This is a genomic window from Actinoplanes sp. NPDC004185 (genome assembly GCF_053603475.1).
Window position 1 is genome coordinate 1 of the sequence record NZ_JBSGFR010000062.1, and the last position, 46,674, is coordinate 46,674.

Sequence of the window (46,674 nt, forward strand, 5' to 3'; positions counted from 1 at the left end):
GCTCGACGAATGGGCCTACGCCCGCGCCTACCGCACCGAGACCGAACGCCGCCAAGCCCTGCCCGGGTGGATCCACTTTTACAATCACCACCGCGAACACACCGCACTCAACGGCCTACCACCCGCCAGCCGCGTCCCCAACCTCACGGGTCAGTACATCTAGCTGCCCGAGGTGAGGCGGCGGCCGACGGCCGCGATGAGGCGGTCCAGCTCGGAGCCGAACGGGTTGTCGTGCACCAGGTACGTCCAGGTGGCACTCGGGCGCACGATCTCGGCCTGCTCCGGATGGTAGCCGTCGCTGAGGTCGAGCTCCTCGAACGTGGCGATGGTGCGCGCCTCGATCTCGGTGAAGACCTTCTGGAACGCCGGCACCGCCGCCCGGTGGAACTCGTCGAGCGGGTCCAGCTTGCCCAGCGCCCGCAGGTGCACACCCTCGCGCACCTCGGAGAGCTCGGCCAGGTGCTCGGCCCAGAGCCGGTCGAGGTGGTAGAGCGCGATCGACCGGGCCGCGTCGGAGAGCACGTCCTCGTCGATCTCCTTGGCCTTCTCCGGCGACCGTTCGAGCAGCATGATCGCGGCGACCTCGGAGGTGAGCAGGCGTTCCCGGCGCTCGGCCAGGGCGAGGCGCTGCTCCTCGATGACGACGCTGTAGCGCCAGGTGTTGCGGTGGATCTCGTGGTTGACGCCCTCGGCGACGCGCTGGGCGTGCTCGACCGCGTAGTCGACCTGCTCGTCGTGCACCACGCCGTCCATGTCCATCCGTGGGGACGACGGGAGGATGTCGCCGGCGTGCCGGGTGATCAGGTCGTCCTCGAGGCTGACGAAGAACACCGAGCCACCGGGGTCGCCCTGCCGGCCCGCGCGGCCTCGCAGCTGGTCGTCGACGCGGCGGCTGTCGTGCCGGCCGCTGCCGATGACGTACAGGCCGCCCAGCTCGGCGACCTTCTCCGCGTCCTTGCCGTCGCTGCCGCCCAGGCGGATGTCGACGCCGCGGCCGGCCATCTGGGTGGAGACGGTGACCGCGCCCAGCGCGCCGGCCTCGGCGATGATCGCCGCTTCCTCGTCGTCGTTCTTGGCGTTGAGCACGTTGCTCGGCACCCCGGCCGCGGCCAGCTGCTTGGCCAGCAGCTCGGAGGCCTTCACGTCGAGGGTGCCGATCAGCACCGGGCGCCCCTTGTCGTGGGCGATCTTGATCTCTTCGACCAGGGCCTCGTCGCGCATGTCGTGCGCGGAGTAGATCCGGTCGGGCTCGTCCTCGCGGATGTTCGGGGTGTTCGACGGGATGACCGCGACCTCGAGCTTGAAGTACTCGCGGAGCTGCTCGCCGACGTGCACGGCAGTGGCGGTCATGCCGCACACCGTCTCGTACAGCGCGATGTAGGCCTGGACGGTGATCGTGTCGAGGACCTCGCCCTCGGCGGTGGCGCTGAGCCCCTCCTTGGCCTCGACGGCGGCCTGCAGACCGTCGGGCCAGCGGCGGCGCTGGGCGACCCGGCCGCGCATCTCGTCGATCAGCTCGACGGTGCCGTCCCGCACGATGTAGTCGACGTCGCGGCGCAGCAGGGCCCGGGCGTGCAGGGCCACGTTGACCGCGGAGAGCTGCTCGACCTGGTCGTCCGCGTACAGGTCGATGCCCATCTTCTTCTCCAGCGCCTCCAGGCCGGCGTTGGAGAAGGCGACGCTGCGGCCGTCCTCGGCCACCTCGTAGTCCTTGCCCGGGCGCAGGTCGCGGACCAGCGCGGCGGCGTCGTGCACCGGGTCGCTCTCGGTGGAGATGCTGCCGGCCAGCACCATCGGCACCCGGGCCTCGTCGATCAGGATCGAGTCGGCCTCGTCCACGATGGCCGTGGCCAGCTTGCGCTGCACCCGGTCGGCGATGTCGGTGACGAGCTGGTCGCGCAGGTAGTCGAAGCCGGCCTCGCTGACCGAGACGTAGGTGACGTCGGCGGCGTAGGCCTCGCGGCGCTCCTCACGGGTGGAGGTCTCGGTGACCCAGCCGACGGACAGGCCCAGCAGCTTGTAGACCGGCTCCATCCAGGTGGCGTCGCGGCGGGCCAGGTAGTCGTTGACCGTGAGCACGTGCACCGGGCCGTTGCCCAGCCGCACGTGGCCGTACGCGGCGATGGTCGCGGTCAGCGTCTTGCCCTCACCGGTGGCCATCTCGGCGACCTTGCCGGACAGCAGCGCCATCGCGCCGACCAGCTGCACGTCGTACGGCCGCTGCTCGAGGGCGCGCCAGGCCGCCTCGCGGCCGACCGCGCAGATCTCGGTGTAGTCGTCCGCCGCGGCGGCGGCCTCGGTCAGCGCGGCGTCGTCGAGCTCACGCAGCGCCTCCTCACGGGCTTCGATGGCCGGCAGCCGCCGCTCGAGCGGCGCCAGATCGACCGTGGTGCCCGGACGCTGCAGGAACTTACGGAACCGGTTCTTGAACCGCTGCGACACACCCATGGGCGGTTACGGTACTTCACTTACCTTGAAACGTGGTGCCGACTCCCGCCTGTTTCGCCCAGGGCTCAGCTGACCAGCAACTGGTGCGCGGCGAGCTCGCGATAGAGCGGGCTGGTCTCCAGCAGCTGCTCGTGCGGGCCGACGGCGACGACCCGGCCCGCTTCCAGCACCACGATCTGGTCGCTGTCGACCACCGTGCTCAGCCGGTGCGCCACGATGATCAGGGTGCGCTGGAAGGACGCCGCCGCGATCGCCTCGCGCAGCGCCGCCTCGTTGCGGGCGTCGAGATTGCTCGTCGGCTCGTCCAGCAGCAGGATCGGCGCGCCGGCCAGCAGCGTCCGGGCGATGGCCAGGCGCTGGCGCTCACCGCCGGAGAGCAGCACCCCGCCCTCGCCCACCTGCACGTCCAGGCCCTCGGGGGTGCGGGTCGCCAGCGCGCCGAGATTGACCTGCTCCAGCGCGTCCAGCAGGCGCTGCTCGTCGGCGCCGGGCGCGGTGAGCAGCAGGTTGTCGCGCAGGGTGCCGGCCAGCACCGGGGCTTCCTGCTCGACGTAGCCGAGCCGGCGGCGCAGCGCCTCGCGCGGCAGCTGCCGGATGTCGGTGCCGCCGACCCGGATGGCGCCGGACGTGGTCTCGTAGAAGCGCTCGATGAGGGCGAGCACGGTGGACTTGCCCGCGCCGGACGGCCCGACCAGGGCGATCCGGCTGCCGGCGGGCACGGTGAAGGAGACCTCGCGCAGCACCTCGGTCCCGCCGGGATAACCGAAGCTGACGTTCTCCAGCACCACGGCCGGCTCCCCCGCGCCGTCCGGCCCGGCCGGCGCCGGGCTGTCGCCGGCCGTCTCCGACGGCAGATCCAGGACCTCCTCGATGCGCTGCAGGGCGCCGAGGCCGGTCTGGAGCTGGGTGTACGCGTTCAGCGCCTGACCCAGCGGCAGCACCAGGAAGAACAGGAAGAGCACGAACGCCACCAGGTCACCGACACTGATCGCCCCCGACGCGACACGGGCCCCGCCGACCCCGAGCACCAGCAGGAACGCGCCCTGGGTGGCCGCCGCGGAGGCCGGCCCGATGAGCGCGCGCAGCCGGGCCACCCGCATGCCCGCCTCGTACGCCTCCGTGGCGCTGCGGGTGACGGTCTCGGCCTCACGCTGCTCGGCGCCGCTGGCCCGGATGGTGCGCGCCGCCGAGATGGCCCGCTCGACGGCGGAGGTCATCTCGCCGAGCCGTTCCTGGGTCAGCTCGGACAGCCCCCGCACCCGGCGCGAGACCGAGATGGCGACGGCCATCCCGACGGCGAGCCCGCACAGGGCCACGCCGAGCAGCAGCGGATCGAGCACCGCCATGGCGACGGTCGCGCCGGCCACCATCACGGTGCCGGTGACGATCTCGAACAGCCCGGATGTGACCACCGCGCGCAGCAGCGTGGTGTCGGCGCCGACGCGGGAGAGCAGGTCACCGGTGCGGCGCGCGTCGTATTCGGCGATGGGCAGACGCAGCAGGTGCCGGGCCAGCCGGCGGCGGGTGGTCAGCACCAGCCCCTCGGCGGTGCGCTGGAGCAGATAGTCGCGCAGGCCGCCGAGCGCGGCCCCGGTGAGCAGCAGCGCGACCAGCAGAGCCACCGCACCGCCGATCGGCTGCTTCGCCCCGATGCCGTCGAGCACCGAGCGGACAAGCACCGGCTGCACGAGCGCGGTGACCGCGGTGACCAGGGAGAGCCCGCCCACCACGGCAAGCGTGCCGCGATGCTCGCGAAGGTATGGCAGGAGTGCGGGTAGTCCCACCCTCCGCACGGCCATGCGCCGAGCCTAGCCTCGCCCGGCCACCGCGCGAGGGTGTCGCTCAGCACTCTCTCAGCAGGCCAGTACCGCCTGGAGTTCCTGGCGGCGGCGGGCGGCCAGGTCGTCGAGGAACCGGGGCGCCTCGTCGAACGGCACGACAGCCGAGACGAGGTGCTTGCGGATCAGGTCGCCGTCGGCGCGCAGCAGGTCGATCGTGGCGGCGGAGAGGCGTTCGCGGTCCCAGGTCGGCGCCAGGCCGCGGGGCACCCGGCCGATCTGGGCGCAGCGCAGCCCGAGCCCGTTGTGGTGGAACTCCTCGCCGAGCCGGACCTCGTCGGCGCCGCCCTGGTAGAAGGCCAGGTCGATCACCGTGCCCTGGGGGCGCAGCAGCCGCAGGGCGAGCTGCAGCGCCGAGGCCTGACCGCGGCACTGGAAGACGATGTCGGCGCCGCGGTCGTCCGCGGTGTGCCGCCAGGCGGTCTTGAGGGTGACCGCGGGGTCGCCGTCGTCGGGGTCCAGGGTCTCGAGGCCCAGGGCGGCGGCGACAGCCCGCCGCTGCGGTGTCGGGTCGAGCACGACCACGGAGGCCGCGCCGTGGGCCCGCGCGAACAGGGCCGTGAGCAGGCCGACCACCCCGGCGCCGGTGACCGCGACGCGGCGGCCGGCCACGCCGTCGCCCAGGCCGCGCACCGCGGTGCCGTGCAGGTCGGCGGCGGCGTGCAGCAGGCCGTTGGCGCAGATCGGGCCCATGTGGGCGACGTAGATGCCCAGCATCGGGTCGAGGTCGGCCGGCAGCGGCACGACCCGGTCGCGCAGCGGATCGCCGGTGTAGCCGGTGCGGTGCCCGTAGGTCATCGCCACGACCGCGCCCTCGGCGACCGCCGGGGTGCGGCTCTGCTCGACCCGGCCGACCTCCATGTAGCCGAGCCGGGTGACCGGGAAGGGCTGCTCGACCGGGCCGCCGAACAGGCCCAGCACCGGGTCGAAGCCGTGGTGCAGGGCCGGGTTGGTGCCCTTGACGTAGCTGAGCTCGGTGCCGGCCGACACCCCGCTGAACAGCGTCGCGACCCGGAACTGGCCGTCGGCGAGCGGGGCCGGCTCCTCCTCGGCGACCGCCAGGCGGCCGGGCGCGGTCACGATGATGTTGCGCTCAGACATGCGAGACCTCCGCGGTGCGCGGAGTGACAGCCCGGCCGGTGGCCGCGGCCTCGGCGACGGCCAGGGCGACGGCATGGGTACGCAGCGCCTCGGCGTACGGCACCCGGACGTCGTCGCGGTCGCCCCGGACCGCGTCGATGAACGCCTGGTCCACGGCGATGCGCGCGCTCTCCGGGTCACTGTCCACTGTGCGTGGCCCGTCGGCGTCGCGGACCACCAGCCCGGTCTCGGTCACGGCCAGGGCCAGCCCGTCGGCGTAGATCTCCAGGCCCGCCCGTTCCTTCCAGCCCAGCACGCAGGTCGCGGCGAGCGTCCCCACGGCACCGCTCGCGAAGCGCAGCGTGGCGGCGGTCGCGCCGTCCACATCGGCCCCGTCGACCGGCGGCGGCGTGCCGTTGCCGATCGCCGTCACCTCGGTGATCTCGCCGGCCAGGTGGCGGGCCAGGTCGAGCACGTGGGCGGCCTGCTCGACGACCGGGCCGCCCGAGCGGTCCCGGTGCGGCCACCACGACACCGGCGGCACCTTGTCCAGCCACGCCCCGGTCACCAGCCGTACGGGCCGGTCCTGGAGCAGGGCGCGCGCTTGTTCAACAATTGAGAGGTAGCGCCAATGGTGACCAACCGCTGTCACGATCTCACTCTTCGAAATGAGACCTGCGATTTCGGTGGCCGTATCCCAATCGAGAGAAATAGGCTTTTCGACAAAAATTGGCAGTCCAGCGGCCACCACGGCGCGCTCCGCGTCGCCATGGGCGAAGGGCGGTACACACACGTAGGCCGCGTCCAGACCGGCTCCCAGGAGCGCCTCCACGTCCGGGAAAACCTGCGCGCCGTGCGCGTCCGCGAGGCTCTGCGCCGCCGCCGGAACGACGTCCGTCACGCCCACCACCTGTACACCCGGCAGCCCGGACAACACCCTGGCATGCCGTTGCGCGACACCGCCGGCGCCGATCATTCCCACTCTTGTCCCGGCCATGAGCCCTCCCCGATCGTCGACACCGTCCTGCGGCCTCTCGACTTCTCCCGCACGGCAAATGTGAAACGTCAGGTCTTTCCGCAGCGGGCGGACATCCAGCTGTTACCCCGCGGCAAGATTGGAGGCGGCCTGACATGGGAAAGTTGCGCGCTTCGCTGTTGATCGTCAACTGGGGGGTGTGCCCATGCGGCATTCGCGCACGAACGTTGCTCCGACCGCGTCACCCATCGTCGAGGCCTGGGCGGCCTACCGGACCGGAAACGCCACACAATGGACATCCCGGCAACTGGCCCGCGCGAAGAAGGGCACCCGCGTCAGCGTGGTGATCCCGGCGCGCAACGAGGAGGCGACAGTCGGCGCCATCGTGTCGACCATCCACGAGCACCTGAGCGTGAAGGTTCCACTGGTGGACGAGATCCTCGTGGTGGACTCCCGGTCCACCGACGCGACCGCCCTGGTGGCGCGCGCGGCCGGGGCCCGGGTGGTGCACCAGGACGACGTGACCCGCGGCCTGCCCCGGATGGAGGGCAAGGGCGACGCGCTCTGGGCCGGCCTCGCGGCCAGCACCGGTGACGTGGTCGCGTTCGTCGACGGCGATCTGCGCGACTTCTCCCCGCACTTCGTGACCGGCCTGCTCGGGCCGCTGCTGACCGATCCGTCGGTCGAGTTCGTCAAGGGCTTCTACCACCGCCCGCTGGTCAGCAACACCGGCGTCGAGACCGACGGCGGCGGCCGGGTCACCGAGCTCGCCGCGCGCCCCCTGATCAACCTGTTCTGGCCGGACCTGGCCGGCGTGGTCCAGCCCCTGGCCGGCGAGTACGCGGGCCGCCGCACGACCCTGGAACGGATCCCCTTCGTCTCCGGGTACGGCGTCGAGATCGCGATGCTGATCGACCTGCTGGACCTGGTCGGCCTGGACGCCCTGGCCCAGGTCGATCTGGGCGAGCGGTTCCACCGCCACCAGGGCACCGAGGCGCTGGGCCGGATGTCGGCCCAGATCATGGTGACCGCGTGGTCCCGGCTGCACCGCCGTGGCCTGGTCACCGACGCGCTGCCGCCCTCGACGCTGCTCACCCAGTTCCGTCGCGGCGGCGCCGACGCCCTGCCGCACCTGGACCGCGAGATCGTACTCAGCGAGGTGGGTGTCACGGAACGGCCGCCGCTGAAGACCGTGGCGCGCAGGTCGGTGCCGGCCGCATGAGAGTCCTGATGAACGCGGGGCCGTGGCTCCCGGTCCCCCCGAACGGTTACGGCGGCATCGAGAACGTCATCGCCACCCTGGTCCCCGAGCTGCGCCGGCTCGGGGTCGAGGTGGTGCTCGCCACCGTGGCGGAGAGCACACTGGCGGTGGACGAGCGGGTCTCCGTCTTCGACACCGGTCAGTTCGCCCAGCTGCAGCGGCCGTACAACCAGGTGTGCGGGATCGTGCCCGCGCACCTGCACGCGGTGCGGCGCCGGCTCGCCGAGGGCGACATCGACCTGGTGCACGACCACGTCGAAGCGGCCGGGCTGGCCACCCTGGCCGCGCTCGGCCCGGACTCGCCGCCGGGCCTGCACACCCTGCACTGGGACCTGGCCAAGCACCCCGAGCTCTACGGGACCTTCGACGGCGGCGACCGGGTCCGGGTCAACGGCGTCTCGGCCAACCAGCTGACCCACGCCCCGGCCGCGCTGAGGGCGCACGCCGTCGGCCACGTGCACCTCGCGACACCGCTGGCCGACGGGGCCGATCTGCGCGCCCCCGTGGCCAAGGAGGACTACGCGGTCGTGCTGGGCCGGATCAATCCCGGTAAGGGGCAGGACCTGGCGGCCCGGCTCGCGCACAGTGCCGGCTTCGACCTCGTGCTGGCCGGGCCCGTCGGGCCGTACCACCGTCCCGAGGATCTCGCCGCGGCCGGCCCGGCGGCGGCGCAGAATCCCGATGTGCGGTTCTGGCAGGAGCACGTGGCCCCGCACGTCGACGGGGACCGGGTCCGCTGGATCGGCACGGTGACCGGGCAGGACCGTGACGACCTGGTCGCGCGCGCCCGGGCCGCGCTCTTCCCGCTGCGCTGGGAGGAGCCCGGCGGTACGGCGGTGGTCGAGTCCCTGGCGCTGGGCACCCCGGTGATCGGCATCGCCCGCGGCTGCCTGCCCGAGCTCATCGAGCACGGCCGGACCGGCCTGCTCACCACCGACGAGGAGGAGCTGGGCGAGCTCGTGGCCGCCGCCGGCACGATCGCCGAGGCCGCATGCCGGGAGGAGGCGGCCCGCCGGTTCACCCCCGCGGTGATGGCATCCTCCTATCTCGGCCTCTACGAACGGGTACGGGACGGGGCCGCCGTCGGGGTGTGATGCCCCTCCTGGCGTTTGCCCGGTGGGTTCGCGGGCACTGACGGCGGACGACGCGACGGACACGGCGCGTCGGTATGGAGGGGGGCGGATGACGAGCCAGCTGGTCTGCCGGCCGGAGCAGCACCTCCCGGCGGCGATTCTGCGGGTCAGCGGCGTGCTGGACGCCATGACGAAGGACGCGCTCGAGCGTGCGGTCTCCCATGCGCTGTCGGCGCAGCCCGAGGCCCTGCTCATCGACGTGTCCGCCCTCGAGATCCCCGATCCCGCCGCGCTGGACGTGCTGAGCACGGTGGTGTGCCGGACGGTCGACTGGCCGAACGTACCCATCGTGCTCTGCGGCGCCGGGCCAGAGACGGCCCGGACCATCGCCGCCTGGCCGGACTGCGCCGCGGTGAGCACCGCGAGCAGCTGCGCCGACGCCCTGAAGGGCACCAAGGAAGAACCCGAGCCCCGGCGGATCCGGGTCCGGCTGCGGCCGGTCCCGGACGCCTGCCGGCAGGTTCGTCAGCTGGTCACCCAGGCCTGCACCTCGTGGCACCGCCGGGAGCTGGCCGGCACGGCCGCGCTGGTCGCCACCGAGCTGGTCGCCAATGTGGTCCGGCACGCGCACACCACCATGGAGTTCACGGTCGGGCTGCGTGACGGGCGGGTCTGCCTGACCGTCCGTGACGGCAGCCGGCTGCTGCCGCGGCCCAAGGCGCCCGAGGCCGGCGAGGCCGGCGGCCGTGGCCTGCAGCTGGTCCGCGAGCTGACCGACGCCTGGGGAGTGCTGCCCGTCTCTGACGGCAAGGTGGTGTGGACCCATCTGACGGCGAGAGCTGCAGTGTGACAGCCAGGCACCGGGACGTGATCGCGGTCGGCGTGTCCGCCGGCGGAGTGGAGCCGCTGCGGGCCCTGGTCGCCGGTCTGCCGCCGGACCTGCCGGCCTCGGTCTCCTTGCCCTGCACCTGCCCCCCCGACGCTCCCAGCGCCCTGCCCTCGATTTTGAACCGAAGCGGCCCGCTGCCCATCGCCGAGGGTGAGCTCCTGCGACCCGGTCGCAGCTACGTCGCGCCGATCGACCACCATCTGCGCTGGAGGAGAAATGTGAACTGAGCCGGCGGATGACGGCACCCACCGGCGGGCCGGGACCGGAGTCCGGTTTCGACAACATCGCGGCCGGCGCGGCCGGGGCGACGATCCGCCGGCTGATCGCCCGGCTGAGGGCGATGCCGGACCGCGAGCCCGGCACGGCGGCCCCCCGGGGATCATCCGGATGAGGCCGTCCGACATGCGGTAGCGTCGCCACGCCTCCAAGTGACGGAAGGTAGCCATGATCCCCACCGACCCGGACTTCGAGGCGCTGCTGATCCACCTCAAGGAGTCCCGGGGCTTCGACTGTTCGACACCATCCTGATCAACGTCACCGCGTTCTTCCGCGATCCGGAGGCGTGGGAACTCCTGCGTGCGGAGATCATGGAGCCGCTGGGAAGGCCGGCCGGACGCGCCGGTGCCGACCTGGTCGGCCGGCTGCGCCTCCGGCGAGGGGGCCTGCACGCTGGCGATGGTGCCGGCCGAGTCGCTGGGTGTCGAGGCGTTCCGCGACCGGGTGAAGATCTACGCCACGGACGTCGACGAGGAACAGCTCAGCGAGTCCCGTCAGGCCACCTACGGTGAGCAGGCGATGCAGGGCGTCCCGGCCGAACTGCGCGGCACGTACTTCGAACGCACCGGCGACCGGTTCACCTTCCGCAAGGACCTGCGGCGCTCGGTCATCTTCGGCCGCAACGACCTGGTCCAGGACGCCCCGATCTGCCGCATCGACCTGCTGGCCTGCCGCAACACCCTGATGTACTTCAACGCCGAGACCCAGACCAAGATCCTCTCGCGCTTCCACTTCGCCCTCGCCGACGGCGGCATCCTCATGCTGGGCAAGGCCGAGATGCTGCTCAGCCACGGCAGCATCTTCACGCCGGTGGACCTCAAGCGCCGGATCTTCCGCCGGGTGCCCCGCCCGATGCGCCAGGCGGGTGCCGGTGGCGCTGACCAAGACCCGGCTCGACGCCCTGTTCGGGGTGTCGTCGCGACATCGGCCGGCCGTTCCGCGACCTCGACCTGTCGTACCGGCCGGTGGAGCTGCGCCCCTACGTCGAGCAGGCGCAGGTCGAACGCCGCACCCTGCGGGTCGACGACGTCGAACACCTGCGGGCCGGTGAGGTCATCCACCTCGAGGTCCAGGTCAGTCCCCTGACCGCCGCCGACGGCAGCCTGCTCGGGGTCAACATCGTCTTCGACGACGTCACCGTGGCCCGGCGCCTGCAGGACGACCTGGAGCAGGCCCGCCAACAGCTGGAGGGCGCCTACGAGGAGCTGCAGAACATCAACGACCCGCTGCGGATCAGCACCGCCCAGCTGGACGACGCGAACGCGTTCCTAGAGACCGTGCTGGCCGGCCTCCGGGCCGGGGCCGTGGTCGTCGACCACGACCTGCGGATCCGGGTGTGGAACCAGCGCGCCGAGGATCTTTGGGGGCTGGGTTCCACGAGGTCGTCGGCGAGCACTTCCTCAACCTGGACATCGGACTACCGTTCGAGCAGCTCCGGCCGCTGCTGCGCGGCGTGCTGGGCGCCCAGGGCGGCGCGGCGGAGCTCGCGGTGGAAGCGGTCGACCGGCGGGGCCGGCCGATCACGGTACGGGTGACCGCGACGCCCTCGCAGCCCTGGATTCCGGCAAGGGCAACGACGGAGCCATCATCGTCATGGAGGCGGACGCGGTGCTCGACACCGTTTGAGCCTCGATGCATCGGGTATCCAGCCGGATTCGGGGGCCAGGTGCGGAAGGTCGGTAGCGGTGGCTGTCGCCTGTGAGGTGAGAGACGACGGGCGCCGCCTGATCGCGGCGCTGACCGGCCATCTCGGCCTCGACGCCGTCGCCGACCTGCGGGTGCGGCTGCTCAAGTGCCTGGCCGAGCAGCCCGAGGCGCTGCTGATCGACCTGTCCCGGATGACGCTGACCGATCCGCTGGCCCTGCACGTCTTCGTCGCCGTGCGCCGGCAGGCGTCCCGCTGGCCCGGCATTCCGCTGCTGCTCTGCGCCGCCGAGCCGTACACCGGCAATCAGCTGCGCAGCGCGGCCTACCGGTCCGTGCCCCGGTTCACCACCCTGGAAGCGGCCCGGGAGCACGCCGGGCTGGAACGGCACACGCTCTCCGTGCTCATCGACGAGCTGCTGCCGATCTCGGGAGCCGCCCGGCAGGCGCGCAACGTGGCGACCGACGCGTGCATGCGCTGGGACCTGCCGGACCTGCTCGCCCCGGCCAGCCTGGTGGCCAATGAGCTGGTCAGCAACGTGGTCAACCATGCGCACACGCTGATGACCCTGCGGCTCACGCTGCGGCCCCGCTTCCTGCACATCGCCGTCCGTGACGGTGACCCCGCCGAGCCGGTGCCGCAGCCCAGCGCCGGCTCCGCCACGATGCGCGGCCGGGGGCTGCTGCTCGTGGCGGCCAGTGCGCATTCCTGGGGCTGGTTGCCGACCGACAACGGCAAGGTCGTCTGGGCGTCCCTCCAGGTCGGCGGGCCTCGCCGCACCACCCGGGAGTCGACGGGCTAGCGGGTCTCCGCGTCGAGCAGGTGGTGCAGGCCGGAGACGGCGAGGATACGCGACACGTACGGCTGGGCGCCCGTCATGGACAGGGAGATCTCCGCCACCGCGGCCGCGGACGCGGCTTCGACCAGGGTGGCCACCCCGGCGGCGTCCACGAGGGGCACCGCCGACAGGTCGACGACCAGCCGGTCCGCGCCGACCGTGGCGATGGCGTGGCGCAGACTCGTCCGCAGCCGCCCGGCCGTGTCCCGGTCGACCTCGCCCCAGATCCGCACCGTGAGCACATCTTCCTCGTGCGTGGCGGTGACCTGCATGCCGTGACCGTCGGACGCGTCGTTCGCACCTTCCCAGCGCGGCAGCGTGTCGCTGAGCATGGCCTCGCGCAGCCAGCCCAGCGCCCGGCTGAGCAGCCGCGACACGTGCATCTGGGAGATGCCCAGCTCGGCCGCGATCTCCGCCTGGGTGCGGTTGCCGTAGAACCGCATCGCCAGCATCTGCCGCTCCCGGGACGGCAACCGCAGCAGCAACGCGGCCACGGTGATCCGGTCGTCGACGGCCTCCAGCTCGGCGTCGGTGCCGCCGATCAGGTCACCGAACTCGGCCGCGCCGTCCACACCGGCCGGTGCGTTGAGCGAGGCGGGCGAATAGCCGGCCGAGGACTCCAGGGCCTCCAGCACCGCGGACTCGGGCAACTGCAGATGGGCGGCGAGCTCCGCCGGGGTGGGCCGGCGGGACAGCTCGTTGGTCAGCACCACCGCGGCGTGCCCGAGCTCCAGGCTCAGATCCTGCAGCCGCCGGGGCACGTGCACACCCCAGGTCCGGTCACGGAAGTGCCGCTTGATCTCCCCGGAGATCGTGATGACCGCGTACGCGGTGAAGGAGCCCCGCTCCGGGTCGTACCGGTCGACGGCTTTCACCAGGCCGAGCCGGGCCACCTGCTCGAGGTCGTCCAGGGCCTCGCCACGGCCGCGGTAGCGGCGGGCCATCCGGCCGGCGAACGGCAGGCAGAGCGCGACGAACTGCTCCCGCAGCTGCACCCGGGCCGGGGCGTCGGCCGACCCGCAATGCTCGGCGTACGTGGTGGCGGCCAGATCAAGGTCCTCGAGCACGTGCTCACCGGACGGCTGCACGTAGTCATGTGCTGACATGCATCCCCCTGAAGCACGCGTCCGGGCCGGCGCCCTCGACTCGCGACCGGGGACTCCACAGCGACCGGGCACCGACGTCGAGCCGACCGTGAAACGACTCCCGGCGACCGTACTGCCCGAGCACTCCAGTACCGAAACTCAAATCACCGATAGGTGTCGCTGAGTGTCTCGCGGTCAGCCGTTGTGATGTCCCCTGGCCTGCTCCCCGGCCGGACCGGCGCCGGCGGGCGGCTGCGGGCGGGCCGGGAGGCCACTGGGCGCGTCGGGCGCATCGGGCGCGTCGTCGGGCCCGGCACCGGCTGCGGGGTCCGGGACGGCTCCCCGGGACGGCAGGCCCGACGGCGTGTCGGACGGTGAGAGGGGGCGGTTGAGCTGGCCCATCTGCGGCGGTTCCAGGGGTGGGCGGGTGGTACGGGCGGGTGGCTGGGGACGGGCCAGGCCGGACAGCGAGGCCGGCTCGGACAGCTGCGGGTGCGCCGGGCTTTGCGGCTGAGACTCGTTGCCGTTCGCCGGGTTCGTGGCCGGCGCAGGGTGGGCCGTGGGCTCGAAGGGACGGTTGAGCTGGCCCATCTGCGGGGGTTCGAGCAGGGGGCGGTTGGACTGACGGGGCTGGGTTCCGGGATGGGGCTGGGCGCTCGGGCGGGTCGGGGCTCCCTGCGGGGCGTCCCACTGGGCGGAGCCTGGGGCCGGGTTGATCTGCTGGCCGGCGGCGGGCGGCTGGTCCGGGCCGGGGCCGGTGGGCAGCTGGTCCGCGCCGAGGCCGGGGGGTGGCTGGTCCGGGCTGGGGCCGGCGGCGCTTTGCCAGACGGGGGCGCTGTCGCCACCCGGGCGGGTGAACGGCGCCGGGGTGCCGGGGTCGGCGGCGGGCTGGTTCTGGTGCGGCGTGGGGCGGTGGGGTGTGCCGGGCTGGGTCGCCGGGCGGGCGAAATACTCGTCGACGCCGGGCTGGGTGGTGGCGGCGGTGTGCGGGGCCGGGGCGGGGTGGCCCGTCGCGGCCTGGTGGTCGGGGGCGCCGGGCTGTCCGGTGCGGCCGGCGGGTGAGCCGTCTTGCTGCGCCGTCCGATCGGGCTGTTGGGTGCTGGGCTGTGCGGGCCGGGCGGCGGGCTGCTGAGCGTCAGGCTGGTGGGTGCCGGGCTGGTGGGTGCCGGGCTGGTGCTGGCCGGGCTGGTGCTGGCCGGGCTGGTGCTGGCCGGGCTGGTGCTGGCCGGGCTGGTGCTGGCCGAGCTGCCACTGGGCGCCGAGTTGCTGGGCCGACTGTGGCGCGCCGAGCTGCTGGCCCGGCTGCGGCTGGCCGAGCTGCGGCTGGCCGAGCTGCGGCTGGCCGAGCTGCGGCTGGCCGAGCTGCGGCTGGCCGAGCTGCGGCTGGCCGCTGAGCTGCTGGGCGGCGGGCGGGGCGGACGACGGGCCCGGGTGCTGGCCCGTGGAGTGCGGTTTCGGGTCCGGCTGGTCCGTGAGCGGCGGCCCGGTGATGTCCGCGCCGGGCTGCTGCGGGGACACGCCGGCGGGGGCGGCCGGTGGGTGGGCGTTCCGGGTGGCGCTCGGCGGCTCCGGGGTGCGTGCCGACGGGGTGAAGCGGGGCGCGTCCAGTGGGCGGTTCTGCTGCACGAACAGCGGTGGTCCCAGCAGCAGCGGGTCCACGTCCGCGGCCGGGCGGGCACGCTCGGGCGCCGGGGCGGCTGCGGCGGATCGTGCCGCGTTCGTTCGCTCGGCGTTCTGCTCGGAGGACGCGGTCCGGCCACCTTCCTGGCGACTCGTCTCCGGGCGACCGGCATCCGGGTTACCCGCGTGCGGCAGGCCGGCATCCGGCCGACCGGCGTCCGAACCACCGGTCGGGAAACGGCTCAGAGCCGGATCGCCCACCTCGGCGCGATCAACGTCAGCGCGATCGACCTGGGGATGGCCAACGTCCGCACGGCCGACGTCCGCAGGGCCGACGTCCGCACGGCCGGCCTCCGCGCGATCGGTCGCACCTCCGGCCTCTGCGCGACCGGCGTCGGGACCGCCGGCGGGAGGACGGCTCAGGCCCTGACCGCCAGCTTCCGCGCGACCAGCGTCCCCGCGCCCGAGCGCCGCGCCACCGACGTCCCCGCGCCCGAGCGCCGCGCGCTCGGCGTCCGGACCCGTCGGGAGGCCGCTCGGGTCAGAGCCACCCACCGCTGCACGACCGGTATCCCCCCGAGCGGGCGCGGCGTGCTCGGTGTCGCGACCCGCTTGGAGACCACTTGTCTCAGAGCCACCCACCGCCGCGCGACCGACGTCCCCGCCCCCGCCGGCTGGGCGATCGAGGGCTGGGCGATCAAGGGCTGGGCGCTCGACGGCTGGGCGATCGGCGGTCAGGCCACTGGGCTCGCCGTCGCGGTCATGCTGCGGGCGGCCCGCAACCGGGTCGCCGAACGAAGCAGGCCCGGATGAAGCCTGCCCGAACGACGGCCGGCCATCAGGCGGCCCGGCGGGGGACGGCTGCGTCGAGGGCGGCTCCGAGTGGGAAAGGCCGGCAGCCGAGTCCGAGCCGAACGCTTCGGGCCCGGGCGGCGTGAGCCCGGACGGCGCGTTTCCGGAAGGAACCAGCCCGGATGCCGAGGTCGAAGCCTGAGGGTGAGCGCCGTCAGAGGCCGAGCTCGGGCGGTAGGCCGGCGCCGGCATCGGCTCCTCCGGCGGGCTGAACGCCATCGGCGGATGGGCGACCCCCACCGCAGGAGCTGGCCGCTCGGCCTCGGCGCTCAGACCCAGTGGCGACACCGGGCCACGCCCCTGCTGCCGGGCCGCCTCGACCAGGCCGGACGACTCGGCCAGCCCGGCCGCCGCCACGACCTCCGCCGCGGCGCGGCCCGCTGTGCACGGCAGGGGCTCTCCGCAGACCGGGCAGACAGTCATGCCGTCGTGGGGGCCCAGGCCGCCCGCGTGGGTCTGGACCATCTCCCACGCCGTACGCGCGAGCACACTGTCAGGATTCACGTACTTCATGCCGATCGGCGCCATGCCGTCCCACCCCCGTAGATCGCCCGCGACAGGCGTTCAGCTCCAAGTTCACCGTGTCCTGGACCGCGCCGTGACCGTTTTGGCCAATCGGTAGACGGACGGCGGACACCCCCGTGGTGTGCGGTGTTTCGGGCGGGCGGCCCGGGGCATCTCCCCCGCCATGACTGGATCGGTGGATGATCGCGGCGCGACCGTGATCCCGTACGAGGACGGGCCCCTGCTGCTGCGCGGCAACTTCACGCTCCGGACCCCCGACGGTGAGGTCATCGATCCGGGCCGTGGCACCGTGGCGCTGTGCCGCTGCGGCAAGTCCGCGATCAAGCCGTTCTGCGACGGCACGCACAAGGCCATCGGCTTCCGGGCGGGCGTGGGCCGCGACAGCGCCGCCCCCCGCGGGACCGCCGCCGACGCCTGACCGCTCACGGCACTGGGAGCGGCCGGCCCCGGCTCAGGCCCGTAGCGAGGTCTCCCCCGCCGCCCAGCGCTCGAGGATGTACTCGGCCCACTTGTCTTCCAGCTTGAGCACGCACCGGGCCCCGAACAGCACGTCGCCCGCCGACTCCGGCTCGGCCTTGCAGAACGACCCGCACATGTCGTACGCGGCGATCTGCTCGTGCACCGCGTCCGCCTCCACGTGCTCGTCGTAGAAGCGGGTGCCGTCCGCGTCGCCGCCCAGCCGGCGCAGGCCGTTGCCGTACGCGCGGTTCGGGCCGGTCGAGGTCATCTCGTACGCGGCCAGGTGGCCCAGCAGCGCCCCGCGCCACCGGCGGTGCAGCCCGAACAGCGACATGAGGTTGTTGTTGGCCAGGGTCGTCGCCGGCACCACGTCCACGTACGCGCCGTACTCGGTGTCGAGGCCGAGCGCGGTCATCGTGCTGCGGAACATCTCCTGGTGCATGCGGTCGGCGATGCCTCCGCCGTACTCGTCGATCTGGATCTCGATGAGCGCGGCCTTGGCCTTGCCGCCCAGCCGGGGGATCGCGAAGGTGTGCGGGTCGGCCTCGCGCAGGTGGTAGATCGAGCGGTGGGTGGCGAACTCGCGGAACTGCTCGAGGGTCGCCCGGCCGCGCAGGTAGCCGGAGAGCGACGGGCCGCTGTTGTCGGAGGTCAGGGCGACCAGCGCGTGGGGCACATCGTCGGCCGGCGCCGGGTCGCCGACGAGCTCGCGCAGGTCGGCCTCGAAGCGGGCCTCCAGGCGGGCCCGCAGCGCCAGCAGCCCCGGGTGCCATTCCCACTGGTCGTCGACGCCGTCCCAGCCGCGGTAGTGCAGCTCGTAGAGCACGAAGAGCGCCAGGTGCAGGTCCTCGTAGTCGACGGCGGCCGGCTCGAGACTGAAGTCGTACGGCGAGCGCGCGAGGGCGTCGATGACGGCGGCCGAAACCGGTCCGCGGGCAGAGGGCATCTTCATGCGGCACGTCCTAATGGGCAAGCGGAATTGAGAGATGCCCGAAGGGATCGGTGCCAAACGGAGAGATCACCCACCGGTGAGTCGTGATCCAGAATTCACTCACTGTGTTGTATAGGTAGCTCTCCGTACGATCGAGGGAAATGCATCTCCCATCCTTGGAGATATCCCCATGGACGACACCGAGCTCTACCGCGAGCGGATCCTCCGGCACGCCGGTCCCGTCATCACCGGCCGGTTCCTCGGGTTCCGGCCCTCCTACACCCGCGAGGTCAAAGTCGCCCAGCCGCTGCTGGTCGCCGTGTTCGTCGCGGCCACCATCACCCAGGCGCTCGGCGCGCTGCTGCTGGCCCTGCTGCGCAGCGGCGGCGGAGGCGCGCGGCGCAAGTTCAAGGACCTCAAGAAGGGCCCGGAATACCTGGTCACCCCGGTACGGCTGCGCGACGACCTGGGCCAGACGTACGAGGTGGAGATGCACGGTCAGCTGCCGCAGTCGGCGTTGCACCGCGGCGACCTCGTGCAGTTGCGCACCCGGGCCCAGAAGGACCCGGATCTGCCGGTGAAGCTGGAGCAGGTCCTCAACCTGACCACGATGCAGCCACTGACCCCGCGCATCCCGACGCTGTGGTCGCACTTCGGTCCCGGGCTGCTGATCCAGGCCGGGCTGGGCCTGGCGCTGGCCGCCGTGCTCGTGGCGGCCTGGCTCAGCTGATCAGCTCAGAGCCGGGCGAGCGGCACGACGGCGGCCATCGCCTTGTCCCCGGCGTCGTTGGGGTGCAGATGGTCGCCGCTGTCGAACGCGGGCAGCAGCTGCTCCGGGTCGGCCGGGTCCCGGGTGGCCGCGTCGAAGTCGGCGAGCCCGTCCAGGGTGCCGTCGCCGCCGGCGCGGATCCACTCGTTCACCGCGACCCGGGTCTTCTCCAGCTCGGGCGTCCACGATCTCCAGCCCTTCCAGGCCATGATCGTGGCGCCGACGACCCGCAGCCCCCGGTCGTGCGCCCGGGCCGCGATCTGGGCCAGCCCGGCGATGATCTGCTCCGGGTCGTCCTGGTGCGGGGTCTGCTGGATGTCGTTGATGCCCTCGAAGACGATGACCGAGCGGGCGCCGGCGCGTTCCAGCACGTCGTAGTCGAGCCGGGTCAGCGCGCTGGGGCCGAAGCTGCTGTAGATGGTGTAGTCGGGCGCGTTGCTGTCCAGCAGGATGCGGTTGCCGCTGATACCGGAGTTGGCCACGCCGTAGTCCGGCACCGGGCTGCCGGCCAGCCGGGCGGCCAGGTAGTCGGTCCAGCGCCGGTTCGCACCCCAGGTGGAGGTGACGCCGTCGGTGATGGAGTCGCCGAGCGCGACCACCGTGCCCGGGCCGCCCCGCACGTCGACCCCGCTCACGTAGTGCCAGACCCGGGTGGTCTCGGTGAACGCGGCGGCGGCCTCGTCCCCGGCGTGGTCGGCCGGGCCCCGGGTGAAGAACGAGTCCTGCATCGCGGCCGGATGGTAGGTGACCGTGCCCGAGGGCTGCGGCGTCCACGTGGTCACGAGCAGATCGCGGTCGGCGGCGACCCGCAGCGGCACCGGGTCGCTGACCACCTCGGCGCGCGCCGGGATGGTGATCGCGGCGCGGCCGTGGAACAGCACGTCGCGCACGGTGCCGGGCTGAGCCGTACCGTCGCTGTTGTCGATGGTCCCGTCGCGGCGTCCGCCGGTGTGCGCGGACAGGGCGACGGTGACGTGCCCCATCAGCACGGGCTGGGTGCCGAAGCGGTTGGACAGGTGGACCCGTACGGTGGCGCCGCCGATCGTGGTGTGCACGACGTTGCGGATCGTGAAGCCCGCGTACCCCTGCTCGACGCCGGCGACCGCGGCCGCCGGCGCGGTGGCCCAGGCCGTGCTCCATCCGGTCGCGGGCCGCTGCGCCGCGGCCGGGGCCGCGAGGCCCGCCACGAGCAGGACCGATGCCGCGACGACCGTGCCGAATCTGCGCATCGTTGCCTCCCTGAGGGCCTCAAGACAACGATCAGTCTCGATGTGATGCTTCGTTCTGTAAAGGCCGGGTAACAACGATGGTCATGTTCGACGGCTTCACGCTGGACCACATCGACGTCGGGGCGGCGACCCTGAGGGTGCGTCACGGCGGCAGCGGCCCGCCGGTCGTCCTGCTGCACAGGGCCCGGCTCGGACACGACCGTTTCGCCATGGCGGGGCACGACCGGGGCAGTAACGTGGCCCAGCGGCTCGCCCTGGACCATCCGGACGTGGTGACCCATCTGGCGGTGCTCGACGGCGTACCCATCGGCGAAGCCCTCGCCCGGGCCGACGCCCGATTCGCCGCGCTGTGGTGGCACTGGTTCTTCCTGGGCCAGACGGCGAAGCCGGCGGAACGGGTCATCAACGCCGACCCGCACGCCTGGTACGGCCTCGGCGACGCCGCGCCGCCGGAGGAACGCGAAGCGATCTACGACCCGGCGACCGTGCACGCGATGTGCTGCGACTACCGCGCGGGCCTGCGCGGGGACCGCGCGGCCGACGACGCGGACCGGGCCGCCGGCCGGCGGATCACCTGCCCGGTGCTGTTCGCCTGGTCGACCCGCGACGACATGGAGGAGCTCTACGGCGACCCGCTGGCGATCTGGCGGGACTGGGCCGACGACGTGCAAGGGGTGCCGATCGAGAGCGGCCACCACATGGCCGAGGAGAACCCTCAGGCGCTCACGACTGCGCTGCGGGCTCTGCTGCGGCGGTGAGCAGACCCCGCGAACGGGCCCAGCGCTCGAAGACCACGGTCGCGAACGGCGGGATCGAGCAGAGAAGGGCGGCCAGTGTGACCCACCACTTCCAGCCGGCCACCCGGGCCTGCACCACGGTGACGGCCAGGTACGCCATGAAGAAGGCGCCGTGGATCGGCCCGGCGATCTGCACGCCGATCTCGTTGCGCACAACCACGTACTTGAAGAACATCCCGATCAGCAACGCTGCCCAGCTGCACGCCTCCGCGATTGCCACGGCGACGAAAAGGGCAGGTATGCGGCGCACGCGGAAACCTCCGGAGTGGTACGACGCGTTCTTCTGATGCGCCGACGGGTTGTGCACGAGATCATAGATGCAGGCAGAGGGGCGGTGCGCGGTGGGCGAAGAGGTCGACCAGAGGACATTCACCCGCGAGGACAGATCGCAGTACCGGCAGAAGATCAGGCGCAGTCTCGACGTCTTCGCGGCCATGCTGCGCGACTCGCGCTTCGATTTCGAACGGCCGCTGACCGGCATGGAGGTCGAGCTCAACCTGGTCGACGGCAACGCCGACCCGGCGATGCGCAACGCCGAGGTGCTGCGGGCCATCGCCGACCCGGACTTCCAGACCGAGCTGGGCCAGTTCAACGTCGAGATAAACGTGGCCCCGCGCCGGCTGGCCGGTGACGAGAACGCCGACCTGGAACGCGAACTGCGGGCCAGCCTGAACAACGCCGAGGAGCACGCCCGCAGCGTCGGCGCGCACATGGTGATGATCGGCATCCTGCCGACGCTGCGCAAGGAACACATGACCGCCGACTCGCTGTCGGCGAACCCGCGTTACAAGCTGCTGAACGAGCAGATCTTCGCGGCCCGCGGCGAGGACCTGGACATCCGCATCGACGGCATCGACCGGCTGGCCGTCACCACGGACACCATCGCGCCCGAGGCGGCCTGCACCAGCACCCAGTTCCACCTGCAGGTGAGCCCGGACCAGTTCGCGGCGTACTGGAACGCGGCCCAGGTCATCTCCGGCATCCAGGTGGCGCTGGGCGCGAACTCGCCGCTGCTGTTCGGCCGCGAGCTGTGGCGCGAGACCCGGATCCCGCTGTTCGAGCAGGCCACCGACACCCGCTCGGAGGAGATCCGGGCCCAGGGCGTACGCCCGCGGGTGTGGTTCGGCGAACGCTGGATCACCTCGGTCTTCGACCTGTTCGAGGAGAACGTGCGCTACTTCCCGGCGCTGCTGCCGATCTGCGACGAGGACGACCCGGAGCAGATCCTGGAGAGTGGCGACACCCCGGAGCTCAGCGAGCTGCGCCTGCACAACGGCACGGTGTACAGGTGGAACAGGCCGATCTACGCGGTGGTCAAGGGCCGCCCGCACCTGCGCGTGGAGAACAGGGTGCTGCCGGCCGGCCCGACGGTCGTCGACACGGTGGCCAACGGGGCCTTCTACTACGGCCTGGTTCGGATGCTGGCCGAGGCCGAGCGTCCGATCTGGACCCAGATGTCGTTCAGCGCCGCGGAGGAGAACTTCCACTCCTGCGCCCGGCACGGCCTCGCGGCGTCGGTGTTCTGGCCGGGGCTGGGCTACGTGCCGGTGTCCGAGCTGGTGCTGCGCCGGCTACTGCCGCTGGCCAAGGAGGGCCTGGACAAGTGGGGGGTGTCGGCGGGCGAGCGGGACAGGCTGCTGGGCATCATCGAGCAGCGCTGCCTGACCGGACGCAACGGGGCGACATGGCAGGTGGAGACGCTGCATGCGCTGGAGGGTGAGGGGCTGGACCGGCAGGCCGCTCTGCACGAGATGCTGCGGCGGTACCTGCCGCCGATGCACGAGAACATCCCGGTCCACGAGTGGCCGGTCTCCTGACCGTCCTGCCGGGCGCCTTGACGTATCCAAGTGGATCGATTAGACCGAGGGGATGATGAAGCGACGTCTGGCGTTCGTCCTGGTCTCCGTATTCGCGGCCGGTGTGGTCGGTGCCGCGCCCGCTGCCGCGCACGGCACCGATCCCACCGCGCCCACCAAGGGGCCGTGTGCGTACACGCCCACGCCGGACGATCCCGCTGTGCGGCCGGTGCCGCTGCCTCGCGATCCGCGGCACACCCCCGATCGTGGCACCGTGGACGTGCTGCTGCGGACCAACCTCGGGCCGATCCCGCTGGAGCTCGACCGGGCCCAGGCGCCGTGCACAGTGCAGAGTTTCGTGCACCTGGTCCGGCACCGGTTCTACGACCGGACCGTCTGTCACCGGCTGACCGCGTACCCGACGCTCCTGGTCCTGCAGTGCGGCGACCCGAGCGGGACCGGCTCCGGCGGCCCCGGCTACCGCTACGGCGACGAGCTGCCCACGAACCTGCCGCCCGCGCCCACCGACCCGACCGGCGAGCGCAAGGTGTACGCCCGGGGCGTGCTGGCCATGGCCAACGCCGGCCCGGACACCAACGGCAGCCAGTTCTTCCTGGTCTACGGCAACTCGGCGCTGCGGCCGAACTACACGATCTTCGGCAGCGTGGAGCGGGGCGGACTGCGGACCCTGGACCGGGTCGCGGCCGGTGGCGTGACGCCGACGGCTGAGGATCCGGCTCCGTTGGACGGGCCGCCCGCGCTGCGGACCGAGATCCGCCGGGCCACGGTGCATCGCTGAGTCAGGCGGCCAGCGCGGTCGGCGGCGCCTCGCCCGATCGTGCGGCCACCGCGGCCGAGACCGCCTCGCTCCATCACGCCGCCACCGCGGCGGCTTCACTGATGACCTCGTCGATCAGGCCGTAGGCCACGGCCTGCTCGGCGGTGAACCAGCGGTCGCGGTCCGAGTCGGCCTCGACCTCGGCCATCGTGCGGCCGCTGTGGCGGGCGATCAGCTCCTGAACCTTGCGCTTGACGTACAGCATGTTCTCGGCCTGGATGGTGATGTCCGCGACCGTGCCGCCGAAGCCGCCCGACGGCTGATGCATCATGATCCGCGCGTGGGGCAAGGCGAACCGCTTGCCGGCGGTGCCCGCGGTCAGCAGGAACTGGCCCATCGAACCGGCCATGCCCATGGCGATGGTGGCCACGTCGTTCTTGATGAACCGCATGGTGTCGTAGATCGCGAGCCCGGCACTGACCGAGCCGCCCGGCGAGTTGATGTAGAGCTGGATGTCCCGGCGCGGGTCAGCCGCGGCGAGCAGGAGCAACTGCCCGCACACCATGTTGGCGCTCGCGTCGGTGACCTCGGTGCCGAGGAAGACGATGCGTTCGGCTAGAAGTGCGTCGTAGAGCTGGGCGCCGAAGGGAGCCTGGTCGGTCTGCATACGACCCATCCTGCGGCGCGTCCCGGCGGGCGGCGACGATCTCTGCCGTGGGCAGATCTGCCCTGGGCATAGCCGCAGGTCACGCGCATTCTGGGGGCGCGCACGGGGGTGGTCACCGGGGTGGTGCGGAGCAGCTCGGCGCGTACCTGCTCGAGCAGGTCGGTCAGCGGCAGGCCGAGGGCGGCGCAGATGCTGGCCAGGATCTCGGAGGAGGCCTCCTTGCGGCCACGCTCGATCTCCGACAGGTACGGCAGCGACACCCCGGCGGCGTCCGCGACGTCCTGCAAGGTGCGACCCTGCTGGTGGCGCAGGCGCCGCAGCACCGTGCCGATGGCTGACCGCAGGAGCGACATCGCACCCCTCCCCTCTGGCGAGTCCCCATTCTAGGGGCCTCGCCGCCGCGGCAGCCCTGATCATCGTCGCGGCCGCGGTGGCGACGTGTGCGATCCGGGCGGTTCGCTGGGATCCACGGCCGTGACCGACCGAGCTACCGTCACCGCCATGGCGCAGTTGCAGGCCGTCGTCGACGATCTCGATCGGTTGTTCGCGCTCGCCTCAGCCGCGCCCGACATCGCCATGAGCCGGCACCTCCCCCGCGTCTACGCCGAGGCCGGCGTCGACTGGCGGCGCTGGGCCACGCCGGAATTCGCCGAGAAGTTCAACGGCCTGATGATCCGCGGCCGGGCGCAGGTCGGGCAGGTCTTCGCCGCCTGCTTCCCGTCCGCGGAGGTCCTGGAGCAGTGGCTGGCGCTCGCCCGTCCCGGCGACCTGCTGATCACCCACCATCCGATCGACGTCCGCAACGGTCACCCGGACGGACGCTGGGCCGAGGGCTTCGTGCCGATCGGCAGCCGCCACCTCGCCGCGATCACCGGACGCGGACTGAGCATGTACGCCGTCCACGCCCCGATGGACACGTCACGCGAGGTCGGCACGGCAGCCGCGATCGTGGAGGCGCTCGGCGGCACCGTGGAGAGTGGCTTCTGGCCTTACGGTGACGGATTCGCGGGCTTGCTGTGCCGGGTGCCGCCGCTGTCCAGCTCTGAGCTCATCGCCGCGGCTCGGCGGATCTTCAAGGTCGATCTCGTGGAGGTCGCCGGCCGGCAGCGACCGGTCATCGAGCGGATCGCGGTGGTCGGCGGCATCGGCGACCGGGTGGCCGAGATGGCAGCGGCGGAGGAGCGGGGTGCCCAGGCCTGGCTGACCGGCGAGATCCACGTACGGATCGAGGGCGGTCCCGGCCGTCGCAAGTACGCCGACGTCCGCGCCTTCGCGGCCGGCACGACGATGACGCTGATCGGCGTGTCCCACGCGGCGAGCGAGCAGCTCGTCCTGCGCACCCAGCTCAGCCGTTGGCTGGCGGCACAGCACGGTCTGACACCGCACCTGCTCGACGAACCGCAATGGTGGCGTTAGGCGTGCGGGTCGATGGCGCCGCGGGCGATCGCCACAGTCGATCGGGGGAACGCGGTCTTGGTCAGGACGAGAACGGCGTCAGGGCCGCCGGCCAGCAGAGCGGCGGCTTCGGCGACGCTCGGGGTGCCGGTCGCCTCGGCCACGATTCCGGAGCCGTGCGGCACGTCGACGCCGGCCAGCGCGGCCGCGGCGAATCCGGTGATCGGCCAGCCGTACCGCTGGGCGACGGCTCGGACGCCGGCCTCGGCGGCCCGCCGATCCAGCGTCGCCAGGGCGCTGATCCGGGCGGGGTCCAGACCGGCTTGCCGCAGCGCGGCGTCGATCGCCGCGGCCAGCTCTTCCTCGGGTACGCCGGCACGTGCCCCGAGCCCGAGAACCAAGCTGCCCGTCACCGTCACCTCCGGACCGTACGCCCGCGGGTGCGGTGTTCCGAAGGCAGGCCCGGCATCCGTGTCAGCCGCCGAGCTTCGCTGACACGAGCCAGATACCGGCCGGGAGACGGTAGCCGACGCCGGGAGTACGGAAGCGCTCCAGCAGCCGCGCCGCACCCGATCTGGCCGATGCCTGCGCCGCCGGGGCAGCCTCCCGGTAGGCGGCACCGGCCGGTCCGATCTCGATCAACCACTCCACAACCGGGTCCGGCTCGTCCGGTGGAGCCAGCGTGACGTCGTGCGGTTCGATCACCACCGCGCCGAAGCCTGCGGCCGTGAGCAGACGCTCGATCCGTACGGGATCCGCGAAGGCGAACGGCCCGGGCTCGTCCCCGAGCGGCAGCGGTGGCAGATCCCCCAGATGCGGAGCAGCGCCCAGCACGACAGCCGGCAGCCACGGAACGGTCCCGGCGTCACGGAAGACCGTTGCGGCGAACCGGCCGCCGGGTCGCAGCGACTGCGCGATCGTGGTGAGGCCGGCCACCGGGTCGGCCAGGACCATCACGGTCATCCGGGAGTACGCCGCGTCGAACGGCGCTCCCGGCACCGCACCCATCGTCTCGATGTCGTCCGCCACGAAGCGCAGCTGGGGGAACCGGTGACGCGCGGCTGCCACCATCGCCTCGGCCAGATCGACGCCCACGGCGACACCGGTGGGCCCGACTGCCGCCGCGAGCTCAGCTGTCGTACCGCCGCAGCCGCAACCGACGTCCAGCACCCGCTCGCCAGGGGCCGCGCGCAGGTGCTCGACCGCCGCCGCGCCCAGCGGGCGGCCGAACTCGTCCTGCCGCTCGGCATGCCGGATCCAGCCGGGCGCGGCCTGTGCCCAGAAGCTCGCGTTGCGGGCACGCAGTTGCGCCGCGCGTGTCATCAGAACGGCATCTCGGCGCCGTCGACGCTCAGCGAGCTGAACGAGGCGGCCTTCGTGGGGTCGAAACCGTCCTCCTGGGCGGCGAGACCCGCCGCGCGGACCAGGCGCTGCGACTGGAACGCGCGGAACGCCGCCTCGTCCGCCCAGATGTTGATGATGCGCCAGCCGACCTCGCTCGGCCCGGCGACGTGAGCCAGCAGACCCGGCGGCCGATCCGGCCCCAGGTGCTTCTCGACCTGGCGGTACTCCGCCTCGCTGACTCCCGGCATCTCCTGCACCACACCGAACGGCATCGCGCACACCCTCTCGTCCGTTGATTAGAGTGAAGCTCTATCGAATGTATCACTACACTGATCCGGTGACCGGCGGCAGGGCTTACACGTCAGCTCGACGACAGGAACAGGCGCGGCAGACCCGGCGGGCCATCCTCGACGCGGCGGCCAAGTTGTTCGTCGATCCGGGCTATGCCGCGACGCGGCTCACCACCGTGGCGGCCGAGGCCGGGGTGGCCGTCCAGACGCTCTATGCCGTGTTCGGCAGCAAGCGGCAGCTGCTCTCGGAACTGGTCGACGTCACGATCGCCGGTGACGACGCGCCGGTGGCCCTGCCGGACCGGGCGTTCGTGGCGGAGATCCGCTCGCTCAGCGGGGCCCGGGCCCGGCTGGCCCGCTTCGCCCGCCACCTCGCCGAGACCCACGAGCGTCAGGCCCAGGTGATGCTGGCGCTGGCCGGAGCCGCCACCGCGGACCCGGACGCGGCGGCGGTGTGGCGCAAGAACCTCGAGGACCGGCAGCGCGGCATGACGATGTTCGCCGCGGACCTGGCCGTGACCGGCGAGCTGCGGGACGACCTGCACCCGGACAAGATCGCCGACGTGCTGTGGCTGGCGCAGGACGTCCGCAACTACGACCGGCTGGTCCGCGAACGCGGCTGGACCAGCGAGGAATTCCAGCGCTGGTACGTCGACACGGTCGCCGGCGCGATCCTGGCGAAACCGTCGCCCTCTCCGGTTTGACACCGCACGGTGGCGCCGGTGACCGCCCGCTCGGCGGCTCTAGCTGCGCGAAGCGCAGGACTCTGCGATCCCGACCCTTCAGCGCGGTGCGGCGATCCCGTCACCCCGCGTAGGCCTTCCTAGGATCCTGGCCCATTCGTCATCGACGAAGCGCTGTGCCATGCGAAGCCGTCACAGCACCGCGATCGGCCTCACCGCAGCCGCCTGCGCCACCACCCGACGCGCCACCCCCGGCGCCGCGGCCCAGTGCAGATGCAGATACGAGGCATGCAGATTCCCCGTCGCGAACCCTTCCGGATCAGCGCCCCGCCAGGCCCAGGCCGCTCCCCCGGCCGGCTCCAGCAGCAACCCCGACCGCGGATGCACCATCGTCCGGTGGAACTCATGACCGGTGATCCGCGACCCGGCCGGGAACAACGGACTGTCCGTCAGCGCCACCGCGTCGCGATATCCCAGCGTCAACGACGGCGTCATCGAGGCGTCCGCGTCCAGCACCCCGCACATCGGCGCGCCGTCCAGGGTTCGGCACAGCCACAGCAGACCGGCGCATTCCGCCGCGATCGGCATGCCCACCGCCGCCAGTGATGCCACGGCCAGGCGCAGGGGCTCGTTCGCGGACAGTTCCGCCGCGTACACCTCCGGGAAGCCGCCGCCGACGACCAGCGCGCGGGTGCCTTCCGGCAGGGTCTCGTCGCGGAGCGGGTCGACCGTCACGACCTCCGCGCCGGCGCCGGCCAGGAGTTCGGCTGTTTCCGCGTACGCGAAAGTGAAGGCCGGTCCGCCCGCGATGGCGACCACCGGGCGGCCCGGCACCGGGTCCGCGGCCTGCGGGGTCCACGGTGTCGCCGTCAGCGGCGGTGCGGTGCGGGCGACGGCCAGCACCGCGTCGAGGTCGACCGACGCTGTGACCAGCGACGCGAGGGCGGCGACCGACGTGGTCGCCTCGGTGCGGCGCTCGGCCGCGGGCACCAGGCCGAGGTGGCGGGACGGGGCCGCGACGGCGTCGGCCCGGCGCATCGCGCCCAGCACCGGCGTGCCCACCTCCTCGCACGCCTCGCGCAGGATCGACTCGTGCCGGTCGGAGCCGACCCGGTTGAGGATCACCCCGGCCATGCGGACGTTGCCGAAGCTGCGGAAGCCGTGCACCAGCGCGGCCACCGAACGGCCCTGCGCGGCGGCGTCGACGACCAGGATGACCGGCGCGTCGAGCAGGCCGGCGACGTGCGCCGTCGATCCGGTGTCGCCCGCACCGGTACGCCCGTCGTAGAGCCCCATCACGCCCTCGACGACGGCCAGGTCGGTGCCCGCCGAACCGTGCGCGAACAGGGGTCCGATCAGTTCCTCGCCGACCATCACCGGGTCGAGGTTGCGTCCGGGGCGGCCCGCCGCGAGCGCGTGGTAGCCGGGGTCGATGTAGTCCGGGCCGACCTTGAACGGGGCCACGCTCAGGCCCCGGGCGGCGAACGCGGCGAGCAGCCCGGTGGCCACAGTGGTCTTGCCGTGCCCGGAGGCGGGGGCGGCGATGACCACCCGCGGGATGCTCACCATTCGATGCCCTGCTGTCCCTTGCGGCCCGCGTCCATCGGATGCTTGACCTTCGTCATCTCGGTGACCAGGTCGGCCGCGGCGAGCAGGTCCGGGTGCGCGTCCCGGCCGGTGATCACGACGTGCTGGGTGCCCGGCCGCTCCGCGAGGGTCGCGACGACGTCGGCGACATCGACCCAGCCCCACTTCATCGGGTAGGTGAACTCGTCGAGCACGTAGAACTTGTGGGTCTCGGCCGCCAGGTCCCGTTTGATCTGCGCCCAGCCCTCGGCCGCCTCGGCCGCGTGGTCGCGTTCGGTGCCGGCCCGCTGGATCCAGGACCAGCCCTCACCCATCTTGTGCCAGGCCACGCCCGGCCCGCCGGCCTGCCCGAGGGCCTTGAGCGCGGCCTCCTCGCCGACCCGCCACTTCTCGGACTTCACGAACTGGAAGACGCCGATGGACCAGCCGGCGCTCCAGGCCCGCAGCGCCATCCCGAACGCGGCGGTCGACTTGCCCTTGCCGTGTCCGGTGTGGACAGCGAGCACCGCCTGCCGGCGCCGCTGCCGCGTGGTGAGCCCATCCTGCGGCACGGTGGTGACCTGTCCCTGCGGCATCAGGCAGCCTTCCTCAACGAGATGAACGGTCTGCGACAACGTCCCGGCCGCGGGACCGGCGCGGAAAGCGACAGCGAACCAGAGACCGGCTCGGAAACCCGCGAGACGACAGCGGAAGGCAGCATCACGCGGCCCTCCCCAGCGGCGTGGAGGCCGGGTTGGCGGCGAGCGCGTCGAGCGGCATGACGTCGGCGCCGAGAGCGGTGGCCAGCCGCCGGGCCAGCCCCAGCCGGATCGGCCCGGCCTCGCAGTCGACGACCACAGCGGCCACCCCGGCCAGCGCCGGCGCGACCAGCACAGGATCAGGCCCGCTGGTCGCACGCCCGTCGGTGACGACGACGAGCAGCGGCCGCCGGCGCGGATCACGGCGCCGCTCGGTGGCGATGGTCGCGGCCGCGGCGCGCAGGCCGGCGGCCAGCGGGGTCCGCCCACCGGTACGCAACCCGGCGAGCCGCAGCACCCCGACCTCGTGGCTGGACGTGGGCGGCAGCACCTGATCCGCGGTGGACCCCCGGAAGGTGATCATGCCGATCCGGTCCCGCCGCTGGTACGCGTCCCGCAGCAGCGACAGCACAGCGTTCTTGACGACGGTCATCCGCTTCCGCGCGGCCATCGACCCGGACGCGTCCACGACGAACAGCACGAGGTTGGCCTCACGCCCGACATGCACGGCCTCCCGCAGGTCACGCGGCTGCACCTCTCCCGTCCGCACGCCGCTGAGGGCGCCGCGGTGGATGGCGGCCCGCAGAGTGGCCGGCAGATGCGGCGCACCGGCGAGCTTGCCGCGCGGCACCCGCGAGCCGACGACCCGCCCGCGCCGCGCGAAGGCCGGCGACCGGCGCCCGGCGTGCCCACCCTCACCGCGAGCAGAGATCCGCAACGTCCGCGGCCGGTAGGCCACACCGGCCTGAGCCGCCGCACCCCCGTTCACCTTGCGCTGCTCGTCAGCCGGCGCCTCCGCTGCGGCATCCCGCGGGGTCTGCTCCACCGGGCCGGAAGCGTCAGGGCCGCCGGAACGGTCCGGGCCACCGGAGCCGGGCCCGCCGGAACCAGACCCACCCGGATCGGGACCGGCATCGGGGCCGCCGGACTCCGACCCGCGCGATTCAGGGCCGCCGGATTCAGGGCCGCCGGAGTCAGGGCCGCCGGGGTCGGGTCCGTCCGGGCCGTCCTCCGGCGGCGGATCGTCATTCGGGTCATCCTGAGCGGCCTGGTCCAACGCCTCTTCCAACCGCTCCTCATCGGTGCCCGGCGGGTCGAGCGGATCCTTGCGACGCCGGTGCGGCAATGCGAGCCGCGCCGCATCCCGGATGTCCTCGGCCGTCACCCGATCGCGGCCGTGCCACGCCGCCAGGGCCACCGCGCACCGCGCCACGACGATGTCCGCGCGCATCCCGTCGACACCGTAGGCCAGGCACACCCGCGCGATCCGGTCCAGCTCGGCGTCCGGCAGCCGCACGGACGGCACCGCCTCCCGGGCGGCCAGGATCCGCTCGGCCAGGGCCTTCTCGTCGGCCGCGAACCGGGTCGCGAACGCCTCGGGCCCGGCCTCGTACGCCAGGCGGCGCCGGACCACCTCGGCCCGCAGCTTCGCGTCACGCGGGGCGGCGACCGTCACGACCAGGCCGAACCGGTCGACCAGCTGCGGGCGGGGCTCGCCCTCCTCGGGGTTCATCGTGCCGACCAGCAGGAACCGGGCCGCGTGCTTGACCGACACCCCGTCGCGCTCGACGTGGGCGCGGCCCATCGCGGCCGCGTCGAGCAGCAGATCCACCAGGTGGTCGGGCAGCAGGTTGACCTCGTCGACGTAGAGGGCGCCGCGGTGGGCGGCGGCGAGCAGACCCGGCTCGTACGCCTTGACGCCGTCGGCCAGCGCACGCTGGATGTCCAGGGTGCCGACGACCCGGTCCTCGGTGGCACCGACGGGCAGCTCGACCAGGGTGGCGGGACGGTGGCCGTGCGGCGCGCCGGGCTCGTGCGGCCCGTCGGGACAGCCCGGGTCGGGCGCGGCCGGGTCGCAGGCGAAGCGGCAGCCGCGGACCACGTCGACCTCGGGCAGCAGGGTGGCCAGGGCCCGGACGACCGTGGATTTCGCCGTGCCCTTCTCGCCGCGGACCAGGACCCCGCCGACGGCGGGGGACACAGCGGTCAGCAGCAGCGCGAGCCGCAGGTCGTCGAGGCCGACGACGGCAGAGAACGGGTACGGCGTCACGCCCGGTCCTTTCCGCGGGTCCGCGCCCGCGTGTGGAAGGTACGAGCGGCCGGAGTCGCCTGACTTCCGGGGCGGACCCCGGTCACAGTGGCGGGACCGTCCCGGTCTCCCACCGGGTTCCTCCACTGCCGCTCGCGAGCCACTCTTTCTCACGGCCCGGTACGCCGTCAACGCGGGGCCGGGTGGGCATCCTCACCCCGGCCCGGCCCACCACCCGGCCGAGCCGCGAGCGGGTGACAAGGCCGCGCCCGGCCGAGCACGGCGAGACAGACCGGGCCGAGCCGCGAGCGAGGAAAGCCCGCGGCCGGCCGGGCACGGCGGGAAAGACCGGGGCGAGCTGCTCAGCCGACGCCCGGCAGCGCCTTCTCCGTGTCGGGCAGCGGCTCGGGAGCCAGCTTGTCCAGCTCCTTGAGCACATCGGTGACCGCCAGCGCTGACTGCTCCACCAGCGGCCGCATCCGCCGGTACAGGCCGGCGTTGCGCGGGTCCGGCCGTTCGTGCTCGGAGATCGCCACCAGCGCCGCCGCCTCGTCCAGGTCCGGCAGCTCCCCCAGCGCGTGCCGGGCCAGCAGGCAGGCGCCCAGCGCCGTCCCCTCCGGCGTGTCGGCGATCGCGACCGGCAGGTCCAGCGCCGCGGCCAGGATGCCGACCCACAGCTCCGACGCGACCGCCCCGCCGGTGGCCCGGACCTCGGTCATCTCGATGCCCTCGTCGGCGAACGTGTCGCGGACCAGCGCCAGCTGCTGGCACACCCCCTCGACCGCGGCCCGGACCAGGTGGGCCCGGCCGTGCTCGCGGCGCAGGCCGATGTACGCCCCGCGCATCCCCCCACGCCACCACGGCGCCCGTTCACCCAGCAGGTACGGCAGGCAGAGCAGCCCTTCGCTGCCCGGCTCCACCCCCGCCGCCTCGGTCAGCAGGGCGGCGTCGCGGACGTCGGCGTCCTCGCCCTCCGCGGTGGGCCGGTCGAAGCCGCCCGCGAAGGTCTGGCCGGCCCAGCGGACCACGGAGCCGGCGTTGTTGATGGCGCCGCCGACCACCCAGCGGTCCTCGGTCAGCGCGTAGCAGAACAGCCGGCCCGCCTTGTCCGCGGTCGGGCCGTGCACGACGGTGCGCAGGGCGCCGCTGGTGCCGAGGGACACGGCGGCCACCCCGACCGGCGTCGCGCCCACGCCCAGGTTGGCCAGCGGTCCGTCGGCGGCCCCGATGATCAGGGGCAGGTCCGGCGGGAGCCCGGCCGCGACCGCCACCTCCCGGTTGAGGCGCAGCTGCCGGGTGGTCGGCACGACCTCGGCCAGCCGGCTCTCCGGGATTCCGGCCAGCTCGAGAGCCTCGGGGTCCCAGCGCCGCTGGTGGATGTCGTACATGCCGGTGCCGGAGGCGACCGACAGGTCCAGCAGGAAGCCCTCGTCCGCGAGGCCCGCCAGGACGATCTCCTTGACGCCGCCCCACCGCGGTGTGTCCCGCAGGACGGCCGGGTCGGTGGCCCCCCACCAGGCGAGCTTGGTCAGCGGGGACATCGGGTGCACGGGCGTACCGGTGCGGGCCTGCAGGTCCTTCGCCCGGCCGGACGTCACGATCCGCTCGCTCTGCTCGGCGGCCCGGTTGTCCGCCCAGGTGATCAGCGGGCCGCGGGCCGTGCCGTCGGCGTTCATCGGGACCAGCCCGTGCAGGAACGCGCTGAGGCTCACGGCGATGACCCGATCGCCGCGCTCCTGGGCCTCCTTGGCCACCGTGACCAGGGCTTCGATCGCGGCGTCGCGCAGCTTCGCGGGGTCGAGCTCGGCCTGCCCCGGGCCGGGCACCGACAGCGGGTAGTGCACGCTGGCCATCGCGCGCACCTCACCCGTCGGCCCGGCCGCGATGGCCTTGGTCGCGGTGGTTCCGGTGTCGACACCGATGACGACGTCCATGCAGCCTCCCCTGATCGCCGACAGACATGCCCGGTCATCGCGCACCTCAAGCCGGGCGGGCGGGGGACCGGACACCTGTCCCCCGACCTTAGGCGAGTCGCACCCGGACTGCCTGTCCTCGCGCGGTGGTCACCTCGGCCTCGTCGGCCGCGGCGGGCAGCAGCGCCGCGTCGCCGGTGACGGGCAGCCACGTGCCGCCAGCCACGCGGTAGCGCAGCCGGCCCGGCGCGGCGACCACGACACCCTGGCCGTCGGGCAGCCGTACCCGCACCGGCAGGGGCGCCGCCGGGTCCGGGAAGCCGCGCAGCACCGGTTCGGGGGCGCCCAGCGACAGGAACAGGCGTACGCGGTCGTCGGTGCCGGTCAGGGTCTGCACGACGAACCGGCCGCCGTCGGCGGTGGTGCCCCGCAGGATCCAGGTGTCGGCGGGCGGCGGGGTGATCCGGTAGCCGTACGGGTCGTCGTAACCCTCGCGCCCGGACAGGTCCCACGGGTCCGCCTCGAACGCGGGCCCGGCCAGCAACCTTTCCCGGCGTGCGGTGCCGGCCGGTGGCGCCCCGCGACCGGCGTCCTCCACCAGCCGGGAGAGGTTGGCCAAGCCGACCGAGCGATCGCCCCGCGCATCGGGCACGTCCGCGCGCAGCGCCACCCGGATCAGGGTCTGCGACTGCGGGGTGGCCCCGAAGGCCACCCCGTCGTGCGTCCGGAAGTCGAACGGCGTGAAAGTACGGCTGATCCGGCCCTGCTCGGTGTAGGCGACGGCCGGCGAGTACCGGATGCCGCGCCCGTCGTCGAGGACCATCAGCACGGTGTGGTCCGGGCCGAGCAGGGCGGCCGCGGAGTTGGTGGCATCGGTGAGCATCTCCTCCAGCGACATGACCCGCAGCCCGTCCGGGGTCTGCTCGACGAAGCCGGTCAGGCCGTAGCTGATCTGGCCGATCGGGGACGCGACCCGTTGCGGCGTCCGCTGAGCGACCACGGCGATCCCGGCCCGCAGCGGTGCCAGGCCGGCCCATGCGACGTGCGGCTCACCGCGTACGGGCAGGTCGCCGAGATGGTCGCGCCAGGCGGTGCGGACGCCGTCGAGGAAGGCGGCGTCGTTCTTCAGGTCGCCCCGGGTCGGGTGGTCGAGCAGCGGCGAGGCGACCGGCACGTCGCCGCCGTCGCCACCGGAGACGAGGACCCCGGCAGTGCCGCCGGCCGCGATCGTGGCCAGGCCCGCGGCGAGCACGGTACGGCGCCGCACCACCCGCCGCCGGCCACCGGCCCGGACCCGGTCCAGCAGGTCGGGCGGGGTACGCAGGTCACCCGTGGCGTTCTCGAGCGCGGTACGGATGTCGGTGTCGGTCACGCCTGTCCCCGTTCGGTGGTCGTGGTGACGGGGTCGAGGGCGGCCCGCAGCCGGGTCAGGCCCCGGGACACGCTGCTCTCGACGTTGCCCTCGGAGCAGTCCAGCGTGTGGATCCGGCGCCATTTCACGTACATCTGCTCGAGCACCTCCTGCACCAGGTCCTCGGCACTGTGCCGGTCCCCGGTGAGCAGGTACGCGATCCGCAGCAGGCCGGTGCTGCGGCTGCGTACGAAGTCGTCGAACCCGTCGCGCATGGCGTGCCTCTCCCCGTCCGTCACCCTGCCTGACACCGGTGGGCGGGGAAAGGTTGCCGCTCAGACCGGCAATTTCCGGGCGTACGCCGCGCGCAGTTCCTCCCAGCCGTGGGCAGTGGCGTCGCTGCCGCGGATGACCCCGACCGGGTCACCGGCCAGCAGCCGGGCCAGGACGGCGACGCACAGGTGCCAGCCGGCGGCGAACATCGGTGCCTCGTCGCGCTTGGCGAAGGTGTGCCGCAGAGTGAGGGTCGTGCCGCCGTCGCCCGGGGTCAGCTCCCAGCGCAGCAGGTCGTCGCCCCACGTGTATTCGAGCAGGGCCGGCGCGTCGGCACGCAGCACAGTGGCGGGCAGGTCCGTCCGATCGGGACCGTCGACCATCGTCAGCGTCGTCTCGCCGGGGTGGGACAGGTCGCGGGCGGCGGCGAACGGCGCCCACTGGTCGAGGCGCTCAGGGTCGGTCAGGGCGGCCCACACCTTCTCCGGCGGGTGCGGCAGGGCCCGCACGAAGATCAGGGTCCAGCGACCGCCGTCGTCGGCCACGGTCGCGTCGGCGAGCGGGCCGGGGTCGAAATCGGGCTTCATGATTCCTCCAGGTGGCGTTCCAGGGCGTCCAGGTGCCGGGTCCACAACCGGCGGTACGGCGCCAGCCAGGCGTCGAGCTCACGGAACGGTCCGGGCTCGAGGGAGTAGATGCGTTGCTGGGCGGCGGTGCGGCTGGCGACGAACCCGGCCTCGCGCAGCACTTTCAGGTGCTTGGAGACGGCGGGCTGGCTCATCGCGAGCTTCTCGACCAGCTGGCCGACGCTGCTGTCGGCCAGCCGCAACTCGTCGAGGATCCGGCGGCGGGTCGGCTCGGCGAGTACGGAGATGGCGTCCACGGGCACGCAGGCGACTATTCCACTGCGGTTATATAACCGTCAAGGCATGGAGCTATCCTCGGAGCATGCGGGTGCTGATCGTGACGTCCGGCTCGACCGGTGATGTGGCCCCGTACACGGGACTCGGCGCCCGGCTGCGCGACGCCGGCCACGAGGTCACGCTGGCCTCCCACGAGCCGTTCCGGGAGCTCGTCGAGCTGCCGTTCGTGGCCCTGCCCGGGGATCTGCGGCGGATCCTGCCGCAGGCGCGCGGCCAGGACGGCACCGGCTCGGGCACCGGGCCGCGCGCCCTGCTGCGGCTGCTGCGCATCGCCCGCCCCCTGGTCGCCGAGCTGGGCGACGGCATCGTGCGGGCGGTCGAGCAGACCGGCGCCGAGGCGGTGCTCCTCTCCACGGTCGTCGCACCGCTGGGCTATCAGGTCGCCGAGGCGGCCGGCATCCCCTGGGCCGGGGTCTTCCTGCAGCCGGTCTTCCCGACCGGTGACTTCGGGCCGGTGCTGGTCGGCGGCCGCTCCCTGGGCCGGACGGGCAACCGGCTCACCGGGCGCATCCTGGAGTCCGCAGCGCACCCGCTCTATGCCGGGCCGGTCCGTGACCTGCGCCGGCGCCTGGGTCTGCCCCGCCGCGGCATGGCCGCTCTGCAACGGGCCCAGCAGCACCGGTGGCCGACCTTTCACGGCTTCAGCCCGAGCGTGGTGCCCCGGCCCACGGACTGGCCGGCTTCGCAAGAGGTGGTCGGCTACTGGTGGCCCGAGCGCCCGCCGGGCTGGAGCCCACCCGCCGAGGTCGAGCGGTTCCTCGCGGACGGACCGCCACCGGTCTTCGTGGGCTTCGGCAGCATGGCCCCGGGCCACGGGGAGCGGCTCGCCGGACCCGTGCTGGCCGCCGTACGCGCCGCCGGGGTGCGGGCTGTTGTGCAGGCGGGCTGGTCGGGACTGCGCGTCGAGGACGGGCCGGATGTGCTCAGTGTCGGCGCGCTGCCGCACGACTGGCTCTTCCCGCGGATGGCCGCGGTGGTGCACCACTGCGGGGCGGGGACGACCGCGGCCGGGTTACGCGCGGGAGTGCCGGCGGTGGGCGTGCCGGTGCTGGCCGATCAGCCGTTCTGGGCCCGGCGGCTGCACGAGCTGGGGGTGGCGCCGCCGCCCGTACCCTTGTCCGAGCTGACGGCGGACCGCCTGGCCGGGGCCTTGCGGTCGGTCACGAGCGAGCCGCGCCATGCGGCGCGGGCCGCGGCCGTCGCGGCCCAGCTGGCGGGCGAGGACGGCACGGCGCGGATCGCGCAATGGCTGGAGACGCAGTCGCCGGAGCGGCAGCGGCGGGAAAAGCAGCGGCCGCCCTCCTGAGCAGGAGGACGGCCGCGGCCCGGGAACGACCGATCAGCGCTCGGTGATCGGGATGAACTGGCGCTCGGTCTCGCCGATGTAGAGCTGGCGCGGGCGACCGATCTTGGTGGCCGGGTCGGCGTTCTGCTCGGCCCACTGGGCGATCCAGCCGGGCAGCCGGCCGAGGGCGAACAGCACCGTGAACATCTTGGTGGGGAAGCCCATCGCCTTGTAGATCAGGCCGGTGTAGAAGTCGACGTTCGGGTACAGCTTGCGGGAGACGAAGTAGTCGTCCGCGAGGGCGATCTCCTCGAGCTTGAGCGCGATGTCGAGCAGCGGGTCCGGCTTGTCCATGGTGGAGATGACGTCCTGGACGGCCTTCTTGACGATGGCGGCGCGCGGGTCGTAGTTCTTGTAGACCCGGTGCCCGAAGCCCATGAGCTTCACGCCCTTCTCCTTGGCCTTGACGCGGCGCACGAAGGCGTCCACGTCGCCGCCGTCGGCGCGGATGCCCTCGAGCATCTCCAGCACCGCGGAGTTGGCGCCGCCGTGCAGCGGGCCGGAGAGCGCGTTGATGCCCGAGGACACCGACGCGAACAGGTTGGCCTGCGCCGAGCCGACCAGCCGCACGGTCGACGTGGAGCAGTTCTGCTCGTGGTCGGCGTGCAGCACGAAGAGCATGTCGAGCACCTTGGCGATGGTCGGGTCCACCTCGTAGTTCACGGTGGGCAGCCCGAACGTCATGCGCAGGAAGTTCTCGACGTAGTCCAGGGAGTTGTCCGGGTACGGCAGCGGGTGGCCGATGGACTTCTTGTACGCGTACGCCGCGATCGTCGGAAGCTTCGCCATCAGCCGGATCCCGGAGATCTCGACCTGCTCCGGATCGGTCGGGTCGAGCGCGTCCTGGTAGAACGTCGACAGGGCGGTGACGGCCGAGGAGAGCACGGCCATCGGGTGCGCGTCACGCGGGAAGCCGGAGAAGAAGGCGCGCATCTCCTCCTGCAGCAGCGTGTGCACGCGGATCTTGTCGCCGAACTCGGCCAGCTGGGCCGGCGTCGGCAGCGCGTCGTGGATCAGCAGGTACGACACCTCGAGGAACGAGGCCTTGCCGGCGAGCTGCTCGATCGGGAAGCCCCGATAGCGCAGGATGCCGGCGTCACCGTCGATGTAGGTGATCGCCGACGCGCAGGAAGCCGTGTTGACGAAGCCCTGGTCCAGGGTGACGTATCCGGTCTCCTTCAGCAGCGCGCTGACGTCGATGCCGCCTGGACCCTCGACCGCCGGGCGGACCGGCATGGACAACTGGCCACCGGGGTGGTCGAGCTTGACATCCGTCATGTAATTCCCTCACTTCACCGGCAGATGTCGCCAATAACCTGCCGTTCACCGTAAACCCTCAACCTGAACGGGTCATCAGACGGTCGACCGCTGAGGGATTGATCACGACCGCCTTCCCAGGAACACCATAGATAATGGTCTGTGGACCGCGTCGTCGCGGTGCGGAGGTGGTGAACCGATGCGGATACCCGGCCCTGCCCCTGTCGTGGTGGGCGTCAACGGCACATCGTCGGGGCTGGCCGCCGCGCGGCTGGGTGCGCGGGAGGCCGTCGCCCGGGGCCGGCCCCTGCGGATCGTGCACGTGTTCTCCTGGCCCGGCCCGCGATGCTTCGACGACGCACCCGACTGGGCCACGGCACGTCATGAGGCCGGGCAGCTCGTGGCCGAGGCGGTCGCCACCGCCACCCGTACGGTGCCCGGCGTGCACGTCGAGGGCCTGCTCGCCGACGGCCTGCCGGTCCGTGAGCTGCTGCGGCAGAGCCGCACCGCGGATCTGATCGTGCTCGGCGACGACGATCTCGCCCTCAGCCCACGGCTGCCGGCCGACTCCGTGCTGGTGCAGACCGTCGCCCGGGCCCGCTGCCCGGTGGTGGTGGCCCGGGGCAACCGCCCGCCGGCCGGCCCGCTGCTGACCGCCTTCGACGGCTCGCCGAGCTCACTGCTGGCCCTGCGGCTGGCCGCGGCGGAGGCCCGCCTGCGGCACGCCCCGGTGGACGTCGCGCACGTGGTCAGCCACGAGGACGGGCGGGAGGCCGGCCGGCGCCTGCTGGAGGCCGCGGTGGCCGGCGTCGAGGGCCTGGCGGGCGCCCGGCGCCGGATCCTGGTCGGCGAAGCTGCGCCGAATCTCATCCGCGCGTCCCGCCGAGCCCGGATGATGATCGTGGGTCCGCGGGGCATCAGCGGCGGCTCGCTGCTGGGCACGGTGGCCCAGCAGTTGCTGCGCAGGTGTGCCTGTCCGACAGTGTTTGTCCACGGAACCCCTGCCGGGGACAGGTCGCCGGCGGGTACGGTGCCATCGGCGGGAGCGCTGATGAGCTGACTGGCCAGGGGGCGATGACGGGTGCTGACCGCAGCTCCGTCGACACGGGGTCGGCGACGGTGGAGGCTGTTCGGCGTCGCCGGCGTGCTCGCCACCGCTCTGTACACGCTGAATCTCGCCGAACCGGTCAGCGTGGCCTGTTTCGCCGCGATCGGCGCCGGCACCGTCTGGGCGTGCTTCTCCGCGCCGCGCCGCCTCGGCGCCGAGCCCCGCGCCGCCTGGTTGTTCATGGGCGCCGCGGCCCTGCTGTTCCTCATCGGCGTGGTGGTCCGGCCGCTGGTGGTCGGCCAGCCGCTGATCGCGGACGCGTTCACCGTCCCGGGCTACGTCCTGATCGGCACGTCCTTCACCATGTTCCTGCTGTCGCGGGGCGGCATCGCCCGGCACTCGGTCCTCGACGGCCTCATGGTCTGCCTGGCCGGCGGGCTGGCCGGCGCGCTGCTGCTGGCGGCGCCGGCCGCGGCGATCTCCGGCCGGCCGCCGATCGAGTCGGTGCTGGCCGGGCTCTACCCGCTGTTCGACGTGGTGCTGCTGGCCCTGGGCATCAACCTGACCTTCACGGCGCGCACCTGGCCGGTGAGCCTGACGGCGCTGCTGGGCGGGATGGCGCTGATGGTCGTGGGCGACGTGGCGTACGGGATCATCGGGGTGGAGGGCAAGACCTACACGTCGCCGCTGCTGGACGTGCCCTTCCTGCTGGCGTACGTGCTGCTCGGGGTGAGCGCGCTGCACCCGTCGGTGGTGGGGCTGGGCCGCGCCACCCGGCATCCGGTGCAGGCCTGGTCGTGGCGGCGGATGACCCTGCTGGTGCCCGCGGTGTCCACCCCGTTCGTGCTGCTGGTGCTGGTCGGCGGCGACTCGCCGGAATACCGCGCGCTGATCGGCGCCTGCGGCCTGGCCATCGTCGCGTTGCTGCTGCTGCGGGCCGTCTCCGCGGTGCAGGCGCAGGTCGCGGCGCAGCTGCACTCGGAGCACCAGGCCATGCACGACCCGCTGACCGGCCTGCCCAACCGCCGGATGATCTCGCACGAGATCGAGCGGCTGCTGGGCACGGTGCCCTCGCCGGACGCCCGGCGGATCTGGGTGTACCTGCTCGACCTGGACGGCTTCAAGTGGGTCAACGACTCCTGGGGCCACGACACGGGTGATCAGCTGGTCATCGAGGTCGCGGCCCGGCTGCGCGCGGCGATCCCGGCCGGCACGATGCTCGCCCGGGTCGGCGGGGACGAGTTCCTGGTCGCCTACCTCGGCGACGAGCAGGGTGCGCTGCGCCTGGTCGACGTCATCCAGGGCTGCTTCGCCCGGTCGCTGACGGTCCGCGACACCGAGGTGGTGATCAGCGCGTCGATCGGCATCGCCCACGCCCCCGGTGACGACTCCCCCGAGGTGACCGCCCAGGCCCTGCTGCGCGACGCCGACACCGCGATGTACCGCTCGAAGGCCGAGGGCCCCGGCCGGGCGACCATCTTCGACACCTCCATGCACGACCGGGTCCGCGAGCGCATCGAGCTGGAGGGCGCGCTGCGCACGGCCCTGGTGGAGGGCCAGCTCAGCGTCGTCTACCAGCCGATCGTGCGGCTGGAGACGGGCCGGCCGATCGGCGCCGAGGCCCTGGTGCGGTGGAACCACCCGCAGCGCGGGCCGATCCCGCCGATGACCTTCATCCCGGTCGCCGAGGACGCCGGACTGATCGGCACGCTCGGCACCTGGGTCCGCAACGAGGCGCTCAGCCAGCTGGCCACCTGGCGCGCGGACGGCACCGTCGGACCCGACTTCTACCTGTCCATCAACGTCTCACCGCGCCAGCTCAGCAACGCCGAGCTTCCCCTGATCGTGGCCGGTGAGCTGCTGCAGCACGGCGTGCCGGCCGCGGCCGTGGCGCTGGAGATGACCGAGTCGGTGATGGCCGACGGCGGCAGCGTCACCGCCCGGGTGCTGTACGAGCTGCGCGAGCTCGGCCTCAAGCTGCTCGTCGACGACTTCGGCACGGGCTTCTCGGCGCTGGGTTACCTGCGCCGCTTCCCGGTCACCGGGGTCAAGATCGACCGGTCGTTCGTGTCCGGGCTCGGCGAGAGCGGCGAGGACGAGGAGATCGTCCGGGCCGTGGTGGCGATGAGCCGGGCGCTGGGCCTGAGCATCGTGGCCGAGGGGGTGGAGACCCGGATCCAGCGCGACGCGCTCGCCGCGGTCGGCGTGACCCAGGGCCAGGGCTGGCTGTGGGGCCCGGGGGTGGGGGCCGGGGACTTCGCGACCCACTGGGGCGCCCGCCGGTACGCCCCCGCTCCGCCCGGTTGAACGCGCGGCTCAGCGGGTACCGTCTTCCCCATGAGGTGACAAACGTCTCCTCAGCCCCTGGCGTCCCGGCGACAGGTCCGGCATTATTCGCTCGCCCGGATCCTTGCCTTCGGCGGCGCCGGGCCGATCACCTGGGGACCGGAGGAGGCGACATGATGACGAGTCTGATCGGATCCGACGGGTCCGTGCTCTGGCTGGTGGCCGTGCTGCTCATGCTGGCCTCCGGCCTGACCGCCGCCCTGCTCCTGGCCGTGCGGAGCAGCTCCGCGCCGATGCGGGCCGACCGCCGCACCCCGGAGCACTGACCCGGCGACATCGACGCCGTCACACGCTGGCAGGCTGGGTGGATGCGCTTCGCCACGTGGAACGTGAACTCGGTCAAGGCCCGGCTGCCCCGGCTGCTGGACTGGCTCGAGCAGACCCGGCCCGACGTGCTCTGCCTGCAGGAGACCAAGGTCGCCGCCGACGGTTTCCCCGAGCAGGAGGTCGCCGCGCTCGGCTACGAGACCGCCGCGTACGGCCAGGGCCGCTGGAACGGCGTCGCCCTGCTGTCCCGGGTCGGCCTGGCTGACGTGCGGCACGGCTTCGACGGCGAGCCCGGCTTCCCCGAGCCGGAGGCCCGCGCGATCAGCGCCACCTGCGCCGGCATCCGGTTCACCTCGGTGTACGTGCCCAACGGGCGCACCCCGGACGACCCGCACTACGCGTACAAGCTGGCCTGGTTCGCCGCCCTGCGGGACGCGCTCGCCGCGACGCCCGGGCCGGCCGTGGTGGCCGGCGACTTCAACGTCGCCCCGGGCGACGAGGACGTCTGGGACATCAAGGTCTTCGCCGGCTCCACCCATGTCACCCCGCCTGAGCGCGAGGCCCTGGCCGCGCTGCGGGCGCTCGGCCTCACCGACGTCGTGCCCCGGCCCATGAAGGGCGACCGCCCGTTCACCTACTGGGACTACCGGGCCGGCATGTTCCACCAGAACAAGGGCATGCGGATCGATCTGGTCTATGCGACCGCCGACGTGGCGGCCCGGGTCACCGACGCGGTGATCGACCGGGAGGCCCGCAAGGGCAAGGGCCCCTCCGACCACGCTCCCGTGCTCGTCGAGCTGGACGGGGACGCCGCCGGCGAGGCACAGTCCCCCGTCTGAGCGGAGCCGTATCCGGCCGCACCGCGTAGGCTGGGCGGGATCGCGACCATCCGGCGGGGAGAGGAAGGGGAACGGACATGGACACCCGGGTACCGGCCGTTCCGGTCCTCGCCCCCGCGCCCGCCCTGCTGCGCGCGGCGCTGGACGCCGCCGGCGAGGCGGTGCTGCTGTGCACCGCCGAGGACCACACGATCGTCCTGGTCAACGCCGCGGCACAGGCCATGCTGCCCGACGTGCGGCCCGGGATCCCGGCCACGCACAGCCCCCTGGCCGGGCTGGCCCGCGCGATCGCCGAGGGCACCAGCACCTTCACCGACGACCATCAGGGCCGGCAGCTGCTCGGCCACCGCCGCCCGCTCGGCGACGAGCACTACGGGTGGTATCTGCAGGACATCACCGAGGAGATCGCCCGCGCCCAGGAGTTCCAGGCCGAACGCGACCGCACGCTGTTCCTGGCCGAGGCGAGCCGACGGTTGTCCGCCTCGCTCAACCAGCGGCGCTGCCTGCGTACCACGGTCGAGCTGGCCGCGGCCCACCTGGCCGACGCCGCGGTCGTGGTGTTGCCGGCCCGCCGCCGGCAGAACGAGTGGATGCGGCTGATCGCCGGCGAGTCCGTGCAGGAGGGCATGCTCCGCGAGAGCGTGCTCGGCGAGGTCCCCGGCCTGGAGGAGGCGCTGGGCGGCTTCCCGCCGGTCCCGAGCCGCTGGCTGGACGCCTCGCAGGTGCCGGCGTGGCTGCTGCCCGAGGGCTTCGGCCCGGTCGGCGCCCTGCTGGTGACGCCGCTGCCGGGCAACGCCGAGCCGGCCGGCGCGCTGATCCTGGCCCGGCGCGGCCCCGACGCGGTGTTCTCGGCCGAGGACGAGATGCTGGCCCGGATCTTCGCCGCCCGCGCGGGCGCCGCGATCTCCGCCGCCGCCCTCTACCGCGACCAGGTCGACACCACCGCCATCCTGCAGGCCGACCTGCTGCCGCCGGAGCTGCCGCAGCCCGAGGGCGTCGAGCTGATCGGCTCCTACCAGGCGGCGAAGGACGCGCTGCGGATCGGTGGCGACTTCTACGACGTCTTCGGCCCGGTCGAGGGCAGCCCGGAGACGGTCGTCGCGCTGGGCGACGTCTGCGGCAAGGGCCCCGAGGCGGCCGTGCTGACCGGCAAGGTGCGCCAGACGCTGCGCGCGCTGCGGCTGGTCGACGCCGACCCGGCCGCGATGCTGACGGTGCTCAACCGCGCGTTGCTGGGCTCGGGCCGCCAGCACCGCTTCGTCACCCTGGTCGTCGCCGCGATCAGCCGGGCCGAGCACGGCCGGGTGCGCATGTGCCTGGCCACCGGCGGGCATCCCGCGCCGCTGGTGCTGCGGGCCGACGGCACGGTCGAGCCGGTCCCGGTCGCCGGCACGCTGATCGGGGTCGTCCCGCACATCACCGTGGGCCCGGCCGCGATCGAGCTGGCCCCGGGTGAGCTCTGCCTGCTCTACAGCGACGGTCTGACCGAGGCCCGCGGCGGCCCGAGCGGCACGGAGCAGTACGGCGAGAGCCGGCTCCGTGACGCCCTGGCGAGCTGCGCCGGCATGCCCGGCGCGGCCGCGGTGGAGCGGGTCCGCCAGCTCGTCTCCGACTGGGTGCACGGCGGGGTCCGCGACGACATCGCGATGCTCGCCGTGCGAGCGCCGTCGCGCACCAAGCTGAGCCTGATGGACAGCGGCGTCGCCCCCGTCTCGCCGTTCGCGATCGATGCCCGGCGGGGTGACCGCCGGGGCCGGAGCCGCTGATGACCGTCTCCACCACCACTCCCCCGCGTTCCCTGGACGATCCCGGTGTGGGTGAGGAATATCTGCGCCTGGTGGGTGACGGCGACGAGTACGGCGCCGTCGAGATCGTCACCGCTCTGCTCGACAACGGCGTCGATCCGGCCCGCGTGATGCTGGACCTGATCGCCCGCACCCAGAGCCGGGTCGGCGAGCTGTGGGCGGCCAACGAGTGGTCGATCGCCCGCGAGCACGCGGCCACCGCGATCAGCGAACGGGCCCTGGGCGCCGTCTCGGCCCGCAGCACGGTGCGCCCGACCCGCGGCCGGATCACGGTCGCCTGCGTCGACGGCGAGTGGCACGCCCTTCCGGTCCGCATCCTCGGCGAGCTGCTGCGGCTCGACGGCTGGCGAGTCGACTTCCTCGGCGCCAACGTGCCGGGCCCGCACCTGGTCACCCACCTGCACCAGACCGGCCCGGACGCGGTGGCGCTGAGCTGCATGCTGGCGACCCGGCTGCCACGGGCCCACGCGGCCATCACGGCCTGCCGCTCGGTCGGTGTCCCGGTGATCGCCGGCGGTCCGGGCTTCGGTCCCGAGGGACGCTGGGCGCAGCGCCTGGGCGCGGACGCGTGCGCAGCCGACGCCGAGGGTGCGGTGCGGCGGCTGGCGCGGGAGTGGCCGCCGCCGATCGAGGACCCGTACCAGACGGCGTTCCTCGGCGACGACGAATACACGTACCTGGTGCGGCACCGCGGTGAGCTGGTGCAGACCGCGATGACCCGGCTGACGACCGCGTACCCGCCGATGGGCGCCTACAGCCAGCGTCAGCACGACTCGACGCTCGACGACCTCGGCCACGTCGTCGACTTCCTGGCCGCGGCCCTGTACGTGGCCGACGAGCAGGTCTTCACCGACTTCGTGGCGTGGACCGCGGCGGTGCTGGAGGCCCGGGAGGTGCCGCCGGTGGCCCTGCAGATCGGGCTGACACTGATGCGCGACCAGCTCCGCGACTATCCGTCCGCCATCAGGATCATCGACGCGGGCGTCGCCACGCTGCGCCGGTAAATCGGTGGATCGCCGCCCCGACCGGCGTTAGCGTACGGGCATGATCTCCTGACGCCGACCCGCGTGGATCCCGGCCCTGAGGACTCGGGCCCGCCGTGCCTTCTCCGGCGCGTGCCGCTGTGCCCCTTCATCACTCGCACCGTTTCGCCTCGTCCATCGAGGAGGTAGCTCCATGCCTGACCAACCCTTTTCCGTACACGTCGATCCTGACGACCTGGCCCGCCGGCACCTGACGGCGGCGGTGTCCCTGCCGGACACCGTCACCGGCCCGGCCGACCAGCAGACCGCCACCGGCGGCACCGCAGCGCGGCACGGCCTGCGCGACGCCCGGGTGGCGGCCCGCCTGCGCTCCGACCGCGACCACGCGGGACGGGCGACCGGCGGATCGGCCCGCAGCTACGCGTTC

General features: G+C 73.1%; 49 protein-coding genes and 1 riboswitch. Of the genes, 26 read left to right on the forward strand and 23 right to left on the reverse strand.

All coding sequences use genetic code 11. From position 1 onward, the window contains the following. On the forward strand, positions 1–163 hold a 163-nt coding region (locus tag ACWEOZ_RS39230), incomplete at its 5' end, for an integrase core domain-containing protein (RefSeq protein WP_451915794.1). Here the strand turns inward: ACWEOZ_RS39230 and secA2 are convergent. The 4 genes from secA2 to ACWEOZ_RS39250 form a co-directional block, all read right to left on the reverse strand. Then, on the reverse strand, positions 160–2,448 hold the full coding sequence (secA2, locus tag ACWEOZ_RS39235; protein ID WP_451915749.1) for an accessory Sec system translocase SecA2: 2,289 nt from the start codon (positions 2,446–2,448) through the stop codon (positions 160–162). The genes ACWEOZ_RS39230 and secA2 overlap by 4 nt on opposite strands. A gap of 65 nt (positions 2,449–2,513) precedes the next feature. After that, entirely contained in the window at positions 2,514–4,247 is a 1,734-nt protein-coding gene (locus ACWEOZ_RS39240) for an ABC transporter ATP-binding protein (RefSeq protein WP_451915750.1), read from the reverse strand. 54 nt (positions 4,248–4,301) lie between these two features. Continuing rightward, entirely contained in the window at positions 4,302–5,387 is a 1,086-nt protein-coding gene (locus ACWEOZ_RS39245) for a zinc-dependent alcohol dehydrogenase (protein WP_451915751.1), read from the reverse strand. Then, the gene (locus ACWEOZ_RS39250; protein ID WP_451915752.1) at positions 5,380–6,363 is read right to left on the reverse strand and encodes a Gfo/Idh/MocA family protein; all 984 of its coding nucleotides are present in this window, start codon (positions 6,361–6,363) and stop codon (positions 5,380–5,382) included. The genes ACWEOZ_RS39245 and ACWEOZ_RS39250 overlap by 8 nt, the downstream gene beginning before the upstream one ends. A gap of 184 nt (positions 6,364–6,547) precedes the next feature. Here ACWEOZ_RS39250 and ACWEOZ_RS39255 point away from each other — a divergent pair, with 184 nt between their 5' ends. From ACWEOZ_RS39255 to ACWEOZ_RS39290, 8 genes are all read left to right on the forward strand, one after another. Further along, complete coding sequence (locus ACWEOZ_RS39255) at positions 6,548–7,564, forward strand: glucosyl-3-phosphoglycerate synthase (RefSeq protein ID WP_451915753.1); 1,017 nt, start codon at positions 6,548–6,550, stop codon at positions 7,562–7,564. Further along, positions 7,561–8,697: a glycosyltransferase gene (locus tag ACWEOZ_RS39260; protein ID WP_451915754.1), complete on the forward strand. Its 1,137-nt coding sequence runs from the start codon at positions 7,561–7,563 to the stop codon at positions 8,695–8,697. The genes ACWEOZ_RS39255 and ACWEOZ_RS39260 overlap by 4 nt, the downstream gene beginning before the upstream one ends. A gap of 88 nt (positions 8,698–8,785) precedes the next feature. Next, positions 8,786–9,526 carry an ATP-binding protein gene (locus ACWEOZ_RS39265; protein WP_451915755.1) on the forward strand — a complete coding sequence of 247 codons (741 nt, stop codon included), beginning with the start codon at positions 8,786–8,788 and terminating at the stop codon, positions 9,524–9,526. Further along, the gene (locus ACWEOZ_RS39270) at positions 9,523–9,792 is read left to right on the forward strand and encodes a chemotaxis protein CheB (protein WP_451915756.1); all 270 of its coding nucleotides are present in this window, start codon (positions 9,523–9,525) and stop codon (positions 9,790–9,792) included. The genes ACWEOZ_RS39265 and ACWEOZ_RS39270 overlap by 4 nt, the downstream gene beginning before the upstream one ends. A gap of 8 nt (positions 9,793–9,800) precedes the next feature. Next, positions 9,801–9,956 (forward strand): hypothetical protein, encoded by a 156-nt coding sequence (locus ACWEOZ_RS39275; RefSeq protein ID WP_451915757.1) that lies wholly within the window; start codon positions 9,801–9,803, stop codon positions 9,954–9,956. Positions 9,957–10,141: 185 nt separating this feature from the next. Further along, complete coding sequence (locus ACWEOZ_RS39280) at positions 10,142–10,927, forward strand: CheR family methyltransferase (protein ID WP_451915758.1); 786 nt, start codon at positions 10,142–10,144, stop codon at positions 10,925–10,927. After that, the gene (locus ACWEOZ_RS39285) at positions 10,813–11,376 is read left to right on the forward strand and encodes a hypothetical protein (RefSeq protein WP_451915795.1); all 564 of its coding nucleotides are present in this window, start codon (positions 10,813–10,815) and stop codon (positions 11,374–11,376) included. Before ACWEOZ_RS39280 ends, ACWEOZ_RS39285 begins: the two co-directional genes overlap by 115 nt. Before the next feature lie 150 nt (positions 11,377–11,526). Further along, positions 11,527–12,288, forward strand: a complete 762-nt coding sequence (locus ACWEOZ_RS39290; protein ID WP_451915759.1) for an ATP-binding protein — start codon at positions 11,527–11,529, stop codon at positions 12,286–12,288. Here the strand turns inward: ACWEOZ_RS39290 and ACWEOZ_RS39295 are convergent. Together ACWEOZ_RS39295 and ACWEOZ_RS39300 are read right to left on the reverse strand one after the other, a co-directional pair. Further along, a complete protein-coding gene (locus tag ACWEOZ_RS39295; RefSeq protein ID WP_451915760.1) occupies positions 12,285–13,430 on the reverse strand; it encodes a SigB/SigF/SigG family RNA polymerase sigma factor in 1,146 nt (381 codons plus the stop codon). The genes ACWEOZ_RS39290 and ACWEOZ_RS39295 overlap by 4 nt on opposite strands. 174 nt (positions 13,431–13,604) lie before the next feature. After that, positions 13,605–14,000 (reverse strand): hypothetical protein, encoded by a 396-nt coding sequence (locus ACWEOZ_RS39300; protein ID WP_451915761.1) that lies wholly within the window; start codon positions 13,998–14,000, stop codon positions 13,605–13,607. A gap of 51 nt (positions 14,001–14,051) precedes the next feature. Between ACWEOZ_RS39300 and ACWEOZ_RS39305 the strand changes: the two genes are divergently transcribed. The 3 genes from ACWEOZ_RS39305 (at position 14,052) to ACWEOZ_RS39315 (ending at position 16,824) form a co-directional block, all read left to right on the forward strand. After that, complete coding sequence (locus tag ACWEOZ_RS39305) at positions 14,052–14,471, forward strand: hypothetical protein (protein WP_451915762.1); 420 nt, start codon at positions 14,052–14,054, stop codon at positions 14,469–14,471. A gap of 6 nt (positions 14,472–14,477) precedes the next feature. Then, positions 14,478–15,842 (forward strand): hypothetical protein, encoded by a 1,365-nt coding sequence (locus tag ACWEOZ_RS39310; protein WP_451915763.1) that lies wholly within the window; start codon positions 14,478–14,480, stop codon positions 15,840–15,842. 739 nt (positions 15,843–16,581) lie between these two features. Next, complete coding sequence (locus ACWEOZ_RS39315) at positions 16,582–16,824, forward strand: CDGSH iron-sulfur domain-containing protein (RefSeq protein WP_451915764.1); 243 nt, start codon at positions 16,582–16,584, stop codon at positions 16,822–16,824. 33 nt (positions 16,825–16,857) lie between these two features. Here ACWEOZ_RS39315 and ACWEOZ_RS39320 read toward each other — a convergent pair whose 3' ends face one another. After that, positions 16,858–17,817, reverse strand: a complete 960-nt coding sequence (locus ACWEOZ_RS39320; protein WP_451915765.1) for an iron-containing redox enzyme family protein — start codon at positions 17,815–17,817, stop codon at positions 16,858–16,860. A gap of 169 nt (positions 17,818–17,986) precedes the next feature. On the opposite strand from ACWEOZ_RS39320, the gene ACWEOZ_RS39325 reads away from it, so the two are divergent. Then, a complete protein-coding gene (locus ACWEOZ_RS39325) occupies positions 17,987–18,526 on the forward strand; it encodes a hypothetical protein (protein WP_451915766.1) in 540 nt (179 codons plus the stop codon). A 5-nt stretch (positions 18,527–18,531) separates the two neighbouring features. Here ACWEOZ_RS39325 and ACWEOZ_RS39330 read toward each other — a convergent pair whose 3' ends face one another. Continuing rightward, the gene (locus ACWEOZ_RS39330) at positions 18,532–19,794 is read right to left on the reverse strand and encodes an SGNH/GDSL hydrolase family protein (protein WP_451915767.1); all 1,263 of its coding nucleotides are present in this window, start codon (positions 19,792–19,794) and stop codon (positions 18,532–18,534) included. Positions 19,795–19,877: 83 nt separating this feature from the next. Here ACWEOZ_RS39330 and ACWEOZ_RS39335 point away from each other — a divergent pair, with 83 nt between their 5' ends. After that, complete coding sequence (locus ACWEOZ_RS39335; RefSeq protein ID WP_451915768.1) at positions 19,878–20,552, forward strand: alpha/beta fold hydrolase; 675 nt, start codon at positions 19,878–19,880, stop codon at positions 20,550–20,552. Here the strand turns inward: ACWEOZ_RS39335 and ACWEOZ_RS39340 are convergent. Then, on the reverse strand, positions 20,518–20,841 hold the full coding sequence (locus tag ACWEOZ_RS39340; protein ID WP_451915769.1) for a DUF3817 domain-containing protein: 324 nt from the start codon (positions 20,839–20,841) through the stop codon (positions 20,518–20,520). The genes ACWEOZ_RS39335 and ACWEOZ_RS39340 overlap by 35 nt on opposite strands. 91 nt (positions 20,842–20,932) lie before the next feature. Between ACWEOZ_RS39340 and ACWEOZ_RS39345 the strand changes: the two genes are divergently transcribed. Then, on the forward strand, positions 20,933–22,408 hold the full coding sequence (locus tag ACWEOZ_RS39345) for a glutamate--cysteine ligase (RefSeq protein ID WP_451915796.1): 1,476 nt from the start codon (positions 20,933–20,935) through the stop codon (positions 22,406–22,408). Between the two features lie 52 nt (positions 22,409–22,460). After that, positions 22,461–23,186: a peptidylprolyl isomerase gene (locus ACWEOZ_RS39350; protein ID WP_451915770.1), complete on the forward strand. Its 726-nt coding sequence runs from the start codon at positions 22,461–22,463 to the stop codon at positions 23,184–23,186. A gap of 73 nt (positions 23,187–23,259) precedes the next feature. Here the strand turns inward: ACWEOZ_RS39350 and ACWEOZ_RS39355 are convergent, their stop codons facing one another. Both ACWEOZ_RS39355 and ACWEOZ_RS39360 read right to left on the reverse strand, forming a co-directional pair. Beyond that, positions 23,260–23,841, reverse strand: a complete 582-nt coding sequence (locus tag ACWEOZ_RS39355; protein WP_451915771.1) for a ClpP family protease — start codon at positions 23,839–23,841, stop codon at positions 23,260–23,262. Next, entirely contained in the window at positions 23,781–24,185 is a 405-nt protein-coding gene (locus ACWEOZ_RS39360) for a helix-turn-helix domain-containing protein (protein WP_451915772.1), read from the reverse strand. Before ACWEOZ_RS39360 ends, ACWEOZ_RS39355 begins: the two co-directional genes overlap by 61 nt. A gap of 148 nt (positions 24,186–24,333) precedes the next feature. On the opposite strand from ACWEOZ_RS39360, the gene ACWEOZ_RS39365 reads away from it, so the two are divergent. After that, the gene (locus tag ACWEOZ_RS39365; RefSeq protein ID WP_451915773.1) at positions 24,334–25,248 is read left to right on the forward strand and encodes a Nif3-like dinuclear metal center hexameric protein; all 915 of its coding nucleotides are present in this window, start codon (positions 24,334–24,336) and stop codon (positions 25,246–25,248) included. On the opposite strand, the gene ACWEOZ_RS39370 is transcribed toward ACWEOZ_RS39365, so the two are convergent. From ACWEOZ_RS39370 to ACWEOZ_RS39380, 3 genes are read right to left on the reverse strand one after another with little or no spacing between them, the layout of a single operon-like run. Then, positions 25,245–25,646, reverse strand: coding sequence for a cobalamin biosynthesis protein (locus tag ACWEOZ_RS39370; RefSeq protein WP_451915774.1), 402 nt, complete (start codon positions 25,644–25,646; stop codon positions 25,245–25,247). The genes ACWEOZ_RS39365 and ACWEOZ_RS39370 overlap by 4 nt on opposite strands. A 55-nt stretch (positions 25,647–25,701) precedes the next feature. Next, positions 25,702–26,550, reverse strand: a complete 849-nt coding sequence (locus ACWEOZ_RS39375; RefSeq protein ID WP_451915775.1) for a class I SAM-dependent methyltransferase — start codon at positions 26,548–26,550, stop codon at positions 25,702–25,704. Next, positions 26,550–26,843: a hypothetical protein gene (locus ACWEOZ_RS39380; protein WP_451915776.1), complete on the reverse strand. Its 294-nt coding sequence runs from the start codon at positions 26,841–26,843 to the stop codon at positions 26,550–26,552. Before ACWEOZ_RS39380 ends, ACWEOZ_RS39375 begins: the two co-directional genes overlap by 1 nt. A gap of 65 nt (positions 26,844–26,908) precedes the next feature. Here ACWEOZ_RS39380 and ACWEOZ_RS39385 point away from each other — a divergent pair, with 65 nt between their 5' ends. Further along, entirely contained in the window at positions 26,909–27,565 is a 657-nt protein-coding gene (locus ACWEOZ_RS39385) for a TetR/AcrR family transcriptional regulator (RefSeq protein ID WP_451915777.1), read from the forward strand. A 171-nt stretch (positions 27,566–27,736) separates the two neighbouring features. On the opposite strand, the gene ACWEOZ_RS39390 is transcribed toward ACWEOZ_RS39385, so the two are convergent. The 8 genes from ACWEOZ_RS39390 to ACWEOZ_RS39425 all read right to left on the reverse strand — a co-directional run bounded on the left by ACWEOZ_RS39390 (position 27,737) and on the right by ACWEOZ_RS39425 (position 36,323). Beyond that, a complete protein-coding gene (locus ACWEOZ_RS39390; protein ID WP_451915778.1) occupies positions 27,737–29,113 on the reverse strand; it encodes a cobyrinate a,c-diamide synthase in 1,377 nt (458 codons plus the stop codon). After that, positions 29,107–29,706: a cob(I)yrinic acid a,c-diamide adenosyltransferase gene (cobO, locus tag ACWEOZ_RS39395; protein ID WP_451915779.1), complete on the reverse strand. Its 600-nt coding sequence runs from the start codon at positions 29,704–29,706 to the stop codon at positions 29,107–29,109. Before cobO ends, ACWEOZ_RS39390 begins: the two co-directional genes overlap by 7 nt. A 124-nt stretch (positions 29,707–29,830) precedes the next feature. After that, positions 29,831–31,918, reverse strand: a complete 2,088-nt coding sequence (locus ACWEOZ_RS39400; RefSeq protein WP_451915780.1) for a VWA domain-containing protein — start codon at positions 31,916–31,918, stop codon at positions 29,831–29,833. 31 nt (positions 31,919–31,949) lie between these two features. Further along, a riboswitch (cobalamin riboswitch) is annotated at positions 31,950–32,076 on the reverse strand. Positions 32,077–32,259: 183 nt separating this feature from the next. Continuing rightward, complete coding sequence (locus ACWEOZ_RS39405) at positions 32,260–33,831, reverse strand: gluconokinase (RefSeq protein ID WP_451915781.1); 1,572 nt, start codon at positions 33,829–33,831, stop codon at positions 32,260–32,262. 88 nt (positions 33,832–33,919) lie between these two features. Beyond that, entirely contained in the window at positions 33,920–35,182 is a 1,263-nt protein-coding gene (locus ACWEOZ_RS39410) for a hypothetical protein (RefSeq protein ID WP_451915782.1), read from the reverse strand. Continuing rightward, a complete protein-coding gene (locus tag ACWEOZ_RS39415; RefSeq protein WP_451915783.1) occupies positions 35,179–35,436 on the reverse strand; it encodes a sigma factor in 258 nt (85 codons plus the stop codon). Before ACWEOZ_RS39415 ends, ACWEOZ_RS39410 begins: the two co-directional genes overlap by 4 nt. Before the next feature lie 60 nt (positions 35,437–35,496). Beyond that, the gene (locus ACWEOZ_RS39420) at positions 35,497–36,021 is read right to left on the reverse strand and encodes an SRPBCC family protein (RefSeq protein WP_451915784.1); all 525 of its coding nucleotides are present in this window, start codon (positions 36,019–36,021) and stop codon (positions 35,497–35,499) included. Then, positions 36,018–36,323 carry an ArsR/SmtB family transcription factor gene (locus tag ACWEOZ_RS39425; protein WP_451915785.1) on the reverse strand — a complete coding sequence of 102 codons (306 nt, stop codon included), beginning with the start codon at positions 36,321–36,323 and terminating at the stop codon, positions 36,018–36,020. The genes ACWEOZ_RS39420 and ACWEOZ_RS39425 overlap by 4 nt, the downstream gene beginning before the upstream one ends. A gap of 59 nt (positions 36,324–36,382) precedes the next feature. Between ACWEOZ_RS39425 and ACWEOZ_RS39430 the strand changes: the two genes are divergently transcribed. After that, positions 36,383–37,663 (forward strand): glycosyltransferase, encoded by a 1,281-nt coding sequence (locus tag ACWEOZ_RS39430; protein WP_451915786.1) that lies wholly within the window; start codon positions 36,383–36,385, stop codon positions 37,661–37,663. A gap of 33 nt (positions 37,664–37,696) precedes the next feature. On the opposite strand, the gene ACWEOZ_RS39435 is transcribed toward ACWEOZ_RS39430, so the two are convergent. Next, the gene (locus tag ACWEOZ_RS39435; protein WP_360544099.1) at positions 37,697–38,980 is read right to left on the reverse strand and encodes a citrate synthase; all 1,284 of its coding nucleotides are present in this window, start codon (positions 38,978–38,980) and stop codon (positions 37,697–37,699) included. A 178-nt stretch (positions 38,981–39,158) separates the two neighbouring features. On the opposite strand from ACWEOZ_RS39435, the gene ACWEOZ_RS39440 reads away from it, so the two are divergent. The 7 genes from ACWEOZ_RS39440 to ACWEOZ_RS39470 all read left to right on the forward strand — a co-directional run. Continuing rightward, positions 39,159–40,019: a universal stress protein gene (locus ACWEOZ_RS39440; RefSeq protein WP_451915787.1), complete on the forward strand. Its 861-nt coding sequence runs from the start codon at positions 39,159–39,161 to the stop codon at positions 40,017–40,019. An 84-nt stretch (positions 40,020–40,103) separates the two neighbouring features. Next, positions 40,104–42,314 (forward strand): putative bifunctional diguanylate cyclase/phosphodiesterase, encoded by a 2,211-nt coding sequence (locus ACWEOZ_RS39445; RefSeq protein WP_451915788.1) that lies wholly within the window; start codon positions 40,104–40,106, stop codon positions 42,312–42,314. A gap of 152 nt (positions 42,315–42,466) precedes the next feature. Next, positions 42,467–42,619 (forward strand): hypothetical protein, encoded by a 153-nt coding sequence (locus tag ACWEOZ_RS39450; protein WP_451915789.1) that lies wholly within the window; start codon positions 42,467–42,469, stop codon positions 42,617–42,619. A gap of 42 nt (positions 42,620–42,661) precedes the next feature. Further along, on the forward strand, positions 42,662–43,459 hold the full coding sequence (locus tag ACWEOZ_RS39455; protein ID WP_451915790.1) for an exodeoxyribonuclease III: 798 nt from the start codon (positions 42,662–42,664) through the stop codon (positions 43,457–43,459). 77 nt (positions 43,460–43,536) lie between these two features. Then, entirely contained in the window at positions 43,537–45,225 is a 1,689-nt protein-coding gene (locus ACWEOZ_RS39460; RefSeq protein ID WP_451915791.1) for a PP2C family protein-serine/threonine phosphatase, read from the forward strand. After that, on the forward strand, positions 45,225–46,268 hold the full coding sequence (locus ACWEOZ_RS39465) for a cobalamin B12-binding domain-containing protein (RefSeq protein ID WP_451915792.1): 1,044 nt from the start codon (positions 45,225–45,227) through the stop codon (positions 46,266–46,268). The genes ACWEOZ_RS39460 and ACWEOZ_RS39465 overlap by 1 nt, the downstream gene beginning before the upstream one ends. Positions 46,269–46,440: 172 nt before the next feature. Beyond that, the coding region (locus ACWEOZ_RS39470; RefSeq protein ID WP_451915793.1) for a hypothetical protein at positions 46,441–46,674 on the forward strand (234 nt) is incomplete at its 3' end.

Excerpts from the sequence above, each read along its gene's own strand:
- secA2 (WP_451915749.1), bottom strand. The coding sequence starts at position 2,448 with ATGGGTGTGTCGCAGCGGTTCAAGAACCGGTTCCGTAAGTTCCTGCAG.
- ACWEOZ_RS39240 (WP_451915750.1), bottom strand. The coding sequence starts at position 4,247 with ATGGCCGTGCGGAGGGTGGGACTACCCGCACTCCTGCCATACCTTCGC.
- ACWEOZ_RS39245 (WP_451915751.1), bottom strand. The coding sequence starts at position 5,387 with ATGTCTGAGCGCAACATCATCGTGACCGCGCCCGGCCGCCTGGCGGTC.
- ACWEOZ_RS39250 (WP_451915752.1), bottom strand. The coding sequence starts at position 6,363 with ATGGCCGGGACAAGAGTGGGAATGATCGGCGCCGGCGGTGTCGCGCAA.
- ACWEOZ_RS39255 (WP_451915753.1), top strand. The coding sequence starts at position 6,548 with ATGCGGCATTCGCGCACGAACGTTGCTCCGACCGCGTCACCCATCGTC.
- ACWEOZ_RS39260 (WP_451915754.1), top strand. The coding sequence starts at position 7,561 with ATGAGAGTCCTGATGAACGCGGGGCCGTGGCTCCCGGTCCCCCCGAAC.
- ACWEOZ_RS39265 (WP_451915755.1), top strand. The coding sequence starts at position 8,786 with ATGACGAGCCAGCTGGTCTGCCGGCCGGAGCAGCACCTCCCGGCGGCG.
- ACWEOZ_RS39275 (WP_451915757.1), top strand. The coding sequence starts at position 9,801 with ATGACGGCACCCACCGGCGGGCCGGGACCGGAGTCCGGTTTCGACAAC.
- ACWEOZ_RS39295 (WP_451915760.1), bottom strand. The coding sequence starts at position 13,430 with ATGTCAGCACATGACTACGTGCAGCCGTCCGGTGAGCACGTGCTCGAG.
- ACWEOZ_RS39300 (WP_451915761.1), bottom strand. The coding sequence starts at position 14,000 with ATGGGCCAGCTCAACCGTCCCTTCGAGCCCACGGCCCACCCTGCGCCG.
- ACWEOZ_RS39305 (WP_451915762.1), top strand. The coding sequence starts at position 14,052 with ATGGGGCTGGGCGCTCGGGCGGGTCGGGGCTCCCTGCGGGGCGTCCCA.
- ACWEOZ_RS39320 (WP_451915765.1), bottom strand. The coding sequence starts at position 17,817 with ATGAAGATGCCCTCTGCCCGCGGACCGGTTTCGGCCGCCGTCATCGAC.
- ACWEOZ_RS39325 (WP_451915766.1), top strand. The coding sequence starts at position 17,987 with ATGGACGACACCGAGCTCTACCGCGAGCGGATCCTCCGGCACGCCGGT.
- ACWEOZ_RS39330 (WP_451915767.1), bottom strand. The coding sequence starts at position 19,794 with ATGCGCAGATTCGGCACGGTCGTCGCGGCATCGGTCCTGCTCGTGGCG.
- ACWEOZ_RS39335 (WP_451915768.1), top strand. The coding sequence starts at position 19,878 with ATGTTCGACGGCTTCACGCTGGACCACATCGACGTCGGGGCGGCGACC.
- ACWEOZ_RS39350 (WP_451915770.1), top strand. The coding sequence starts at position 22,461 with ATGATGAAGCGACGTCTGGCGTTCGTCCTGGTCTCCGTATTCGCGGCC.
- ACWEOZ_RS39355 (WP_451915771.1), bottom strand. The coding sequence starts at position 23,841 with ATGGGTCGTATGCAGACCGACCAGGCTCCCTTCGGCGCCCAGCTCTAC.
- ACWEOZ_RS39360 (WP_451915772.1), bottom strand. The coding sequence starts at position 24,185 with ATGTCGCTCCTGCGGTCAGCCATCGGCACGGTGCTGCGGCGCCTGCGC.
- ACWEOZ_RS39365 (WP_451915773.1), top strand. The coding sequence starts at position 24,334 with ATGGCGCAGTTGCAGGCCGTCGTCGACGATCTCGATCGGTTGTTCGCG.
- ACWEOZ_RS39375 (WP_451915775.1), bottom strand. The coding sequence starts at position 26,550 with ATGACACGCGCGGCGCAACTGCGTGCCCGCAACGCGAGCTTCTGGGCA.
- ACWEOZ_RS39380 (WP_451915776.1), bottom strand. The coding sequence starts at position 26,843 with ATGCCGTTCGGTGTGGTGCAGGAGATGCCGGGAGTCAGCGAGGCGGAG.
- ACWEOZ_RS39390 (WP_451915778.1), bottom strand. The coding sequence starts at position 29,113 with ATGGTGAGCATCCCGCGGGTGGTCATCGCCGCCCCCGCCTCCGGGCAC.
- cobO (WP_451915779.1), bottom strand. The coding sequence starts at position 29,706 with ATGCCGCAGGGACAGGTCACCACCGTGCCGCAGGATGGGCTCACCACG.
- ACWEOZ_RS39405 (WP_451915781.1), bottom strand. The coding sequence starts at position 33,831 with ATGGACGTCGTCATCGGTGTCGACACCGGAACCACCGCGACCAAGGCC.
- ACWEOZ_RS39415 (WP_451915783.1), bottom strand. The coding sequence starts at position 35,436 with ATGCGCGACGGGTTCGACGACTTCGTACGCAGCCGCAGCACCGGCCTG.
- ACWEOZ_RS39420 (WP_451915784.1), bottom strand. The coding sequence starts at position 36,021 with ATGAAGCCCGATTTCGACCCCGGCCCGCTCGCCGACGCGACCGTGGCC.
- ACWEOZ_RS39430 (WP_451915786.1), top strand. The coding sequence starts at position 36,383 with ATGCGGGTGCTGATCGTGACGTCCGGCTCGACCGGTGATGTGGCCCCG.
- ACWEOZ_RS39435 (WP_360544099.1), bottom strand. The coding sequence starts at position 38,980 with ATGACGGATGTCAAGCTCGACCACCCCGGTGGCCAGTTGTCCATGCCG.
- ACWEOZ_RS39440 (WP_451915787.1), top strand. The coding sequence starts at position 39,159 with ATGCGGATACCCGGCCCTGCCCCTGTCGTGGTGGGCGTCAACGGCACA.
- ACWEOZ_RS39450 (WP_451915789.1), top strand. The coding sequence starts at position 42,467 with ATGATGACGAGTCTGATCGGATCCGACGGGTCCGTGCTCTGGCTGGTG.
- ACWEOZ_RS39455 (WP_451915790.1), top strand. The coding sequence starts at position 42,662 with ATGCGCTTCGCCACGTGGAACGTGAACTCGGTCAAGGCCCGGCTGCCC.
- ACWEOZ_RS39460 (WP_451915791.1), top strand. The coding sequence starts at position 43,537 with ATGGACACCCGGGTACCGGCCGTTCCGGTCCTCGCCCCCGCGCCCGCC.
- ACWEOZ_RS39465 (WP_451915792.1), top strand. The coding sequence starts at position 45,225 with ATGACCGTCTCCACCACCACTCCCCCGCGTTCCCTGGACGATCCCGGT.